The organism is Microcoleus sp. ARI1-B5, from assembly GCF_036705795.1.
Classification (GTDB): Bacteria; Cyanobacteriota; Cyanobacteriia; order Cyanobacteriales; family Microcoleaceae; genus Microcoleus.
Window position 1 is genome coordinate 171899 of record NZ_JAUBVK010000009.1, and the last position, 57671, is coordinate 229569.

The 57671-nt window shown below is 46.6% G+C and carries 46 protein-coding genes and 1 pseudogene; 27 read left to right on the forward strand and 20 right to left on the reverse strand.

Going from position 1 to position 57671, the window contains the following annotated elements; translation table 11 throughout:
• Positions 1 to 135: 135 nt before the first annotated feature.
• Positions 136 to 3282: an ABC transporter transmembrane domain-containing protein gene (locus tag QUB63_RS16345; RefSeq protein WP_332946308.1), complete on the reverse strand. Its 3147-nt coding sequence runs from the start codon at positions 3280 to 3282 to the stop codon at positions 136 to 138.
• 881 nt (positions 3283 to 4163) lie between these two features.
• Here QUB63_RS16345 and QUB63_RS16350 point away from each other — a divergent pair.
• From QUB63_RS16350 to QUB63_RS16380, 7 genes are all read left to right on the forward strand, one after another.
• Positions 4164 to 4766: a PadR family transcriptional regulator gene (locus tag QUB63_RS16350; RefSeq protein WP_332946309.1), complete on the forward strand. Its 603-nt coding sequence runs from the start codon at positions 4164 to 4166 to the stop codon at positions 4764 to 4766.
• 267 nt (positions 4767 to 5033) lie between these two features.
• On the forward strand, positions 5034 to 6818 hold the full coding sequence (locus tag QUB63_RS16355) for an efflux RND transporter periplasmic adaptor subunit (RefSeq protein WP_332946310.1): 1785 nt from the start codon (positions 5034 to 5036) through the stop codon (positions 6816 to 6818).
• Between the two features lie 355 nt (positions 6819 to 7173).
• Positions 7174 to 10473, forward strand: a complete 3300-nt coding sequence (locus QUB63_RS16360) for an efflux RND transporter permease subunit (RefSeq protein WP_332946311.1) — start codon at positions 7174 to 7176, stop codon at positions 10471 to 10473.
• A gap of 466 nt (positions 10474 to 10939) precedes the next feature.
• On the forward strand, positions 10940 to 11242 hold the full coding sequence (locus QUB63_RS16365; RefSeq protein ID WP_332946312.1) for a UPF0175 family protein: 303 nt from the start codon (positions 10940 to 10942) through the stop codon (positions 11240 to 11242).
• Between the two features lie 104 nt (positions 11243 to 11346).
• Positions 11347 to 11544, forward strand: coding sequence for a DUF433 domain-containing protein (locus QUB63_RS16370; protein ID WP_332946313.1), 198 nt, complete (start codon positions 11347 to 11349; stop codon positions 11542 to 11544).
• A gap of 9 nt (positions 11545 to 11553) precedes the next feature.
• The gene (locus tag QUB63_RS16375; protein WP_332946314.1) at positions 11554 to 11847 is read left to right on the forward strand and encodes a DUF433 domain-containing protein; all 294 of its coding nucleotides are present in this window, start codon (positions 11554 to 11556) and stop codon (positions 11845 to 11847) included.
• The gene (locus QUB63_RS16380) at positions 11847 to 12218 is read left to right on the forward strand and encodes a DUF5615 family PIN-like protein (protein ID WP_332946315.1); all 372 of its coding nucleotides are present in this window, start codon (positions 11847 to 11849) and stop codon (positions 12216 to 12218) included. Before QUB63_RS16375 ends, QUB63_RS16380 begins: the two co-directional genes overlap by 1 nt.
• Before the next feature lie 110 nt (positions 12219 to 12328).
• On the opposite strand, the gene QUB63_RS16385 is transcribed toward QUB63_RS16380, so the two are convergent.
• The gene (locus tag QUB63_RS16385) at positions 12329 to 13630 is read right to left on the reverse strand and encodes a leucine-rich repeat domain-containing protein (protein ID WP_332946316.1); all 1302 of its coding nucleotides are present in this window, start codon (positions 13628 to 13630) and stop codon (positions 12329 to 12331) included.
• 283 nt (positions 13631 to 13913) lie between these two features.
• Between QUB63_RS16385 and QUB63_RS16390 the strand changes: the two genes are divergently transcribed.
• The 5 genes from QUB63_RS16390 (at position 13914) to QUB63_RS16410 (ending at position 19094) form a co-directional block, all read left to right on the forward strand.
• Positions 13914 to 15851 carry an AMP-dependent synthetase/ligase gene (locus QUB63_RS16390; RefSeq protein WP_332946317.1) on the forward strand — a complete coding sequence of 646 codons (1938 nt, stop codon included), beginning with the start codon at positions 13914 to 13916 and terminating at the stop codon, positions 15849 to 15851.
• Positions 15852 to 16053: 202 nt separating this feature from the next.
• Positions 16054 to 16494: a YlqD family protein gene (locus QUB63_RS16395; RefSeq protein WP_293342198.1), complete on the forward strand. Its 441-nt coding sequence runs from the start codon at positions 16054 to 16056 to the stop codon at positions 16492 to 16494.
• A 179-nt stretch (positions 16495 to 16673) separates the two neighbouring features.
• Positions 16674 to 17972, forward strand: a complete 1299-nt coding sequence (locus tag QUB63_RS16400) for a dihydrolipoamide acetyltransferase family protein (RefSeq protein WP_332946357.1) — start codon at positions 16674 to 16676, stop codon at positions 17970 to 17972.
• 136 nt (positions 17973 to 18108) lie between these two features.
• Positions 18109 to 18603, forward strand: coding sequence for a papain-like cysteine protease family protein (locus QUB63_RS16405; RefSeq protein ID WP_332946318.1), 495 nt, complete (start codon positions 18109 to 18111; stop codon positions 18601 to 18603).
• 11 nt (positions 18604 to 18614) lie between these two features.
• Positions 18615 to 19094, forward strand: coding sequence for a hypothetical protein (locus tag QUB63_RS16410; RefSeq protein ID WP_332946319.1), 480 nt, complete (start codon positions 18615 to 18617; stop codon positions 19092 to 19094).
• Between the two features lie 69 nt (positions 19095 to 19163).
• Here QUB63_RS16410 and QUB63_RS16415 read toward each other — a convergent pair whose 3' ends face one another.
• The 3 genes from QUB63_RS16415 to QUB63_RS16425 all read right to left on the reverse strand — a co-directional run bounded on the left by QUB63_RS16415 (position 19164) and on the right by QUB63_RS16425 (position 28262).
• Positions 19164 to 20591 (reverse strand): DUF3370 domain-containing protein, encoded by a 1428-nt coding sequence (locus QUB63_RS16415; protein ID WP_332946358.1) that lies wholly within the window; start codon positions 20589 to 20591, stop codon positions 19164 to 19166.
• 327 nt (positions 20592 to 20918) lie between these two features.
• On the reverse strand, positions 20919 to 26210 hold the full coding sequence (locus tag QUB63_RS16420; RefSeq protein WP_332946320.1) for an AAA family ATPase: 5292 nt from the start codon (positions 26208 to 26210) through the stop codon (positions 20919 to 20921).
• Between the two features lie 78 nt (positions 26211 to 26288).
• On the reverse strand, positions 26289 to 28262 hold the full coding sequence (locus QUB63_RS16425) for a carotenoid oxygenase family protein (RefSeq protein ID WP_332946321.1): 1974 nt from the start codon (positions 28260 to 28262) through the stop codon (positions 26289 to 26291).
• A 592-nt stretch (positions 28263 to 28854) separates the two neighbouring features.
• Between QUB63_RS16425 and QUB63_RS16430 the strand changes: the two genes are divergently transcribed.
• From QUB63_RS16430 to surE, 6 genes and pseudogenes are all read left to right on the forward strand, one after another.
• Positions 28855 to 29136 (forward strand): hexameric tyrosine-coordinated heme protein, encoded by a 282-nt coding sequence (locus QUB63_RS16430; protein WP_332946322.1) that lies wholly within the window; start codon positions 28855 to 28857, stop codon positions 29134 to 29136.
• Positions 29137 to 29199: 63 nt separating this feature from the next.
• Positions 29200 to 29952, forward strand: a complete 753-nt coding sequence (locus QUB63_RS16435) for an alternative oxidase (protein ID WP_332946323.1) — start codon at positions 29200 to 29202, stop codon at positions 29950 to 29952.
• 592 nt (positions 29953 to 30544) lie between these two features.
• Positions 30545 to 30922, forward strand: coding sequence for a hypothetical protein (locus QUB63_RS16440; RefSeq protein ID WP_332946324.1), 378 nt, complete (start codon positions 30545 to 30547; stop codon positions 30920 to 30922).
• Positions 30923 to 31087: 165 nt separating this feature from the next.
• The gene (locus QUB63_RS16445) at positions 31088 to 31759 is read left to right on the forward strand and encodes a glutathione S-transferase family protein (protein WP_332946325.1); all 672 of its coding nucleotides are present in this window, start codon (positions 31088 to 31090) and stop codon (positions 31757 to 31759) included.
• Positions 31760 to 31890: 131 nt separating this feature from the next.
• Positions 31891 to 32007, forward strand: a pseudogene (locus tag QUB63_RS16450) (GMC family oxidoreductase N-terminal domain-containing protein); the annotation flags it as partial.
• A gap of 64 nt (positions 32008 to 32071) precedes the next feature.
• On the forward strand, positions 32072 to 32749 hold the full coding sequence (gene surE / locus QUB63_RS16455; RefSeq protein WP_332946326.1) for a 5'/3'-nucleotidase SurE: 678 nt from the start codon (positions 32072 to 32074) through the stop codon (positions 32747 to 32749).
• A 379-nt stretch (positions 32750 to 33128) separates the two neighbouring features.
• Here the strand turns inward: surE and QUB63_RS16460 are convergent, their stop codons facing one another.
• Positions 33129 to 33251, reverse strand: a complete 123-nt coding sequence (locus QUB63_RS16460) for a hypothetical protein (protein WP_332946327.1) — start codon at positions 33249 to 33251, stop codon at positions 33129 to 33131.
• Positions 33252 to 33737: 486 nt separating this feature from the next.
• On the opposite strand from QUB63_RS16460, the gene QUB63_RS16465 reads away from it, so the two are divergent.
• Positions 33738 to 34613 carry a pentapeptide repeat-containing protein gene (locus QUB63_RS16465; RefSeq protein ID WP_332946328.1) on the forward strand — a complete coding sequence of 292 codons (876 nt, stop codon included), beginning with the start codon at positions 33738 to 33740 and terminating at the stop codon, positions 34611 to 34613.
• A gap of 134 nt (positions 34614 to 34747) precedes the next feature.
• On the opposite strand, the gene QUB63_RS16470 is transcribed toward QUB63_RS16465, so the two are convergent.
• The 8 genes from QUB63_RS16470 to QUB63_RS16505 all read right to left on the reverse strand — a co-directional run bounded on the left by QUB63_RS16470 (position 34748) and on the right by QUB63_RS16505 (position 46031).
• The gene (locus tag QUB63_RS16470) at positions 34748 to 35962 is read right to left on the reverse strand and encodes an FAD-dependent oxidoreductase (RefSeq protein WP_332946329.1); all 1215 of its coding nucleotides are present in this window, start codon (positions 35960 to 35962) and stop codon (positions 34748 to 34750) included.
• Positions 35963 to 36455: 493 nt separating this feature from the next.
• The gene (locus tag QUB63_RS16475) at positions 36456 to 37988 is read right to left on the reverse strand and encodes a phytoene desaturase family protein (RefSeq protein ID WP_332946330.1); all 1533 of its coding nucleotides are present in this window, start codon (positions 37986 to 37988) and stop codon (positions 36456 to 36458) included.
• Between the two features lie 375 nt (positions 37989 to 38363).
• On the reverse strand, positions 38364 to 38849 hold the full coding sequence (locus tag QUB63_RS16480) for a CRR6 family NdhI maturation factor (protein ID WP_332946331.1): 486 nt from the start codon (positions 38847 to 38849) through the stop codon (positions 38364 to 38366).
• 312 nt (positions 38850 to 39161) lie between these two features.
• A complete protein-coding gene (locus QUB63_RS16485; protein WP_332946332.1) occupies positions 39162 to 41096 on the reverse strand; it encodes a DUF3685 domain-containing protein in 1935 nt (644 codons plus the stop codon).
• 47 nt (positions 41097 to 41143) lie between these two features.
• Complete coding sequence (locus QUB63_RS16490; protein WP_332946333.1) at positions 41144 to 43414, reverse strand: hypothetical protein; 2271 nt, start codon at positions 43412 to 43414, stop codon at positions 41144 to 41146.
• 487 nt (positions 43415 to 43901) lie between these two features.
• The gene (locus QUB63_RS16495) at positions 43902 to 44036 is read right to left on the reverse strand and encodes a hypothetical protein (protein ID WP_332946334.1); all 135 of its coding nucleotides are present in this window, start codon (positions 44034 to 44036) and stop codon (positions 43902 to 43904) included.
• Positions 44037 to 44416: 380 nt separating this feature from the next.
• The gene (locus tag QUB63_RS16500; RefSeq protein ID WP_332946335.1) at positions 44417 to 44851 is read right to left on the reverse strand and encodes a Fur family transcriptional regulator; all 435 of its coding nucleotides are present in this window, start codon (positions 44849 to 44851) and stop codon (positions 44417 to 44419) included.
• Positions 44852 to 45083: 232 nt separating this feature from the next.
• Positions 45084 to 46031, reverse strand: a complete 948-nt coding sequence (locus tag QUB63_RS16505) for an Hpt domain-containing protein (RefSeq protein WP_332946336.1) — start codon at positions 46029 to 46031, stop codon at positions 45084 to 45086.
• Positions 46032 to 46429: 398 nt separating this feature from the next.
• On the opposite strand from QUB63_RS16505, the gene QUB63_RS16510 reads away from it, so the two are divergent.
• Entirely contained in the window at positions 46430 to 47284 is an 855-nt protein-coding gene (locus QUB63_RS16510; protein WP_332946337.1) for an RNA-guided endonuclease InsQ/TnpB family protein, read from the forward strand.
• A 46-nt stretch (positions 47285 to 47330) separates the two neighbouring features.
• Positions 47331 to 47612, forward strand: coding sequence for a zinc ribbon domain-containing protein (locus QUB63_RS16515; RefSeq protein WP_332946359.1), 282 nt, complete (start codon positions 47331 to 47333; stop codon positions 47610 to 47612).
• Between the two features lie 81 nt (positions 47613 to 47693).
• On the opposite strand, the gene QUB63_RS16520 is transcribed toward QUB63_RS16515, so the two are convergent.
• Positions 47694 to 47948, reverse strand: a complete 255-nt coding sequence (locus tag QUB63_RS16520) for a hypothetical protein (protein ID WP_332946338.1) — start codon at positions 47946 to 47948, stop codon at positions 47694 to 47696.
• 217 nt (positions 47949 to 48165) lie between these two features.
• Between QUB63_RS16520 and QUB63_RS16525 the strand changes: the two genes are divergently transcribed.
• Complete coding sequence (locus QUB63_RS16525; protein ID WP_332946339.1) at positions 48166 to 48825, forward strand: DUF1345 domain-containing protein; 660 nt, start codon at positions 48166 to 48168, stop codon at positions 48823 to 48825.
• A gap of 86 nt (positions 48826 to 48911) precedes the next feature.
• Here the strand turns inward: QUB63_RS16525 and QUB63_RS16530 are convergent, their stop codons facing one another.
• Positions 48912 to 50504 carry a GmrSD restriction endonuclease domain-containing protein gene (locus tag QUB63_RS16530; RefSeq protein ID WP_332946340.1) on the reverse strand — a complete coding sequence of 531 codons (1593 nt, stop codon included), beginning with the start codon at positions 50502 to 50504 and terminating at the stop codon, positions 48912 to 48914.
• Positions 50505 to 50807: 303 nt separating this feature from the next.
• Between QUB63_RS16530 and QUB63_RS35065 the strand changes: the two genes are divergently transcribed.
• From QUB63_RS35065 to QUB63_RS16550, 4 genes are all read left to right on the forward strand, one after another.
• Entirely contained in the window at positions 50808 to 51242 is a 435-nt protein-coding gene (locus tag QUB63_RS35065) for a ParB N-terminal domain-containing protein (protein ID WP_442921805.1), read from the forward strand.
• A 95-nt stretch (positions 51243 to 51337) separates the two neighbouring features.
• Positions 51338 to 51889 (forward strand): DNA starvation/stationary phase protection protein Dps, encoded by a 552-nt coding sequence (dps, locus tag QUB63_RS16540; protein WP_332946341.1) that lies wholly within the window; start codon positions 51338 to 51340, stop codon positions 51887 to 51889.
• 41 nt (positions 51890 to 51930) lie between these two features.
• On the forward strand, positions 51931 to 52635 hold the full coding sequence (locus tag QUB63_RS16545) for a helix-turn-helix domain-containing protein (protein WP_332946342.1): 705 nt from the start codon (positions 51931 to 51933) through the stop codon (positions 52633 to 52635).
• Positions 52636 to 52869: 234 nt separating this feature from the next.
• Positions 52870 to 53196 (forward strand): STAS domain-containing protein, encoded by a 327-nt coding sequence (locus QUB63_RS16550; RefSeq protein WP_293148351.1) that lies wholly within the window; start codon positions 52870 to 52872, stop codon positions 53194 to 53196.
• Between the two features lie 61 nt (positions 53197 to 53257).
• On the opposite strand, the gene QUB63_RS16555 is transcribed toward QUB63_RS16550, so the two are convergent.
• On the reverse strand, positions 53258 to 54394 hold the full coding sequence (locus QUB63_RS16555) for a PP2C family protein-serine/threonine phosphatase (protein WP_332946343.1): 1137 nt from the start codon (positions 54392 to 54394) through the stop codon (positions 53258 to 53260).
• A gap of 521 nt (positions 54395 to 54915) precedes the next feature.
• Between QUB63_RS16555 and QUB63_RS16560 the strand changes: the two genes are divergently transcribed.
• Complete coding sequence (locus QUB63_RS16560) at positions 54916 to 55425, forward strand: ATP-binding protein (RefSeq protein ID WP_332946344.1); 510 nt, start codon at positions 54916 to 54918, stop codon at positions 55423 to 55425.
• A 15-nt stretch (positions 55426 to 55440) separates the two neighbouring features.
• Here QUB63_RS16560 and QUB63_RS16565 read toward each other — a convergent pair whose 3' ends face one another.
• The 3 genes from QUB63_RS16565 to QUB63_RS16575 all read right to left on the reverse strand — a co-directional run bounded on the left by QUB63_RS16565 (position 55441) and on the right by QUB63_RS16575 (position 57527).
• Entirely contained in the window at positions 55441 to 56208 is a 768-nt protein-coding gene (locus QUB63_RS16565; RefSeq protein WP_332946345.1) for a DUF1350 family protein, read from the reverse strand.
• A gap of 80 nt (positions 56209 to 56288) precedes the next feature.
• The gene (locus QUB63_RS16570) at positions 56289 to 56426 is read right to left on the reverse strand and encodes a hypothetical protein (RefSeq protein WP_332946346.1); all 138 of its coding nucleotides are present in this window, start codon (positions 56424 to 56426) and stop codon (positions 56289 to 56291) included.
• Between the two features lie 321 nt (positions 56427 to 56747).
• Positions 56748 to 57527, reverse strand: coding sequence for an ATP-binding cassette domain-containing protein (locus QUB63_RS16575; protein ID WP_332946347.1), 780 nt, complete (start codon positions 57525 to 57527; stop codon positions 56748 to 56750).
• Positions 57528 to 57671: the final 144 nt, after the last annotated feature.

The window sequence follows — 57671 nt, forward strand, 5'->3', positions numbered from 1 at the left end:
GGAATTGGTAATTGGTAATCGGTAATTGGTAATTGGTAATTGAAAATCATCTTTAGTCTTGTGTTGCTTGCTAATGACTAATGACTAATGACTGATGACAACTGTCAACTGTCAACTGTCAACTGTCAACTGACTTTAAAGATCGAGCTGTTGCTGAGCGAGGTGATAGTAAAGTCCGCGTTCGGCCATTAATTGGTCGTGGTTGCCTTGTTCGGCTAAAATGCCTTTGTCTAGAACCAAAATTCGATCGGCATTGCGCACCGTAGACAACCTGTGAGCGATGATAAACACAGTGCGATCGCGGCCGATGCGAGCCAGATTTTGCTGGAACCTGCGCTCAGACTCGGTATCCAGCGAAGAAGTTGCTTCGTCCAAAATCAAAACTCGCGGATCGCCCAACAGAGCCCGGGCGATCGCAATTCGCTGCCGCTGGCCCCCAGACAAACTCGTTCCCCTTTCCCCCACAGGAGTTTGATAACCGAGCGGCATATCTTGAATAAAAGCGTGAGCTTCTGCTAGCTTCGCCACTTCTATCGCCTCTTCCAAACTTGCGGAACCAGCATCATTTCCGTTTTTGTACAGCGTAATATTTTCCAAAATCGTTCCCGAAAACAAGAAACAATCTTGCGGGACAACACCCAACTGAACTCGCAGCGACTGCACCGAAATGTGGCGAATATCGTGGCCGTCAACAGTCAGCCGCCCTTTTTCTGGATAATAGAAACCTTGCAGCAGCTTCACCAAAGTGCTCTTACCCGAACCGCTGCGGCCGACAATTGCCACCGTTTCTCCAGCTTGCACCTCAAAGCAAAGATTTTGCAGCGTATTGCGTTCCTCATCCTGAGCATAGCGGAAAGAAACATTGTCAAACTTGACGTTTCCTTGGATGCGAGGCAGCACCAGCATTGGTTTGTAAGGACTTTCTTCAGGTTCGGCCGAGAATACATCATCCAAACGCTCGATCGACACCAGCACTTCTTGAAACTCGTCCCAAAGTCCCACCACCGAAAGCACAGGAGAAATCACGCTCCCGATCATCATATTAAAAGCCACAAATTGACCGATCGTCAACTCATCTTGAATCACCAGCATAGCCCCGTACCACAGCAACGCCGTACTGCCCAAAGTATTAATCCCACCCCCGATCACCTGCAAAGAATTCGCCAGCTTCTGCCCCCGAAATTTAGCATTAATCATGCAGGTTAATTGGTCTTCCCAGCGCCAGCGCATTTCTCGCTCAGCAGCAGTTGCCTTAATCGTCGCCACCCCAGTAATCATTTCCACCAAAGATGAATTTTGCTTGGCACCTTCGTTAAAAACCTCCCGCGACACTTGGCGCAGAAACGGAGTTGCCACCAAAGTCAAAATCACGATCGGCGGAATCAAAGCCAGCACCAACAAAGCCAGACGCCAGTTATAGTAAACCATCAGTCCGATGTAAACCACAGCCATCAAAGCATCCAACCAAGCAGTAATCGCTTGGCGAGTCAAAAACGCCTGAATTTTTTGATTTTCCTGAACCCGCGTCAAGATATCGCCCACCTGACGAGACTCAAAAAACTTAATCGGCAAACTGAGAGTGTGACTGATAAAACCGCTAATTAAAGTCAGGTCAATACGGTTGGACAAGTAATCCAGCAAATACTGTCTGGTTGCGCTCAACAGCGACCGCCAAACACTAAACAGCAGCAGTCCGATCGCGAAAACGTGCAGAGTTACGATGCTTTTGCTGACAACTACTTGGTCGAGAATTACTTGGGTAAATAGGGGAGTAACTAGGCCAAATAGTTGGATCGACAAGGAGAACATCAGAATTTGGGCGATCGTAGCGCGGTAGGGCCAGATTATGCCCAGAAAATTCTTAACTTTGATCCCTTTATGTTCGGCACTGTGATTGCGGTATAGCTGCGCTGTCGGGTCTAAAATTAGGGCGTACCCTGTCCAATTTTCCGTAAAATCTTTAACGCTCATCCACCGCTTGCCCGCCGCCGGATCTGCAACTAAAACCTGTTGATTTTTAAAGCGGTAAACTGCAACGTAGTGATTGCCTTGCCAGTGAGCGATCCAAGGATTTTGATTGCGGAGCGGAGTTAAAGAAGCTCGCACGGGACGGGTTTGAAACCCCATCCTTTCCGCTGCTTTTGCCAGACTTTTGAGCGAGGCGCCGCTGCGGCCGATTTCTGCAAGTTCGCGCAAGTAATTCAGGCTGAATTTCTTACCCCAATATTCGCTAATCATAGCTAAGCAGGTGGCTCCGCAATCTGCCGTACTCTGTTGTTGAATGAATGGGTGTCCGCTGCTCAACCAGCGGCGCCGCTTTGGTTTGGGAAAGCTGATGATTCCGTCAGCAGATTTTGGACGCTCGACTAGGGTTAATTTTGACGGCTCGGTTTTTGAGGTAGATGTCGCATCTTTTGGCGGCGGAACTAAGGTTACAATCGGAGCTTTGCGGATGATTTTAGGGCGGGCATTGCTGTCTGAAGCAATTGTGGATGAGGCGATTTTCCACTGTTCGGCGCCAAGCTGGTAAATTAGCAGGTCTGTGGCGGCTTTCCAGTCGCTAGGTAGGTCTGAATATCCCCAGTTACTGCCGATTATTGGCGGTGCTTCACCTTGAATTTGACCGCTGCGGAGCCAAAAATGATTGGTGGTTTTTTGGCAGTGTTCAGCGAGGGAAACTCCGGCGGGAATTCGGCTTTCTTCTGTGTAAGGAAGTAAGTGCGGCCACAGAAGCTGTTGGTGGTGGGGAGGGAGCGATCGCAAATCTGTTTGCGTTTTGAAAAAAATTAACCGCTCTCGCTGTTGGAATTGTTGCTGCAAGTGCTGTTGCAGTTGGGGGAATTCCTTTAAAACAAGCTGCAATTTGGCTGAGTTTATGCGAGCGATTTGGCAGATACCGGCCGCAATTGCCCTGTAAGGCAGTCCGCTTTCAATAAATAGGTTGTCTGTCCCAAACACTGCTCCGAGTTCCAGTACCACCGCCGAAACTTCATGCTGTTGAGATGCTTCTACTGCTAGCAGCCTGACTCTTCCCTGACAAACTAAATAAAAATTTATCTCGCTCTGTGCTTGTTCAACTAAATTGTTGGTACTATCTGGTGTTTGATATTGGGTGATTTCATCTCCGAGCTGAAACTCGCAAATTTCACAGGCTGTATTTAATTTTGCAACTAATGTCGGTTCTGCACCGATTTCTTCCAAGAGTTTCTCAATAGCTGGAATAGTTGGCAATGAGGCTGGGGAGCGCTCGACGTAATTCTGTACCCCGAAACTTTTTTTCATAGATTTTCCTGCTTTCCCTGTTGAATTTTTGTGTCAATTTTTTTTACCGAAAACTAACCAGGTTAGGCTTAATTTGTTTTTTTTAGTGCAACCTAGCTGGCTGAAAAAAGCTTTTTGATTTGTGCAGCGAAAACCTCCTATTTCCCACACTTTTGACAAGTTTTGGGCTCTCGGACTTCGGTTTTTTTCAGAAAAGTGCGGTGATTGCGTAAGTGTTGTTTTCGCTGGCTCCAATCATAGCTCACAAAATAGCTAGAGTGGCTACCGTTCAACGACCATCTTTACAGAATCTTTATAATTTGGCCGTATTGTCGCGGATAATTGTGAAGATTGTGTGAAGTAAAGCCGAGAAGGCTTCTGCCCTACATCCGTAAATACACGCAGATAGCTTAATAAAATATTAAGAGATTTCAATTCTCGATAAGTTGTGCAGTCCAGAAGGATTAATGTAAAGAAATATTGCAAATTTGTAGCATGAATTACATAAATTATTTAATAATTGAACATAGATATTTAGCGGGATTCAAGCAAAGAAGTTGGAGTCTCCTTTTGGGAGGAAACCAATCGCTGGCGGACGCATCAACTTTGCAGCCCAGAAACCGGGTTTTTTACTAAAATCTCTCATGGAGGGCGCGAGCCAAGAAACACGGTGGCGGCCCAATCATGCTTCTCTAGGCTTGCAGCCTCTTCTAATATCTCAAATGGGTTCTATAAACCGATCGCTTTCTCTTGACATTAAAACAATATATCTTAAGGATATTGACAGACATTATTAAATGTGTATTTAACTCTCTATTTTCTGGAAAACTAGCTATTTGCCCGATCGCCCTTAAGTTCAGTTAGAGTTATATAATTCATACTAAAATATCAATTTGATATAAATGCTTGAATTATCAGCCCTGGGGCTGCTACAGCGGCAACCCCTGCACGGCTATCGGCTAAAGCAACAACTGGAGCTGTTTATGAGCAGTTGCATCAGCGTCAACTACGGAGCGATTTACCCGCTGCTAAAGCGCTTGGAAGAGCGAGGCGAGATTTCGGTAATTGCCGAAGAAGCCGGAGATGCGGGCTGTCCGCGCAAAATCTACGGAATTACCGCCAAAGGGCGCGAACTCTGGCGGCAACAAATGCTCGAACACCCTCAAGAAAGCTGGGTTAACAGTGGTTCCCGGTTCCAAATCAAGTTTTTCTTTTTTGGCGACTTAGATCCCGCAGAACGGATGAAATTGTTGGAACACCGCTTGCGAGTCTGTTATATCCGGCAAGACTACATCGAAAGCCTCAAGAGCGAATATCCACTAACCGACGACTATCAATTCGCCTCTCGCGATCGCTGCAAGTCAGTGCTGGCGCTAGAAATCCAGTGGTTAACAGAGCAACTAGCCCAAGAGCAACGCCCGATCGCAGGAGTGACTGACTCCCCAACCTCCCCTGAATCCGCGGCAGGACAAGGGAAAATCCCTCCAACTGAGTTACTCAAGTGAGTCATAAGGAGGATTTATAGTATTTCCTGCACATGATAACTTTTGAGGGCAGAAACAACTTTCCTAAAAATAATCGCGCCCAAGCTTGGCGATCCTGCGATGGAACTCGCAGCCAAGCGCATCCCCCCCCCATTAAAAAGGCGACTTTCCCGATTCCATTGTGTTTGAGACGGCTTGTCCTTATTCCCCCTGTTTGGGTGCGGGGATCGTAGATTCGGCCAAACCCTATCTAAGTCAGATGTAAAAAAAATCTAAGTGGTGCTGCAAATGAGTTATTCTAAATCCCCAGAATCCGTCGTTGAAGCTGAAGACCAAAAATCTACTACACCGGAACTGCACCCAATCGAGGCAGACAGCGATCGACCGCAGGATTTTGCCCAAAACATAGCAGATCGCCCCCGCCCTGTTGCTAAACCGATCTCGCGCTGGCCCCTAATTGCCGCGATCGCGATCGCCACCGCAGGCGCAGGTTACGGCTTGTACTCGTGGCAATCGAGCCGCAATCGCCCAGCGACTCCGGCAGCAGCAAATCAACCCAAAGCCACACCAGTCAAGCTCGCAACCGTTGCAACCAGCTCAGTCCAAGATGCGTCCGAATTTGTCAGCAGCTTGGAGGCCAAGCGTTCGGTACAAATCAAACCCGAAACAGAAGGGTTAGTCACCGAGATTTTTGTCAAATCCGGGGACTCGATCGAAAAAGGGCAAGCGATCGCCAGGATGAAAAACGACAGCGCCCAAGCTCAGTTAAGACAATCCCAAGCCAACCTGATCGCCGCTCAATCTCGGTTAGCCGAATTGCAAGCAGGTAGTCGGCCAGAAGAAATCGCCCAAGCTCAAGCCCAAGTCGCCCAAGCTCAAGCCAACCTAGCCCAACTGCGATCGGGCAGCAGGCCAGAAGAAGTTGCCCAAGCTCAAGCCCAAGTCGCCCAAGCCGAAGCTAACCTAGCCGATGCCCAAAGCGGCAGTCTTTTAGAAGAGATCGCCCAAGCCAGAGCGCAAATAGCAGCCAGCAAAGCCCAAGCACAATTAGCCAGCCAGCAACTTGCCAGATATCAGGCCTTGGCACAAGAAGGCGCCGAGTCACAAAACACGCTCCAGCAATACATCCAAAAACAAACCAGCGCCCAAGCCAACCTTCTAGAAGCTCAAAGGCGGTTGGAACAACGGCAAAAAAACAGGCAAACCCAGATCCAGCAGCGCACAGCAGCCTTGCAACAGCAGCGGGAAGCTTTGCGGCAAGTGCAAAACGGTTCGCGCCCAGAGGAAATAGCCAAAGCCGAAGCAGAAGTCGCACAAGCCAAAGCCAAATTAGCGCAGTTAGCCAACGGCACTCGCAAAGAGCAGATTGATCAAGCTCAAGCGCAAGTTGCCCAGGCTGCTGCTCAAGTGCGCGGCTTTGAAATACAACTGCAAGAAACTGCTGTCATCGCGCCCTTCGCCGGAGTCATCGGCGACATACCAGTGAAAGTAGGCGATTACTTGAAAAAAGGCGATGCGATCGCCACTTTGACTGAGAACAAATTGCTCGACTTGCGGTTGTCAATTCCTTTGGAACGGAGGCCTCAATTGCGGTTAGGGCTGCCAGTAGAAATGCTGGACGGTCAAGGGAATGCGATCGCGAGCGGTCAAATCAGTTTTATCTCGCCAAACGTCAGCGCCAATTCCCAAACAATTTTAGCTAAAGCCACCTTTCCCAATCCCAGCGGCGAACTGCTCAACCTCCAATTTGTCAAAGCCAAAGTCATCTGGAAACAGAACCCGGGAATTTTAGTTCCAGTCATCGCAGTCACTCGGTTAGGCGGGCAAACGTTTGTTTTCACAGCTCAAAAACCGGAACAGCCTAAACCGGGAATGCCACCTTTAATCGCGCGGCAAAAACCTGTGAAATTGGGAGCCATTGAGGGGAACAATTATCAAGTTATCGAAGGTTTGCAAGCAGGAGAAAAAATTGTTGTCGCAGGCATTCTCAACTTGACCGACGGTGTTCCGATTACTGCTCGAGAGGAAACGCAAGGGGAAGGTAACAAATTACCAGTGGGAGGCAAAAATTAAGGTCTGAAATAAGATTGGTTCGTAGTTGTAGTTGTAGGGTGCGGATACATCTACAATCCCTAAAACAAGATCGACAATCTGATAGCGACGCACCTTATACGTGGGACTCGTGGAAACAACCCTCCGTTTCACGCTTGCCCAACACTTTTTTTCTAGCAATACTTTTTGTAAATTGTATGAAGTCTGCCTCAGAATTTACAGAATTTTAAAGACGAACGGAATTGAATTGAATCTGACTCAAATTAATCCTGTTCGTCCTTAAATCCAGATCGCCCTTGACTGATTTTGTAAGGTGCGTCGCTCGGGGATTATCGATTTTTTCAGGGATTTTTGATGTATCCGCACCCTACGACTGATGACTGATGAAAACTGTCAACTGTCAATTCTCAATCGATCGACTGTCAACTGTCAACTGTCAACTGTCAACTGTCAACTGTCAACTGTCAAAGTTATGTTTGCAGATTTCTTTATTAAACGGCCCGTCTTTGCTAGCGTCTGCGCCTTAATTATCATTCTAGTAGGCGCAATCAGCATTCCCACTTTGCCGATCGAACGCTTCCCCGACATCAGCCCCACCCAAATCAACGTCACAGCCAACTATAGCGGGGCGAGTGCCGAAATTGTCGAAAATGCCGTTACGAACATCCTAGAGAGGCAAATCAACGGCGTTGAAGGCCTAAAATATCTAACTTCTAGCAGCAGTAATGACGGCACTAGCAGCATTACCGCCACCTTTGAACCGTCGCGCAACAAAGATATTGCCGCCGTCGATGTCCAAAATCGAGTGGCAGTCGCCCAACCGCAACTACCAGATGCCGTACAGCGCACGGGTGTGAGAGTTACAAAACAATCTAGCAGTCTCCTGCTGGCGATCGGCTTATTTACAGAAAAAAAACAGTACGACACCACATTTTTAAGCAACTACGCCGACTTGTATTTAGCCGATGCTTTAAAGCGGATAAAAGGTGTTGGCGATGTGCGAATTTTTGGGGAACGCCGCTATGCCATGCGCCTGTGGATCGACCCCAATAAGTTAGCAGCTCGCGGTTTGACAATGCAAGATATAACCAGGGCGCTTAACGAACAAAACTTACAAGTTGGTGCCGGCCGAGTTGGTCAAGAACCCGCCCCCGACGGGCAAATGTATCAAATAGATTTACGGGCCGAAAGCCGTCTGAAAGAACCCGCAGAATTTGAAGAAATTGTCCTCAAAACTGAGGCAAATGGCACCGTAGTTAAGTTAAAAGAGGTCGGGAGAGCGGAATTAGGCGCAGAAAATTACAACTCTTTCCTGCGATTTAGAGGGAATGACGCGGTGGGTTTGGGGATTTATCAATTGCCGGGAAGCAATGCTTTGACTGTGGCTCATGCCGTCAAAGCAGAAATGGAAAAACTCGCTCCAAGTTTTCCTCCTGGGTTGATACATAGAGTAGCGCTAGATACGACTTTGTTTGTCGAAGAATCGATGGCTGAAGTTGTGAAGACGCTATTTGAATCAGTCGTGCTAGTGGTGATAGTGATTTTTGTTTTCTTGCAAGACTGGCGCACTACGATTATTCCCGCGATCGCTATTCCGATTTCTTTGATTGGAACCTTTGCTTTTATCAAGATTTTTGGATTTACAATTAACAGTTTATCTTTGTTTGGTCTGACATTAGCGACGGGGTTGGTGGTGGATGACGCTATCATCGTGGTAGAAAATATCGATCGCCTGATCCGCCAAGGAATGAATCCCCGCCAAGCAGCTTCCGAGTCAATGCGGGAGCTTTTTAGTGCAGTAATTGCGACTTCCTTAGTGTTGATGGCAGTGTTCGTACCAGTGGCCTTTTTTCCCGGAACTACGGGAGCACTTTACAAACAATTTGCACTGACAATTGCCTTTTCTGTAACGCTTTCTACCTTTATTGCCATTAGCCTCACGCCTTCTCTTTCCGCTCTCCTGCTGCGGCGGGGACAGAAGTTTGGCGGCCCGCTGGGTTGGGTGTTCGATCGCATTAATATCGCCATTGATTGGACGCGCCGCCAATATCGCGAGTTGCTGATATTTCTCGTGGGAATTAAAACACTTGTTACTCTGCTGTTCATCGCTTCTCTGGGAGTAACAGCTTGGCTTTACCTATCAGTGCCCACAGCATTTATTCCGGAAGAAGATCAGGGCTATTTTCTGACAATCATTCAAGGCCCCCAAGGAGTTTCGCTGCAATATACTCGCAAAGTGATGGATGAAGTTGAGCAAGAAATTCTTAAACTTCCTGAAGTTTTAGGGACTTTCTCTGTGGGTGGCTTTGGTTTTAGCGGTAGCACTTCTAACCAGGGTATTATCTTTACTACGCTTAAAGCATGGAAGGATCGTCATGGAGAAGGTCAAAGCGTACAAGCGATTATTGGTAAGTTGGGGGGTCTACTTTCGGCGATTCCCGAAGCTAGAATTTTCCCGGTGAATCCGCCGGCTATTCAAGGTTTAGGTCAATTTGGAGGCTTCCAATTTCAACTTCAAGATCGCAAAGGAAACAGCGGTTTAGATGCTATGGTTCAGGCGATGGGTGGGATTTTGAAGCAGGCGAATCAGACGCCGGGATTGCAGAGGGTATTTAGTACGTTTGCTGCTAATACGCCTCAGTTAATTGTGGAAGTTGACCGCAATCGAGCTAAGGCTTTGGATATTTCTCTCAATGATATTTTCAGTACGCTACAAACGGCTCTGGGTTCGCAGTATGTGAACGATTTTACTCTCCAGCAGCGCAATTATCGGGTGTACGTGCAGGCGGATAAACAGTTTCGCGCTAATCCTGAAGATATTGGTAAATTGTATGTCCGCTCTGGAAAGAATGAAATGATTTCTTTGAGCAATTTGGTGAAGTTGACTCCGGTAGTGGGAGCCCAAACTGTCAACCACTACAATTTATTTAGGTCAATTGAAATTAATGGTTCTCCGGCTCCGGGAGCGAGTTCTGGACAGGCAATTAAATCGATGGAAAAGGTGTCGGCTCAAGTTTTGCCGTCGGGTTTTGGCTATGAATGGTCGGGGACTTCTTTAGAAGAAATTGAGTCGGGGGGTCAAGCGCCGATTATTTTTGGTTTGGGGCTGGTTTTTGTGTTCTTGGTTTTGGCTGCTCAGTACGAAAATTATGTCGATCCTTTTATTATTTTGCTGGCGGTTCCTCTGGCGATTTTAGGTGCGCTGTTAGCTCAGTCGGTGCGGGGTTTGGCGAATGATGTTTATTGCCAAATTGGTTTGGTGATGTTGATTGGATTGTCGAGTAAAAATGCGATTTTAATCGTGGAGTTTGCTAACCAGTTGCGGGAGCGGGGCTATCCAATTGCTAAGGCAGCAGTTGAGGCATCTCAAGAGCGTTTGCGACCGATTTTGATGACTTCTTTGGCGTTTGTTTTGGGGATTCTTCCTCTGGTTAACCCGGAAGGTGCGGGGGCTGCAAGTCGGAGATCGCTGGGGAATGCGATCGCGGGGGGGATGGTTGTTTCTACTGTTTTGAGTTTGTTTGTGGTGCCGGTGCTGTATGTGGTGATTGTCTCGACTCGCGATCGCTTTAAGAAACGCGATCGATCGGAACATCCGCCCCATGATGGCACGAGTTTGAATGGAAAAACGGCTCCCAGCGAGGAGGTTGAACGCGATAAAGTAGCGCCGTTGTAACCGCATCCGGGTTAGATATTCCCTATAATACTCGGCGATTGAAATCGCTTCTAGACAAACAAAACCCGCCTGCGCGGGTTTAAGAAATAAAGGGGGTATCATAGCTGGACTTGGTATTACAGAATCCTAGGCAGAAGCATATCCGGATGAAGAAATTATGCAACGCTGCGTTGCACAATTATTCTGGAGCCACAATGAGCGTGAAAGCAAAAAGGGAATTTGTCCAGCAGCTTGCTGGACTATTTGCTCGTCGGGCTTCTGCGAATGCTCTCATGTAAAGTAGGTCAGTTTGCGAAAAACCTTTTATTTTTATAATTAACCGCAGAGGGCGCAGAGAGTACAGAGAGAGGGGAGAGACGATCGAGAGTACAGTCAACCCGGATTTGGTGTTGCAACCGATCGCATCTTGTCTTAACAAGAAGAGCGATCGCCCGTAAAATACAATTAAAACAAACAATTACAATCCATGCAAATTACGATCGCCCTTCCCGACAATCTCCCCCTGACTGAAGCCGATGTGCGGATTGAATTGGCGATCGGACTTTACCAGCAACACAGCCTCAGTTTAGATAAAGCCTCTCAACTCGCTAAAATTTCAGCGGACGATTTCTACCAAATATTAATCGATCGCAATATCGTCACTCCGCCCGCAGATCCGGATGACGAACCAGCCGAACTCGTCCTAGCCAGCCTCCGCAACTCCATGCAGCAAGTTCAAGAAGGCAAATTGCATCCTATTTCCGAACTGTGGGATGGTATTGATGACTGACGAGACACCCGAAATCCAACTTCTCTTTTTCGATGACTGCAAAACACCTATGCGTAAGTCCTGTTTGTGCTAAAATTGAGAACAGAATTTAAAGGGAAAATGCCATGTCAAAACAAAACATCGCTAATATCGTGACGATCGAACCTGGTAAGCGATGTGGTAAACCTTGTATTCGAGGCATGAGAATTACGGTTAATAACCTGTTGGAATATCTTGCTTCTGGGATGAACGATCGAGAAATCCTAGATAATTTCCCCTGTTTTACACAACAGGATATTTTGGCTTATTTGAGTTTTTCGTAAGAGGTAAGTATGTCAACAACTGCGATCGACATCGGCACGCTGGTTGTCAGTACGCCTGAAACCTGTGGAGGGCGTCCCCGCATTGCGGGAACTAGAATTTCTATCGCTCAAATTGCCGTTTGGCATCAACAAGGGATGAGCCCAGAAGCAATACTTGAAGAAATTTCCTATTTAAATTTAGCACAAATTTATGCAGCGCTATCTTACTATCACGCTAACCGCAAGGAAATTGAGGCTGATTTAGCTGCCGAATTAGCTGAGTACGAGCGATTGGAAGCCGATCGCAGGGCTGGGAGAATTTAATGAGCCAGATTCGTTTGTATTTAGATGAAGATACGCTCAGAAAAGCTTTCGTGCAAGCCTTGCGAGAAAATGGAATTGATGTAGTAACTGTCTCAGATGCCAATAATTTAGGACGTATAGATGAAGAACAATTGATATGGGCAACAGAGCAAGGTCGAGTCATTTATACTTTTAATAGTCGAGATTTCTGTCGGCTGCACGGGAGCTTTATTGCAGTAGGTAACAGTCATGCAGGAATTATTGTTGTGCCGCGACAAAGTTATTCTGTCGGCGAACAGTTGCGCGGTTTGTTGAATTTGATTGCTAGCAAGTCTGCGGAAGAAATGATGAATCAACTGGAATTTTTAGGTACTTACATCAGGCCTGAATAAAGGAATCTAATATTTAGGTACGATCGATCGCTGGTAATATACGGTTGAACGATCGATCGCGTTTAAAAAAGCAACCAAATTCATAAAAGTTTGAACATTTAATTTCAGAGTTACCAGCCACAGATAGACTCTGGCTTGAGAGGGCAAGTTTTGGGTGCGATCGGATTTCCGCTGAGTTCGAGATTTATTAATTTAGTCAGGGATGCTAGCGGTTTGATGTCGCTGATTTGATTCTTGTCGAGGTTGAGCCGAGTTAGTTTAGTCAGGGATGCTAGCGGTTTGATGTCGCTGATTTGATTCTTGTCGAGGTAGAGACTCTTAAGGTTAGTCAAGGATGCTAGCGGTTTGATATCGCTGATTTGATTTAAGCTGAGGTCGAGCACAGTCAGGTTAGTCAAGGATGCTAGCGGTTTGATGTCACTGATTTGATTATTGCCGAGGCTGAGCGAAGTCAGGTTAGTCAAGGATTGTAGCGGTTTGATGTCACTGATTTGATTCTTGTCGAGGTTGAGCCGAGTTAGTTTAGTCAGGGATGCTAGCGGTTTGATGTCGCTGATTTGATTCTTGTCGAGGATGAGCCAATTCAGTTTAGTCAAGGATGCTAGCGGTTTGATGTCGTTGATTTGATTGTTGGTGAGGGTGAGCAAAGTCAGGTTAATCAAGAATGCTAGCGGTTTGATGTCGCTGATTTGATTTCCTTCAAGCCATAGCGCCCTAACGTTAGTCAAGGGTATTAACGGTTTGATGTCGCTGATTTGATTTCCTTCGAGGTAGAGCCTCGTCAGGTTAGTTAAGGATGCTAGCGGTTTGATGTCTCCGATCTGATTCTTGTTGAGCCAGAGTTCAGTCAGGTTAGTCAGGGATGCTAGCGGTTTGATGTCGCTGATTTGATTCTTGTCGAGGATGAGCTTAGTCAGGTTAGTCAAGGATGTTAGCGGTTTGATGTCGCTTATTTGATTGTCGCTGAGGATGACCCCAGTCAGGTTAGTCAAGGATGCTAGCGCTTCGATGTCGCTGATTTGATTTTCTCTGATGTTGAGCAAAGTCAGGTTAGTCAAAGATTCTAGCGGTTTGATGTCGCTGATTTGATTATTGTTGAGGAAGAGATCCTTAAGGTTACTCAAGGATGCTAGCGGTTTGATATCACTGATTTCAAAGCCGGCGAGGTTGAGTACCGTGAGACTCGAAAGTTTCCGATCGGCCGCATCGCAATCATTAGTCTCTGCTTCCTTCAACAACACATCAACAGTATGTTTAGCTTGAGGACTCAAATCAGCTTTTTGGCGGCACCAATCCGCAAATGTTCGCCTATTGTTTCCCGCTTGCGCCCTCGCAATTTCGGGGTAAAGCGCATTTCCAGATAATGCTACGATCGCACTCAAAGCAACTACTATCAACTTTCGTAAATTCATATATTTCTGTTTAACTTTGTTTGCTAAATGGATGATTGCGGATCGATACCAAAGAAACCGGGTTTTTTATCGATATTAAAGGTGGCGATCGAAGATTTTGCAAAAAACCCGGTTTCTGCCTCAGCCCGATCGATGAAAAGATAACAACAACTAACAAAAAATAGCCTCTCTCAGGTACAGACAGGTAGGCAAACTGTCCCGGTTCGATCGCGCCCCTTCAGATATACATTAATACTAGATTCAGAAACAACACTTTAATCTCACACAAATCGCAAAAATCCTGATGAACAACACACCGTATCAAATGAGCGACATTGAACGCGCCAACCTCAGCCGGACGATCGACTATACTGGCATTCGATCGATACCAGAGATTTGGGCGATCGTCAAACAGCGCTTTCCCCAAACCGTCGCCCTCCACGATCCCCACAGCAACCCAGAAATCAAGCTTACCTACACCGACCTCTACCAACAAATCCAGCAATTCGCCAGCGGCTTGCAAGCCCTCGGCATCAATGCAAACCCAGCAGAAGCCGTCCCTCCCCGCGTCGCCCTCTTCGCCGACAACAGCCCCCGCTGGCTGATAGCCGACCAAGGCATCATGACCGCCGGGGCCGCCAACGCCGTTCGAGGCGCTACCGCCGACCCCGAAGAACTCCTCTACATCATCCAAGACAGCGGCAGTACCGCTTTAGTAGTCGAAAACCTGGCATTACTCAAAAAACTCCAAGCCCGCCTCCCCGATTTGCCGATCGAACTCATCGTCCTCCTCTCCGACGAAGAACCAGAAACCAGCAAAACTCTCAACACAGTCAAATTTTCCCAAGTCATGGCCACAGGCGCCAACCGCCCCCTCAAACCCGCCGATCGCAACCAGCAAACCCTCGCCACCCTCCTCTACACCAGCGGCACCACGGGCAAACCCAAAGGCGTCATGCTGACTCACGGGAACCTGCTGCACCAAGTCACCACCTTCGGCACAATTCTCCAGCCCGAAGCCGGCGACTGCGCCCTCAGCATCCTCCCCAGTTGGCACGCCTACGAACGCAGCGTCGAATACTTTTTGCTTTCCCAAGGATGCACGCAAATTTACACCAATATTCGCTATTTCAAACAAGACTTTAAAACCTGCAAACCCCAGTACATGGTCAGCGTTCCGCGCATCTGGGAATCGATTTACGAGGCAGTACAAAAGCAATTTAGGGAACAGCCGCCCAACAAACAAAAATTGGTAAATTTCCTGTTATCTGCCAGCCAGCAATACATCGAAGCCCGCCGCATTTTCCAAGGTTTAACTCTCAGTTTGAAACCTGCTTCTGCTTCGGAAAAACTGATCGCCCGCATCAAAAGCATTCTGTTGTCTCCCGTGCACGCGATCGCCGAAAAACTGGTTTATCAAAAAGTCCGGGAAGCTACGGGAGGACGTTTTAAGTGGGCGATTAGCGGCGGCGGTTCTTTGGCCGCGCATTTAGATAATTTCTTTGAAATAGCAAATATCGGTCTGTTAGTGGGATACGGTTTAACCGAAACATCTCCGGTTTTGACAGTCCGCCGCCCTTGGCACAATCTTAAAGGTTCGGCCGGGCAGCCGATCGCCCATACCGAGATTAAAATAGTAGACCCGGAAACCAGACAGCAACTGCCCACAGGCGATCGCGGCTTGGTATTGGGGCGCGGGCCGCAAATCATGCAGGGCTACTATCTCAATCCCGAAGCTACCGCCAAAGCCATTGACTCAAACGGCTGGTTCGACACCGGGGATTTGGGCTGGCTGACACCGGGAAACGACTTAGTTTTGACTGGGCGGGCTAAAGATACGATCGTCCTCAGCAACGGCGAAAACATCGAACCGCAGCCGATCGAAGACGCCTGCGTCCGCAGCCCCTACATCGACCAAATTATGGTAGTGGGTCAAGACCAAAAATCGATCGGCGCCTTAATTGTCCCCAATCCAGAAGCTGTGCTCAAATGGGCCGAAACTCAGAATCCGCCAATACACGAAATTGACTGGAATAGCAAGACAATTCAAGACTTATTCCGCAAAGAATTAAACCGGGAGGTGCAAAATCGCCCCGGATACCGCGCGGACGATCGGATCGGCCCGTTCCGGTTGATTCAGGAGCCGTTTTCGATGGAAAATGGAATGTTGACCCAGACCCTGAAAATTAAGCGTCCGGTTGTGACGGAACACTACCGCGATATGATTGACGGGATGTTTTGAAAATATTCCCTTCTTCATCGGGAATCGGGACAAGCGACAGGAGATTGAAGACGGGGACAGGCTGACGGCTAATAGCTTTTGAATAATTAGCAACTAGCAGTTAGTCGCATCCAATTCCCCAGGACCAACTCCCAATTCCCAATTCCCAATTCCCAATTCCCAATTCCCAATTCTCAATTCCCAATTGACAAGCAACAAATTTATGGAACCACAATTACTCTTGAAGCGATCGATTAACGTTAAAGTCGTCGTTACTCCCCGCTGGAAAGAAGAAGCTCAACAGCAACTCCAAGCCCAAATCAATCAAATAGATTCTCAGCTACAACAACTAGAAATGCAAGGGCAGCGGATGGTTTCAGAAATCCAAAAGCAAAGCCTGCAACCGCCCGGGCCGCAAGTAATGCAGCAAATAGAAAACATTCAAGTGCAGGTGAATCAAAGAAAGAGCGAACTGCTAGAACAGAAAAACCAAAACCTGCAACAGCTTCAGCAAGTGCAGGTGCTAGACCTCGAACAAGAAGTGAGTCAAGGTCAAATTGACGGCACGTTCACTGTCGGGCTGGGAGAAAACTTGATTCAAAAAATGCAAGTAGAAGTTCTGCTCCGCGACGGCATCGTCGAAGAAATTCGAGGTGATATTTAGAACTTAGAAATTGGTAATTGGTAATGGATAATTGGTAATTGGTAGGTAATTTTGAGTTGATAGCCGCACATCTTCGGACTAGACGCTGGCATAATAATAATTATTGCCGATTGCCGATCGCCAATTATCAATTGCCAAATACCGATCGCCAATTACCAACTCACAAGGACTTTTTACAGATGATTCGCGAAGTTTTCATGCCAGCCCTGAGCTCTACCATGACAGAGGGCAAAATTGTTTCCTGGGTCAAATCCGCCGGGGACAAAGTAGAAAAAGGCGAAACGGTAGTCGTAGTTGAATCCGACAAAGCCGACATGGATGTCGAGTCTTTCTACGAAGGCTATCTAGCAATAATTATTGTACCAGCAGGCGAAGTTGCTCCAGTCGGAGCTGCGATCGCCCTAGTAGCAGAAACAGAAGCCGAAATCGCAGAAGCCCAGAAACAAGGAGCCGGCGCCCCAGCAGCCGCAGCCCCAGCAGCAGCAGCCCCCGCTCCTGTCGCAGCTACAGCATCAGTGGGTTTGCAGCAAAATGTCAGCCGCCAAAACGGCCGCAGCGTCGTTTCTCCCCGCGCTCGCAAGTTAGCCAAAGAATTTAAAGTAGATTTAAATTCGATCAAAGGCAGCGGCCCCAACGGTCGGATTGTTGCAGAGGATGTGGAAGCAGCAGCCGGCAAAGCCCAACCCGCTCCGGTTCAGCAACCGGTAACAGTCCCCGCACCCGCAGCACCTCCAAGCGCAGCACCCGCACCCGCACCCGCAGCAGCCAAACCCGCACCCGCACCAGTCCCGGCGGTGGCGCTTTCCGGTAACAGAGTACCGATGAACGCGCTGCAAAATGCGGTAGTCCGCAATATGGAAGCAAGTTTGAGCGTGCCCTGTTTCCGCGTCGGCTATACAATTACTACTGACAATCTCGACAAACTCTACAAACAAATTAAGTCGAAAGGCGTCACGATGACGGCTATGCTGGCGAAAGCAGTAGCGGTAACTTTACAAAAACATCCTCTGCTCAATGCTTGTTATGTAGAGTCGGGAATTCAACACCGCGCTGATATTAATGTGGCGGTAGCGGTGGCGATGGATGGCGGCGGTTTGATTACGCCGGTGTTGCAAAATGCCGATCGCCTGGACATCTATTCGCTCTCCCGCAGTTGGAAGGATTTAGTCGATCGCGCCCGCGCCAAACAGTTAAAACCTGACGAATACAGCACGGGAACTTTTACTCTTTCCAATTTGGGAATGTATGGAGTAGATAAGTTTGACGCGATTTTGCCGCCGAATCAAGGCTCGATTTTGGCGATCGGCTCCTCGCGGCCGCAAGTCGTGGCCAACGAGGAAGGCTTGATGGGAGTGAAGCGCCAAATGCAGGTGAATATTACTTGCGACCACCGGATTATTTACGGTGCTGATGCTGCGGCATTCTTGCAAGATTTAGCGAAATTGATTGAGACAAATCCTCAATCTTTGACTCTTTAGCGATCGTCCTAAATCTCCCTTTTACCCAAGGAAGGTAAAAGGGAGATTTTGACTATTTTTTCACCAAATATCTCATTATCGAATATAGACACAGTTTGGTAAAGCAGATAAAATAGATAAATGATAGACTGATGTTATGGCAGGATTGTCTGGAGCCGGTGGCAATTGGCAAGTTATTGATGAAATAGCCGATCGGGATGTCGTCCAACAACAAGATAAGTTATCATCTGGCCCTGCTTGCGGTGAAATGCTCCTTGGCGATCGCGGAATTAATGGTGCGAACCAATCTTTAATTGCCGCTGAAACTGGAGTACCTGTCAATATTGAAGATTTAGCCATCGCACTCAATACTCTGGATACAAACAGTTCTAGATTTTGGTTGGGCGGTACTATGTCTATTCCTGGGGCAACAAATTCTGAAATAGTTGAGGTATTAATTAGCACTGGTTCTTGGGCTGCTATTTTGTGGGAAACTTTAGCTGACTTAGGGCATATAGTCATTGTTGATGGACTCGACGATACAGGAAAAATTCTGATTCGTGACCCTTGGAATGCTACAAAATATAAAATGGAATTAGAAGAGTTTTTAAATTACTGGAACCTTCAAGCAGTTTACTCATTAATACGATGAAAGTGCAAGTTTTGTCTATTCAACCTGCGAGCGAACCTAATACTCACCAGGTTTTGGTGTCAGTTGGTACGGATACACACAAATTTATTTTTACAACAGAAGTCAATCAAGTGGGAGAACATTTACTTCAGACTACTCGCGGCGATTCCCTACGGGATAGCTTCGCTTCACGCACTTTTTCAGAAGTTTTCCGATTTAATCAGCGGGTAGCGATGAATGTGACAAATCTGGTTGTCAAATACTACAATCGTGAAACTGTCGAACTTCCGGCAGATGTTGGCATTTTTGTCACTCCAGAAACAGCTTTATCAAAGCAAAAGCCATTTGAACATAGCGGTTTAGCAGACACTGACTCGCAGGAACCAACCGCAGTCGATCGAGAAACCCGTCAAAAAGCGATCGCGATTGTTGAAAAGTTACCGGAAGCTGTGCTTGATGAAGCCGTTAAGTTTCTCGAATCTTTGTATGTTAAGGGCGAGCCCGTCGAGTAGCGATCGAACTTTTTGTTTTTAGAAATTCAACCGCGTTTCGGACAGCGTAAATATACAGTCAACCACCAACTAATTACTCGATCGCACAGTCAAAACTTGCGGCGGCGTCGCATCCGGCGGATACAAGAAATCCACCTGCACCAAACGGCGTTCCCCCGGCTTCATATTCACATTCACCAAAGGTTCCCCCTGCTGTCCCCGGCGCTGCACGATGTGAATGTAGCGCGTCAAAGTCTTGCCCGTATCATCATTAAACATCACCCGCAGCGTACCTCGAAAAAATATCCGATTTTCCGGCGGCTCGTAAAACATCAATCCCGCCGATTCTGTATTTGCTTTAATCGGTGTTTGCATTCTAATGCTAACAGCTTGGGGTTCGCGAGACTTGTTGTAAAGCGGAAAAGTTAAATTGTATTGAATCCCGTAATTACCGTGAGCAAAATAAGCAGTATCGGGATAGCGAGCTAACATTTTAGCGCTTTGAATTTGACCCGTCCCAAAAGTACCCGTATCAGTAGTGCTCAAAGCATAGGAAAATGATTCGCCGCGCTTGGGAACGGTTAAATAATCGGTTCTCGAATTGTCAGTAATTTTAGCTTTCCACTCGGAACCTTCAGCTACTCCCGCCACGCGGCCGTAAATTTTTTGCTCGGGATTTTCGCCTGTCGGAGTTGGAGCCAAATCTCTCGGCCCCGCTAAACCTTTGGTATTTAAAATATTTTCCCACTGTTCTAAAGTCGGATATTGCTCGACTCCTTCTTTAGTTTGAGGAGCAAACATGGCTAAACTAGCTACGTAAACCGAGTTGCTGCTCGACACTCGCATTAAAGTCGATCGCCCGTTGGAAGCAGGCGTGACATTCCCCACAGGTATCGGCAAATTCATCAGCATTCGGCTCTGCAGAGCCGGAATCTCGATCGCAGCAGGCAAAATGGCTTGTCTGTATCCCCGCAGCACATCGCTCGTGATGCGGCTGCCAGGCCCCGCAAACACAGTGCCGAATCGATTTTCTAAATACGACGGCAAATCGACAAACAAAGCATCCGGCCGAGTTAAATATGTCGCTCCTTGCAATACATTTAAAGTAACAGGTTCCGAGTTGGGATTGTAGACAATTATGCCTTGAAATAAGGTGCGAGTTTCGGCGCGATTTTTAGCTTTGGCGATGTGGTGGGCGAAGATGTCAAATCGGCCTTTGAAGGCAAAGTTTAAGTGTGCAGAAGGTACTTGTTTTTCTTCTTGCGGAAATGTGGAGAGCAAAATGCCTTCGGTTTGCACAACTTCCGGGCTGTTGCTGTTGAAAACGGGGATGCTATCGAGTTGTCCCGGCAAAACGCGCACTTGCTGGGGCTGCATGACTGTGTTTAGCGGGGCCGTTGTCTGCGGTTGTGGCAAATCCAGTTCGTTTTCCGGTAGCGGGACTTCTGGCTGGATGATGAGTTCTTGGGCGGGAGGTGTCGGGATTGCTTGAGCTAAGGGTAGAATTGGCAAAAACATAGCTGTGAGCGCGTTTAACTGAACTTGCAGAAGATTGCCTTGACGCAAAGCAATCGACACAAAACTTTACCACAAGTTGGTTGATGTTTTTGGGGATTTGTGGATTTTAGGTGAATGTTTGCGGTAAATTGGGCGATCGCCCAATTTAGGACTTTGGAGAAGTCGCGTCCAAGGAAGGCAATGGAGCGAGCCTCTTCGTCCCGATCGGCTGCACCCCCACTATACCCAGGACGGTGCAACCAAACTTGATATGACCAATTACCAATTACCAATTACCAATTACCAATTACCAATTCCCCAGGACCAATTCCCCAGGACCAACTTGCGTTATTTCTGTTTTAGGACTACCAACGTAATGTCGTCAAAAACTTTCTGCTTGTCAATATGTTGCCGCACATCATCAATTACTGCTTGTCGAATTTCTTCAACCGTTTTGTGGCGATTTTCTTTCACCACTTGGCACAATCTTTCTATGCCGTAATACACTCGATTTATATTTACAGCTTCGGTAATTCCATCTGTGTAAAGCACTACTACATCCCCTGGATTAAGATGCACTTGAATTTGGGAAACAAAACCCGAAATATCTTCCTCTAATCCCAGAGGAAAGCCGAGTTCCATTGTATCGATACGTTCGATGTTACCATCAGTACGGACTACAATTATTTCTTCATGTTGACCGCTGAGGGTAAGGTTACTATCTTGATAATCTAACAAAGCCAAGGTCATGTTTCTAGACGAGTCGATGCGCTCGATATTGGCATAAAGGGTGCGGTTTAACACATCAAGAAACTTCACCGGATCGGTTTCCTTCATTTGTTGGAGAGTGCGGACGGCGGTTTGCGCCATAATCATTAATACGCCACTTTCTAAACCATGTCCGGTAACATCGCCGATGCTAATTTTTACCTGATCATTTTGGGTTAGCACGTCGTAGTAGTCGCCGCCAACTTCATCGGCAGGTTGCATATATCCAGCTATTTCTAATCCTTTAATTTTATCTAGTTCTGATTGTTTGGGCAAGATCATTTGTTGCAGTCGTTTGGTGACTTCTAACTCAGCACTGAGGCGGATGTTTTCGGCTTTAAGTTTGTCGTTGAGGGCGCTAATTTCCTGGTTGGCTTGGGCGAGTTGGGCGGTGCGTTGTTGCACCTTTTCTTCTAAAGTTTGATAGAGGCGGGCATTTTCGATGGAGATTGCAGCTTGGGCGGAAATGATGTTGAGGACTTCTAGGCGATCGCGCGTAAAAGCCCCCGCTGTTAAATTATTTTCTAGGTATAGGATGCCCATCAACTTACCTCGATCGATCAGGGGGCTACACAAGATAGATTTAGGTCGCTGCTGAATAATATACGGGTCAGATGCAAACCTGGTTTCAGTCGTTGCATCATCAATCGCAAGAGTTTCTTGCGTGCGTTCTACATAATTAATCAGCGAGATAGGAATCTCTTGACTTTCAGTCGCTGACTTGGAGATTAATTGACATCGTTCACCCGTACATTGAGCTTCAATTTTCCACTCACCTGCTGGGTCAGGTATGAGGAAATAAAATTTTTCTGCTCCCGCGTTTTCCAGCAATATTTGCATCAAATTCGAGAGCAATTCATCCAGATGAACTTTCCCTGAGAGCGCTTGGGAGGCTTTGATAATTGTTGATAAATCCAGAGCTTGTGCAGCACCTAAATTGGTAGAAATGACAGTATTTCTGGTCTGAACAATCATTTCGTCTCCTCCACTCGGAAGGCTATTTTTTCTACCGACGATTGGTGCGAGTAATTCAGCATGGCGCTCTTCTAAATCTTTAACTTTTGCCTTGGCTCCCCAGCGAATATAAGCATAGTAAGCGTCAATTAGATAGGTACGCGCTACTTTCTGACGACCTAAAGTTAAATAAAATTCTGCTGCTAGTTCATTGGCGAGGGCTTCGTGCTGGACGTATCCATTTTCCCTGGCTCCATCTATCGCCCGGTCGTAATATTCCATTGCTGAGAAAGATTGCCCTAAGACGCGGGCTTTTTCTGCTTCTACTAAGTCATACTCATGCTGGTAATTCATTGGGCAATGTTGCGCCCAATATTTCATCTTTTCCTGATTTTCTTCTACTTGTTTCAGATATTGTTGCTGCTTTTCCTCACTTTCCTGAAAATACTGAGCTAAAAGAGCCAGAGAATAGTAATAAACATGGTTATTAAAGCTAATGTTAGCTTGAACAAGCATTGAATTATTTAACGCTGTTTTAGCATTAATTATAGCATTTTTATAATCTTTAAATAAATAGCAAAGTAGGGTTTTTGCAAAAAGCACTCTAAATAAAGACATTAAATTATTAATTTTTGTCAAATAAGCAATAGCTTCTCCCTCATTCAAAAATTCACCAGTTAAAATTAGGCTATTATCTGTTATGCCTCGTAAATTTGCGACTAATTGACCAATTATTTTGAGCAGATAAAACTGATATTCTTGGGAAAAATTATCGGCAAAATCAATATAGTGTTTTTGTTGTTCTTGCACGTAGTCTAGATGATCGCCATTAAAAAACAGATGAGCGCAGTAGTAATCAGCAGCATGACAAGCATATTCTATATCTCCAAATTCTAAGCCGCTATTAATTGCTTGACGAAGGGGTTCTATAGTTTCCCTAGTATGCTTTTTGAAGTGCGTAATACAGATGGAAACATTAACCAATATTTTAGAACGAAACTCTTTGGCATCTAACTGCTCTAATACTTGTAAAGAAAGTTTACCAAGTTGATAGGCAAAATCTATATCTGGTATGAGCCAACACACCAGTACTCCGTAAATAGAATAGGCAAAAGTACACTGTGGCGAATTCCCATACTGACGAGAAAGTTCGATCATAGTATATAGAATTGGTAGCGATAGCGGGCTTTCTGCGAAGCAAGCTGGTGGGAAAATCAGAACTAAAAGCTCCATAGCCGCCAGCTTGTAGGGCTCGGTCATTTTTGGCAGCGTAGCTAACTCCTCAATATTAAGTTCTTGCGGGGGTAATTGAGATATTGTCCCTCCCAGTATTTCTAGAACTTGTAGCCCCGTATCTAAAGCAGATTTAATCTGGTTTTTAGCGAGTTCAAGCCTAATTTTCAGCACATATAAGTTGACTTGTTCGAGGATTGTTTTGGCTTTTTTGAGAGTGCTATCGCACAAAATTACTGCTCGTTCTAAATTGGCATTGAGATATTCGGCTTCCGCCACTTCCAGATAAAAATCAAATGTCAGCTCGTATCTAATTTCCCAGCTATCTTGACTCAGGAGTTCTATACCTACATTCAAATAATTAACAGCAACTTCATACGCAGTCGCGGCCTTTGCTTTCTGTCCGGCGATCAGGTTTAATTCAGCCAACTCATCTTTTTCGGACTGATTAGTTAGCAAATCTGTGCCAAAATTCAGTTGGTTAACCAGAGCAAAAATATTATCTTTTCGCTCTTGCTCTGTTGTATTATTCAGCAACAGTTGACCAATTTTTAGGTGAGTGGCTTTTTTCTCCGATTCTGGAATCAAAGAATAAGCTGCTTGCTGCACTCGGTCGTGCAAAAATTTGTATTCAACTTTGATATCCCGTACAGATGCCAACTCTTCCTGGGCAAATACTAGAGGAATTTTGTAATTTTCAGACAGCGGCAGAATCAAACCCGCTTGCATTGCCTCCCACAAATGAGCAGCCGTCACTAAGTTTGATTCTTCGTTGACCATTGATAAAACTTCTAAATTAAATTGGTTGCCGATACAAGCCGCTAGTTTTAATAATTTCTGGGTTATTTCTGGGAGTTTGCGAATATTTCGGGCAACCAGTTCAACGATATTGAAATCTGCGAGACCAATTGCTTGGATTTGTTGAATATCCCACTCCCAGCGGTCTGTATCTACTTGATAAACCAGCAGATTTTCGGAGTACAGGGTTTTGAGTAGCTGCGTTAAGAAAAACGGATTTCCTTGGGTTTTATTAAAAAGTAATTCAGAAAAAAGCTTGATTTGCTCTGAGTTTACGCTGGCATCGAGAGTGTCGGCGATTAATTGGTTGACGCTATCCAAAGCCAGGGCCTGAATGGTGATATTATTCACCACCGTTTCATTTTCTTGAATTTTTTCTAGCGTTTGAATTAAAGGATGAACGGGACTTACTTCGTTATCTCGATAAGCTCCAATCGTTAACAAATATTTGTTATCTGGGTCAGTGACTAAGAGTTGGATTAACTTTAGAGATGCCGAATCTGCCCACTGTAAATCGTCTAGGAATATTACTAGCGGGTGTTCGGGTTGACAAAAAACGCGAATGAATTGTTGAAATACCCGATTAAATCTGTTTTGCGATTCCGAAGATCCCAGTTGAGGAACTTCCGGCTGTTTACCGATAATTAGTTCTACTTCGGGGATAACATCAATAATAACTTGACCGTTATTATCTAGCGCTTTTAATAATTTTTCTTTCCAAACAGCAATCTGTTCGGAACTTTCGGTTAATAGCTGACGAACTAATTCTTGAAATGCTTGGATTAAAGCTGCATAGGGAATATTGCGCTTAAATTGGTCAAATTTACCCGCAATAAAATACCCCCTCGCTGCTACAATTGGTTTATGAACTTCATTGACAATTGAAGTTTTACCAATCCCGGAATACCCGGAAACCAACATCATCTCGGTGGCACCAAGGCTGACTCGCCCAAAGGCATCTAGAAGAATTTGGACTTCGGTTTCTCTGCCATAAAGCTTCTGGGGAATGAGTAATTGGTTGCCGCGATCGCGTTGACCGATGGGAAAGTTTTCAATCTGACCAGTTGTCTGCAATTGCTGCAAACAAGTTTCCCGGTCAAATTTTAATCCCGCCGCACTTTGATATCGGTCTTCCGCATTTTTTGCTAATAATTTCATCACAATATCTGAAACCGCTTGAGGAATTTCTGCTACCTCTTTAGGTGGGACGGGTTGTTTGGCAATATGACAGTAAACCAACTCCATCGGATCGGTGGTATTAAATGGCAACTGGTTGGTCAGTATTTCATAGAAAGTCACTCCTAAAGAATAGAAGTCGGTGCGGTAGTCAATTGCTCGATTCATCCTCCCCGTTTGTTCGGGTGACATATAAGCGAGAGTCCCTTCTAGCAAGTTGGGATTGCTAATGCTTTGGTTTTTCAATTCCAAGCGCGATGAAATACTAAAGTCAGTCAGTTTTACTTTTCCGGTCGCTGGATTGATAATGATATTTGAGGGCTTAATGTCTTTGTGAATGATCGGTACTTGATGGAGATAGATCAAAGTTTCGGATAGAGCGATCGCTACTCTCAAAAACTCGCTTAATGACAGTCGATTTGCTGCCATAAACTCATAGAATGACTGACCGCCAAAATCTTCTAATATTAGAGCAAAACTATTCTGATAAGTTTCTAACCTATATGTTTTGACAATCCCTGCACAATCTAAATTTTGAGTAAGTATAAATTCTTGTCTTAAATTGGTGATTTGTTCTAGGGTAGGATGTTCCTCTCTTATTATTTTAACGATAACAGGTTTTTGCTCCCGATTTCTTATACCTCGGTAAACAACCGTTCTAACCCCGTCGTAAATCTTTTCTCTAATTTCGTAACCTGAAATACCTATCATTAATTTTTACCTTTACCTTTTAATAAACTATTATAGCTCCCAGCCCGATTCTCCATAAATCTAGCTGCGAGCAAATTTTTACTCCCTTGCAAAACGCGGGTACAACTCTTTAGCAAACAACTCCTGAATCTCTTGCTCGAACTCCGGAGGGTATTGGAAGTTCTTTGCTAAGTCCTCATAATCTTCTTTCAGGGAGATTTTGTATTCAGATAAACGAGATCCTATTTGTTGTAACCAAGCTGTATGCAATGTGAATGTAAAGTCTAGGGATTTATGGCTCAGTTTGCATTTCGGCCCGCCAGACAAATTGTCAGCCTCGAAAATCCAGATTTCATTTCTTTGGGGAGTGAAAACGGTACAAACTATATAACCGTCAGTTGAACTACCTTGATTACCGCGACGCGGCATAAACTGCGGTGAACTGACGATGTAGCCAGGATCGAACTCATAGCGATCGGCAATTTTCATCGACTGCGTTTCCAGTCGCAGCAAGCAAGCTGGTACGCCCTTTTCAGCCAGAGCCAAAACATCTGACTGCGGTACTTCCTGATACTTATAATCCCGGTATAAGTGGCACAAAAACTCGGTGGTTAAATCCTTCCACAGTCCGAAAGAAATCCAGTAGATATTATCTAGCTTTCTGGGAGTTTTACCTGACGGTAATCGGTCAAGGTAGGCGTATAATCCAAGCCCCCATGTATATTCGATATCCCAGATAACTTTTGGCTCGATGGTTTGATCTTGGTTGTTTAGGTCAATTACGTAGCGTCCCAAACGGCTGATGTCCATCTCATTCAGTTCCATCCCAGGCAAGTTTTTAGGCACGGGATTGTGAGGTTGATAAGCGGAAAGATCGTATTGACGCAGCCATTCAGCAACGTCCCAAGCACAAATATGAGCTACGTGGAGCGTAATTTTATCCTTAGGATTTTCATAGTCCACCAAAAAGTGAGCAGCTTCGAGGGGAATTACCACTTTCCGCGCGACAACTTTAACTTCTGGTTCGTTCAAGGCTGGACGCTGCCCCTTCCCCTTTTGCAGATCGCTGCGGCTAACGATATAAATAATAGAATCGGGTGAAGGTGGACTTCCTAATAAGTCCCTTAAAATTCTTTCTCGCTCCTTGTCGCCTGGAAAAGGATTGCCTAGCAACTGATCCAGTCCGGTGCTAAAGGCTGTATCCATCAGTATTACATATTTTTCGGTTACTCCAATCTGATGGATAGTTTGCTTAATGCTGACTGGTGAGCCATGAGGATTTACCAGCGTCCACCGCTCCAAGTGAGTCACTCCGTCCCAGCGAATCAGATAGACAAAATCTTCTAAACCCTTAAATTTTTCCCAAAATTGACGAACTTCTGGAAAGAGTTCGTCTATCTCTTTAATGGAAGGTATAGTCTGAAGAAAATTTTCTAACGATCTACCATAATTAACTGCGAACATCTCGCCCGTGTAGGTATCAAAAGTAGGATGGGCGGTACTAAAAATGGGTGGAAAAAGATAGGGCAGAGGAGCTTCAGGACGCCACTCTTTATTTGACCCAACTGGTGTCACCAGATGGAGACTATCGGTATCAATTTCATAAGGACGACCCGCATCATAAGTTACTAATAACCGTTCCTGTTCGTCTTTGGAGAATTTCACGGGCAGAAAAGCTGTATTTAACTCGTTGCGCGCGCCAAGAAGTAAGGAGAACCTTAAGATACCTTGATTGCGAAACCCCAACTTAGTACCCTTAGTTGCCTCATCAAAATGGTAATCTAGAGGCTTGACAATCCGCGTTTTTAACATTACTTTACCCTTTTGATTAAAATCAAGTCGGTAAACCATGCCATCGCCATTCAAGAATGAGTCTCCGTCTGTAAATGGAAGACCTCCTGATTCAACGGTTCCCACTGGCGCAACAATAAAGACGTAACCTTGTACTTCGTCTGGTAAGTTCCCTTCAATATTCAGTGGGACGCGATCTAGTTCTTTTCTGCTTGCAGTCATAATTGACTGAGGAACTGGGGGACAGCCTGCTTTGGTATTGCTCTGAGTAATTTCGCTCATGTAACTCTCCTGAGTTGAGATGTAATAATGGTAACAGTGTAGATGAGTATTTGATTTATGAATGGGAAATGAGGACTGGAACTTAGATACTATCCTTGGTAAGGATTTCTATCTATTCTCCCATCCCCTGCGTCAAAGCGCAATTTGAATAGACATTAACTTATTATCGGCTCTCTCGTACTTATGGTGATAATGTAAGCTAATAATTTAGCAGAATCAAGGGTTTCAACGTTCAGCCCTCAGATATTTAGTATCATCTGCTACATTGTACGTTAAGCATCCGGGAGAGCCTAACGATGCTGTTTCGTCTTATCTATTTATAGCTCACCCACTTTTACAGGATGTTAGCAGCCGATCGCGATCGACAACAGGACTGACGCATTTCTATCCAGGAAACCTGCTTTTTTACCCTTACTGCGAACTACGGAGCAGAATTTTCGTAAAAAACCAGATTCCCGGCCACCCGTGAGTAAGTCCTGGATAAATCGTTTAAAATATGAGCTAGCTCATTGAAGCAATTACAAAGCTGTTGCACGATCGAAGTAGATGAACAGTCGAAGCTCTATCAACACACCACTATTGAGATATTGAGATGAATAGCACAACAGTTTCCAACGATTCACCCGCAGCCCCACCACCTGAAATTACGCTGATTCCGAATAATTCGCTGTTAACCGAAACGCCGGAAGAGGGGCGGCAATTAGCCGTGAAAATGGCGCGTCTGATTATCAAAATGACTCAGCCGGATGAAGCGAAACGGTTACAACTGCGAGAGATTTATGGCAATGATGCCATGATGCTGATTGCCGTTGGACAGACGGTGGCGACAGAGTTTGCCACGATCGCCGCCGCTAACAATTACTGGCGCAAATAATCAAAAGCGCAGAGTAATTAAACAAGTCGGGCTGTTCAAAAAATCCTTGTTGAGGAATGAATCATGAAAGTTTTGATTCGATTGATTGTCAGTTTTTTCGTATTCATTATTGATGTCGTTTACGGAAATCGTTCCTACGCTCGGTTTTATATGCTAGAAACGATCGCCCGCGTGCCCTACTTTTCCTATCTATCGGTGCTGCATCTTTACGAAACCTTGGGTTACTGGCGCAAAGCAGACTTGTTGAAAGTTCACTTTGCTGAAACCTGGAACGAATTACATCATTTGTTGATTATGGAAGAGTTGGGGGGCGATCGCCTGTGGGTCGATCGCTTCATCGCTCAACACCTTGCCGTGGCTTACTACTGGGTAGTCGTGCCGCTCTACATGATATTTCCCCAGTACGCCTACTACCTGATGGAACTGATTGAAGGTCATGCCTACCACACCTATGACGAATACTTGAAGAAAAATGAAGAGGAACTAAAAGCTCAAGCTGCACCCGAAGTCGCAATCAACTTTTATCGCGATGGCGATCTCTATATGTTTGAAGAAGTTCAAACTACCTCAAATCGTGAATTTCGCCGTCCCAAAGTGGATAATCTCTACGACGTGTTCGTAAATATCCGCGACGACGAAGACGAACACGTAAAAACAATGGTGGCACTCCAAAAACCAGAAGCGCGGCAAACCTTTCACAGTCCTCACATGGTTTTCGTTGCGACAACAGCTTTACCAATAATGGGAACAGAAACCGAGACTCTTGAACTAAGTTCAACTCTTGTTGCTCCATCCAGTTCAGAGGATTCTCAATAAATACCTGAACAACTCCTTTTTTGACAGCATTGTTTACTCAGTTTAGCGGTTGGCTATTCCGAGCCGGATTTTCCGATTAATCATCTGCATACAAGCCGCGATTCTGTCAAGGAAAATGTCTCATTTTTTAATAACTGAAAAGTCGTGTATTTCCTGGCACTTTGGTCAACTATATAGGTGAATTGAACCCAATAATTAAGGTTCGTAGTGCGGACTGAAGTCCGCAGCCGTATAGCGGACTGAAGTTTGCACTACAAACCGTTTTTGTTATGGTAATCTAGCGGGCATGATACAATATGATTTTGAGAAAAAATTGCTACAAGATTAATGTTTTGTTTGTTTACAACTACCCCGATAAGAAGGTGCGTCGCTCTTAAATGGTCGCTATTTTTCAGGGATTGTTGATGGCTCCACACCCTACTTACGGCGTTTACGATCTAACCCTTGTAGGGTGTGGAGCCACGAAAAATCATCGCTGTAGCTCGAAATTAAACGAGCGACGCACCATGTAATTTATACCGGGATGAATAACTCAGATTTGGGATACGGTATAAGTGGGAAAAAAGTCACAATTCTCACCATAAGGAAAACCATGAAAAAACTACTTGCAAAGTCCGCGTTACTTCTTGCTCTGCCAATCTGTGTATTAGCTAATTTTTCCTTAAAAGCCTCGGCTGATTCTACTGCTAATCTCATCCTCAGTACCAAATGTCAAGGCGGTTATAACATCAATATTTGGCAGAATAAAACTTCCCGCGAACTTCTCTATCGCGCCACCAGTTCCAACGGTAATTTAAGTTTGGGTAGAGGAACTGTCAAAGCGACAGAAGGTGTGAAAGTGTATAAGTTTCGGAAGGAAAATTATGAATATTGGGTGTGGGATGGCACGTTGGATAGCCCGAAGTCGGGAACTTTAGAGGTGTATAAAAACAACCGTATCTTGAGCCATAAAGCTTGTAGGAAAAGTTGAATCTTTGAGAGGGCATTAAGCATTATTTTGAAACCCCGTTAGGGCAAAGATTTTGAGTTGCGAGCGCTCAAACTAGATCGTCTTATTGTCAAAGATTTTGAGAAAATGATTACCCTATATACCGCACAGTCATTGTGGGGACTACCCAGCATTAGCCCAGCCTGTATGGAACTTGAAACCTGGTTTCGCATGGCAAAGCTGCCTTACCACACGGTTGTCGTCACAGCAGACAATTTTGAGCTAGCTCCCAAGGGTAAAATTCCTTTCATCGACTATCAGGGAAAACTGGTGGGTGATGCCACTTTAATCATCGAGATGCTGAAGCAAAAAGAAGCGATCGATCTTGATGCTGGTTTGACTCGCATTGAGCGATCGATCTCTCTAGCGTTCCGCCGCACGCTCAAGGAGAATACCCATTGGGGAGTAGCCTACATTCGCTACAACATACAAGAAAACTGGCAAGACTTTCGAGCAGTGTTAGCGCGCGGGCTTTTCCCTGAGACTCCACTAGAATCATCAGAACCGTTTGCCGAAGAGTTTCGTAAAACGGTACTTTCTCAAATGTACGGTCAAGGAATCGGTCGTCATAGCAGTGAGGAAATCATCCAGATTATCTGTGCTGATTTCCAAGCCCTCTCAGATTTCTTGGCAGATAAACCGTTTTTTATGGGAGAGCAACCCACAACGTTAGATGCCACAGCTTATGCCTACGTTGGTAATTTCATTAAACCACCCTATGGCAGCTCAATTGTTGACTGCGTTCTCGGGCGATCGAATCTCTGCGAGCACTACGATCGCATGAATCAGCAGTTTTTTGGCGATCGGTCTTTAAGCTAATCGATTCCGGTTCATTCCTGACTAAATTAATCGATTACAAACAACAGAGAAGGAGAATCTCTAAAAGTGGATACTGAAATACCAGAGCATATCGCTTTACCGAGGAATAAGCCGCCCTCAAAAACCGCAAACTCTTTTTACGACGCGGCAAAGTTCTGGGAGGTAGCGGCTCAATCAATGCCATGATATATATCTGCGGCAATGCTCATACGATCGATCGCCACCAACCAACAACCAGTTTGGGCTAAAGCTACCAGGAGGCTTGCAGCCTCTTAGAGCTCAAATCGGTTCTATAAAACAGACAAATTTTCAATGACGATAATTTTAACCAACGACGACGGCATCGACGCTCCAGGGATTCAGGCACTTTTGCAGGCTGTAGAAGGCAAGACTATTATGGTGGCCCCTCAAGGGCAATTGTCGGGCTGCGGGCATCAGGTGACGGCTCACAGTCCGATTCATGTCGATCGGCGATCGGAATTTGAGTATGCTGTAGGGGGAACACCGGCCGACTGCGTGCGCATCGCTCTCCATCACGTTTGTCCCAAGCCGGATTTAGTGCTTTCCGGGATTAACGCCGGCGGCAATTTGGGCGTTGACGTGTACATTTCGGGTACGGTGGCGGCGGTGCGGGAAGCAGCCATGCACGGTATTCCGGGCATCGCAATTTCCCATAGAATTAAAAGGCCACTGGAAATTGACTGGGATGTCGCGACTCGCTGGACATCGCGGGTATTGGCTCAGTTGCTCAACCGGGAATCACAGCCTGGGTGTTTCTGGAATGTGAATTTGCCGCATTTAGCGCCGGGAAGTGCGGAACCGGAAATTGTGTTTTGCCAGCCTTCGACGCAGCCGCTGCCTGTGGTTTACCGGATGGAGGGAGAATACTTTTATTATGTGGGAGAGTATGGAAATCGCGATCGGGCGCCGGGGACTGATGTTGACGTGTGTTTTGGCGGTAATATTGCTGTGACTGAGATATCGCTGTGATAGATTTGGGCGATCTAACTATATGTTTTTATCGATAAATTCTTAACAAAGCGCGTTAAATGCGATCGGCAATGCAATAGTTTGATATTCCTAGCTAAAAACTGATTTGAATATACTTTGGGTTAAGCGCAGCAGATACCCTAAATAAAAGAGCGTGTCCTCTCAATTACTCATAATAAACAAGGTTTGTAGTGAGGACTTTAGTCCGCAGGCTATCGGGACTAAATTCCGAGCGATCGAACCAATTTTATGATAGTGGTTCGAGCGGACACGAGTTCATGAATCGGTTTGAGAATTATCCCAAAATGGGATATTTCGATGTGAAAAAACTATAGCAATGAACATTGAACAGGATTAATCGCCATCCCTAGAATGGCAGCTATCTCTCCTTCTGGCCGTCCGTGCTACCATAATTTTTCTTGTCATCCTTCGGCTTAGCAACACCATCAGGTTGTTTCTTTGGCTTTTTGACTTCTTTGTTGCTTTTTCTTTCTTTTGACATAATCATTCCTCAATTTTTACTCAGAATAACATTGATTGAAATATCTGCTTAACCGCAAGTAAAGCGACTTGCCTCGCACAGATGTTACTCGCTGTTAGTTTTGTATAATCTTTGGTAAATTATCAGCTAGGTTTTGAACACGTAGCATCTACCGTTAGGTATATCAATCCCTCATCGGTACAATGTCTGAAATTACTTTTAACCGGACAGTTTTTCGCTGTCCGTCTGAAACCCTTGATTTACCGGAAAGCCTATCGTGTGCCTCCCCAAGCGTTGCCTTCCTACCGATCCCCGTGAAACCATTATTCTACGGTTGACGGTCAAACACAGTCCGAAGTGTGGCAAAAAGAAGCAAGTATATTGAGAAATATAAAGTTAATTTTCAGCTTGCTTCAAAGTGCGATCGCCACCGCTCCATTAGATATAAAATATTTATAAAGAGTGAGTATTTCTAGATAAATTTTCGCTATTAGGAATCTGACCCCTATGGAAGTAACCGAGCTGCTCAAAGACTACGAAAATGGCAACAGAGACTTTGCAGGCGCCGATCTGGGCGGAGCCAACCTCAGCGGAGCTATCTTGGACGGAGTAAACCTTTCGAGGGCTAACCTGTCGGGAGCTAACCTGAGTCGGGCGCATCTGGCCAAAGCAGAACTCAACGGCGCAAACCTGTGCAGGGCAAATCTGAGTTTTGCCAAAATGGGCCAAGCCAGATTGGCCGACGCAGATCTCACGAAAGCCAATCTCAGCGGAGCTTTCCTCGTCAAAGCAAAACTGCCCAGGGCCAAGTTGAGCGGCGCCCAACTCATAGGTAGCAACCTGCGCAGCGCCATCCTCTGGAATGCCAATTTGTGTGCGGCCGACTTGCAATTCGTCAACCTGCGGGGCGCGAACCTCACGGGAGCAAACCTCAACTGGGCCAACTGCGGAGGGGCCAAACTCAGCGGTGCAAAGCTCTTTGCCGCTCAACTAACAGGCATCAATCTCAGGAAAGCTTACATCAACGGCATCGACCTGAGCAGGACGGATCTCAATGGCGTCAACCTCAGCGAAGCCAAACTCAACGGGGTCAACTTGGAAGGCTCGAACTTGGTAGCAGCCAATCTCAGCGGAGCTCAGTTGCGGGGCGTCAAGTTGAGGGGAGCAGATTTAACCAGGGCAAATCTGGTGGGAGTTTCTTTGGTGCAAGCAAACCTCGATTGGGCTAGGCTGTGCTATGCAGACTTGAGCGAAGCCGACTTGAGCGGCGCAACATTCATCGGAGCAAACTTTGAGGGTACTCAGTTAGCTGGCGGATCGACAATGGGCGCACCTGTGACGTATGGTGTCTACTTAACTGCGGCAGGTTGTGTCGCAGCGTAAGCATTCGGCAAAAATCACTCTCGCATTGGTTTAACTTTTGATGCAGACATTATTAATTAATTACTTTTGTGAGAGTGCTGCACCGACAAGCAATTTACCGCTATTTTCCCGAGTTTGTCGCCTCACCATTGAGTTCATCCGATTAATTTTGCGACTCGCAAAGCAGAGGTAATCGCTCCTTCGTGCAAACCATTCCCTAAATAAGCTCCCGCATGATAAGTGTTGTTCTCGCCGTTAGTCTCGATAACTTCGTCTCGGTATCGAAAAGACTCGACAGTATACAGCGGCGTGTGATGTTTTTGAATGTGAATAATCTGGTTTTTGTCGATCGACTCGAAGAGTCGAAACGCTAAGCTGTACTCTCGCGGCGACGAGATGCCACAAAGCTGATTCAAGCTCGCATTGTAGCCCCATCCCTTGTCCGTCTCGAAAAAATCAAATTCTGAGAACTTGCGGATACCGTAGCGATCGTACATCGAAGTATCCGAATGCAGTACAGTCGTGGCATAATTAGGTTTCCACGCCCCAAACCGCTTCATTTCCGCCTCCGTCGGGTCAGCCAACAGCCTCATCACCTGGTCTGGCGGCATCGCAAACACCACCTTATCAAACTCCTGAATCTCCCCATTAGCAAGCACAATTTTTACAGCATCAGCACTTCTGAAAATGTTGGCAATCTCCACATTCAGCAGTATATCGCCCTTAAACCGCTCCAGAATCTTTTCAATGTAAGAATACACGCCGCCTTTAATTCTCACCCAGTTGACCGAGGCATATTCCCGCAGAACAGGCATCGCCAATTGGGCTGGAAAATCGTCGAGCAATTCCAACGGTATCGAGTAGCTGTACATCGTCAGCAACTTCAGCCAATCATTGCGGACGCACGACTTTTTCAAACTCTGAGAAAGCGGCATATCGTAGAAATCGTGCTGTTTAGCAAACCGCATTTTTAAAATAAATCCAGCCGATCGAGCGTAGAGACTATCGAGGCGCAAATACTCGATCAGGCGTTGGATGCCGGTGAAATTCTTTTGGATCGATACTCGCGACAAAAAATGGTGGCCATTTTTAAAAAACAGCGCTGAACCAATCTGCACAGGTTCTAATTCAACGCCTAGCTCCTGCATCAAAGCCACGAAATTGTAAAACACAGTCGGAAATTCCAGCACTCCATTTTCTAATATTTCATGGCACTCAGATTGATTGGGCAAAACATTTTTATTGAGCGTGCGAATGTGTCCGCCTAAAATCGGCTCCCTTTCCAAAACAGTCACGTGATGCCCATGTTTGTTGAGCCAGTAGGCTGTAGCCATACCGCTAGCTCCGCCCCCAACAATTGCAATTCTCATGGTTAACTCCTAAATTGATAGTGGGATTGTTATTAATTGAATGCTTGTATTCCGGGTAGGACACGGCACCGATCCGAGGTGTCAATTTAACCAGAAAAACTTTGTATCTCTCGTTTATAACTTAGTCTCGATCCCCCTCGCATACCCCTTCTTAAGGGGGACAAGACGAAAAACTTTTGTATCTCTCGTCGATCGCCGAGACCTGATCCCCCTAAATCCCCCTTAAGAAGGGGGACTTTGATCTGTTTCCTGTTCCGCCATTCGATCGGAGGGCGCCGGAAGAATCGGGAAGACTTTAAAGCTCTTGTCCCCCCCTTCTTAAGGGGGGTTAGGGGGGATCGGGGTTTCAGCATCAAACAGTAGATCCATGCTATATTTGATGCTAAGCTGACACCAATAGGCACAGCCGTCTCCTCATAGATATGAGCCAATTTTCGATCGCCCAAACCTCAACCCAAAGTCCGAAATATCGCAGTTATTTAATTGTGATTCCTCACCCTAAAATCGCATCGCCGGATAAACGTTGATAAAGCAGCGCCCCCGTCCAAAATGTCGGCGCAAAGCCTGGATAGCCCGAGGAGGCGTTGCAGAAATAGAAATTGTTGAGGGATGTTTCGTGATTTAGCCGATCGACCCCCATGTTTTTCGGCGTCAGGGTAGAACCGTAAGAATTGCCGTTAGGACACCAGCAGAAGCGCTCGTTAGTGGTAGGACTTCCGGTAATATGAAACACCATGTGTTTGCGGAAATCTGGAACATAGTGTTTTTCTACCACATCTAAAATCGAGTCCAGAATCTCTTGTTTTTTCTGCCTGTAAGCTTTGCGATCGCTCTCCCAGAGTTGCTTAAAATAGGCGTAATTAGCAACAGTCAGAAATTCCACAATTTGACAATCTTCTGGACAATCCCGCCGCGCTTCCGTTAGTAAAGTTGGTGTTGTAATTGCAAAACTCGGACGAGAAAAATCATTTTTATCGTACATTTGAGCAAAAGCTTCATTCAGATCCAAGTGTTCCGAATGAAACGTATTCCACTTGCCAAATCCGTAGTCTCGCAGGTCGATATCTTTGACAACGCAGTACACCATGTAATTAGATGCAGAATACTCGTAGTCGAGTTTCCGCCGCACTGTTTTAGAGAACAGTTCCTCTCCAATCATCTTGGCCGCTCTTTTGGGATCGAGGTTGCAAATCACCGTGTCGCCCGTGAATTCATGGGTTTGATGGGTAGTCAAATCCATCGCTTCAACTCCAGTTACAGTTTTGTTTGTAACTCGAAAATTCGTGACTTCATGGTTTAGTAGAACTTTCCCGCCGTTAGATTCAATGACTTTAACTAAAGAATTGATGACATCTTCAAAATGCTGCGTCGGGTAAAATGCACCTTCTTGATAGCCTCGAAACAAAGCTATCCAAGCATAGAAAGAAAGCTGGTTCGGCGGCAGCAAAAAGTCCGGCCATTGCAGGGCTAATAGGGTTTGGGCGGCTTGCGGGAGTTGGAACTTGTCAAAAACGTCCTGAAGTGTACTGTTGAGGTGTTGGACGGCGCAGAATACGTCACCGAAATTTTTGAGCAATTCAATTGGTTTGACGGGAGGAGCGAGTTTTCTGAGTCCCGCGCCGGTTTTTTCGACTTCGTTGACGAATTTGCGAATTCTCTCGCTTGCTTCGGGAAACAGCGCCGACAATCGCCGGATCAGTTCCTCTGGTTCCGAGGGAATATCGAGGGCGTACCCCGGCATTCTCATGTGGTCGAAGCCATTCGGATCGTAGCGCTCAAAGGTGACATCGCGATCGAGATTGAGTTTTTTGAGCACTCGATTGACTGTATGTCCTTCGCCGCAGTCCCAAACGTAGTGAAATTGGGCATTAAACCTGTATTTTTTGGCCATTGTAAAGGTGTGGCCAAAGCCTCCGGGATGCTCGTGAGCTTCGAGGATGTGTACGGTTTTGCCGGAGTTTGCCATCAAAGCTCCGAAAACCAGTGCTGATAAACCACTGCCGACGATGAGGTAATCTGTTGTCATGGGAAATTTCCTCGATCGATTGAATCGGGCGATCGTTGTAGAAGGAAGAAGGAAGAAGCAATCGACCGCATGGGTTTCAGCAACTAAGAACGTTCTCACCTACTTATATCTATCTAAACTAACTCTAAATTCTGATAAAAGTGTGAATTCCAGCCACAGCTTTGCGAGGTGCGCTGGTACAAGCATTGTATTAAAGCCGTTTTAGGGTTGCTGTTAAGATTAATTAAGCTTTTATCGATATAACTTATAGCTTGTGGAGCGAGCTTTGCAGGTCACCCCACCACGAAAGAAACCCGGTTTATACCTTTGTACGTAAGTCTTAAGGTATAGAGTCATCTACCTAATTAGGAGGATATTAATTAGATTTCCGAACCCTTATTTGTGCGGCACGATGACATCAAAAAAAGCATCATCCAAATCGTAACCAAACATCTGCGACATCGCCATCAACTTCGATTTACTGGGAATTCCCTGCTGGTTCAACCAATCAGTCAACACAAAAATTTTGCTCATCAAAAACATTTCCAAAGCTTCAGGATTGTACTGAATGCCTTGGGTGCGGTGGAACTGGTGCGGCACCAACATCGCCGCATAGCGCGCCAATTCTCCCGCTTTCCAATCGAGCAAAAACGGCAGCCAAGGATAACAAGCATCCAAGCGAATAAACCACAGCCGCACTTCGGGAAGTTCCGAGATTTCTCGCGGATCTAATTCTTCGCGCGGATACTCAATTTCAAATTGTAGCTGTTGTTCGTTTTGGGCGATCGCCCCTTGGGCCAGCCACTGTTCAATCACAGTCCGCACCGGAGACAAATCTAAACTGTTTATGCGATCGGCATCGATCGCTATCATAATACTCATAAAAAGTCAACCTTATAGCATTAAGTAATCATTATCTATAATACCACCAATCATCAATTAGCAATTACCAATTATCTCTCATGCGACTGATTTATCTCAATCCGTTCACTCCCCTACATTGTCCTCTTTCCTCTTCCCTCTTTCTTCTTCCTTCTTTCTTCTTCCTTCCTTCTTTCTTCTTCCTTCGGACTGAAATCTGTTACATCCGTTACATCCGTTACATCCGCCCTTGCGAATCCGTTGCCGAACTTCCTTGTTCCTTCTTCCTCCGGTCAACTGTCAACTGTCACAGGTCAACTGTCAACTGTTCCCTCACCCGTTTTTTCCAAACTTGCTATCCTGCAAAGAATTACCAATCCCCTGAATAATTCCCCGCCCGATCAAACCAATTCCCCGCCCTATAACCTGAGTCAAAACGTAAACAACAGCAGCACCCAACAGCGAAACAACCGCGCGAACTCTAGGTGCGATCGCATCCCTAGTTTCCAGCAGCAAAGTCAAAGCCAACTGCCACCCTGAAAGCTGTGCTAACTCTCTATTTCTCGGAGCATAAATAGAAATTCTCTTAATTCCAGAATCGCCCAAAACAAACAGCCAAAACCGACTTTCAAAAATAGCTTTTGGTTCCACAAAATAGCTATCCCAGCGATATCTCCACGATAAATTATTCCGAAACCGCTCAATTTCTCGTGTCGAAATCAACTTGCCATCGTAAAAGCTTTGCTTGATTTCCTCAATATTTGCAAAATTATTGAGCAGAGGCTGCACCACTCCGCTAGCAACTTGAACAGCCAAATTTTCCAACAAAGCTTCAGCTCGCTGCATCCCTTGCGGGCTGCCAGCAACACAAGAAATATTGTCAACTGTTAGAGGAATTTCAAATAGCAAATGTGCAAATAAATCAACAGTCATCGGTATTTTGTCAAGAATTTCTGCGGCAACTGCTTTTTCATCTGCCAGCAGCACCGGCACAACTTCTACGCCGCTGCCTGCAAATATATCGGCAGCGCTTACCCCTTGACTTTCTAGCAGTTTCAAGCTTGTTTGACTGCCGTCAAAAACCAAATTTTCTCCCGTTTGCAGCGTATAGTATCTGCCAAAAAAATCTATGATTGTCGCTTCCCACAAATCCCGCAAAATAGCAGGCATTTTTTCCGACAATTGAGTTTGCTGCACTTGCCCCAAGCGCAATTCCTCCAGCAAATCCCGTAACTTCCGCAGGATGGAATTAATCAATTCACGCTTTTTGGTCGATCGCAAAATATCGATTTCCAAAGGCACGCCCGTCAAATTCACCAAATCCAACTGCAATTTAGTCGCCACCGAGTCAAACAAGCTCCGTTGCCAATCACTTGCAACCGCCAAAGATTCAGCCGCCACTTGATAATTCGCCACTTGCAACTGAGAATTATTCAACAAATTCTCCCGTCTTCCTTCTGCCTCTGCCTTCTCCCCTCTTCCTTCTTCCGACTTCCATTTCTCTTCTTCCTTCTCCCCTCTTCCTTCAAACAATAAGTGACTGACAATCCAGCGAGCCGCCAGCAATTCTCGGCGGCGCCCGCTGAGTACAACCCCATCTAAAATAGAAGGCAAATCTGTCGGAGCTGCAGCTCTCACAAGAAGCAAATCAGCTTTGACAACCGCCAAAGCTGCATCTATTTCCCGCAATCCAGACAAACAAAAATAAGCCAGTATTTTTTGGTGTACAGGCGTATCAACTGTCTGATAATCAGCATTTTCCTCTGCATTTGCAGCAGAGTTTTCTATTGTTTCAACTACCGTTGAATTTAGTTCTATTTCCGAGTTAGCTGTCGCATCTGCCGGCCAATAAGTGCGGCCCGATGCCACCGCGCGAATGGCTGCTATTGTCTGGGAAATATCTCTACCTTTAGGACAATAGCCATTCGCGCCCGCAGCTTGTACCTGCGCCAACAGATCCGGTGTCAGCGGCCCGCCTAGCAGCAACAGCGGCAGGTTGGGGTACAAACTTTTGAGTTCGCGACCAACTGCCAGCGCCTCGATTTGACCCGATCGCACATTTACCGTCTCAAAACCCAAAATTACCAAATCAGCGGGCTGGTTGGCTGCTCCAGAGTCGATCGAGCGAGCTTCTAGAACCTGCAAAGCCTCGGTTCCCGTTGATACGTCTGCGACAACTTGCAAATCTGGATACTGCTCGCAGGCGACTCGCAGCCCCAGCCGGAAAATGGGGTCGCGATCGATCGACAGCAGTTGCAAATTACTCACTCGATTTTAGATTTCAGATTAAAGAGGTCGATCGCGCGAAAACCCAATTACTCGGGGATCAAATTAGCATCAGGAGGCCCAGCCGATTCAGGAATCGAGGGCGGCGGGGGTTCCGGAGCCGGAGCCGGAGGAGGAGCAGGTTCCGGAGCCGGAGCCGGGGCCTCTTGTCTCGCGGGCGGATAGTAAGGTTCCGGCTCCCGCGCGGGCGGATAGTAAGGTTCCGGCTCCCGCGCGGGCGGATAGTAAGGTTCCGGCTCCCTTGCGGGCGGATAGTAAGGCTCCGGAGCCGGAGCCGGGGCTTCTTGTCTCGCGGGCGGATAGTAAGGTTCCGGAGCCGGCGCGTACTCTTCCTGTCGCGGAGCCGGCGCATACTCCTCCTGTCGCGGAGCCGGCGCGTACTCTTCCTGTCGCGGAGCTGGCGCGTACTCTTCCTGTTGCGGAGCTGGCGCGTACTCGCGAGCCGGTTCCGCCGCCGGTGGCGGTGCAGTGTTGGCTCTGAGTTCGGCACTCCAGCGCCCGATCGCCCCTGCCGCCTCTGAATGCAGCGCCCTACCGTAACCGATTTGGGAAGCCATCTCGATCGCCGCTCCTAGACTACCGCCAGAAGCCAATTCCGCCGCTCGATCGAGAATCGGTCTGTCTCGAGCCACTTGCAGTTCGCTCACCCACTGATAGACATTATCCTGAGCTTTGGCGTACAGAGTCCTACCGCTCTTAATTTCCGAAGCTTTATCAATAGCCGCGCTCAGTTTTCCTTGCTTCGCCAGGGCGATAGCTTCATCCAAAAAAGGCTGATCTTGAATAACTTCTATGCGTTTCGTCCACTGAGCCAAGAGAGTTTGCGCCTCTATTCTGCGGGGGCGCTTTTGAGCGACCAGGAGTAGCTGAGCGATGCCGCCCTTAAGTCCTTCAACCGTTCCCGGTTCTGCTAACTGCTTCGCCAGGGTGACAAAAGATTTGTCTTCGATCCGCTGAATTTCCCGGCGCCAAGTAGCCACCAAAGTTTGAGCGTGAACCCGCCGCGGCTGCTTCGGGCCGATCGTTTGCGCTTGCTCGATCGCTACCTGAAACGTCCCGAGCTGACCGAAACTAGCGATCGTGCTCGCCATTTGCAGCCGCACCAAATCTTGAAACTGCACCTGTAAACTTTCAATTTGAAATTGAGCCTGCTTGTACAGAGGGCGGCCCGGAGCAATTTTGCTAGCAGCGCCCTGCCCTTCGAGCAAAGTAAAAATGTGTTGCGCCAGCGGTGTTGATACCGACTGGTTCCACATCACCGCCTGAGCCCTACCCAACTGCATCAAATCTTGAGCTTCCGCAAACAGAGGCGAATCCTGCGGCACCACAGAAGCAGCCTCGATCGCCCCCGGGAGGTCTTTCGCCCCCAACCGCTTAGTCGCCATTGCCAGCAAAGTCCGGCTCCAGCCCTCAATTTCCTTCTCAGCTTTAGCGCGGGCAAAAAGCTGCGGGTCTATTTTGCGAGCCAGGACGATGGCCTCAGCGAACTTTTGCGGAGTTCCCTCCTGCGCCAAATCTCTAGCCTCTTGCAAGCGCTGCCAGCCGTTTCTTTCCAAAGAAATCTGCTGGATTAGCTCGTTGTAGCGCTTCTGACTCCAGAAAATATTTTCCAGCTTGAACAGAGCTTGAGCGTAATCCCATGCCTTCTTTAAATCCTCGCTTTTCAAAGCTGTTAGGGCTGTATCGTAGAGTTTTTGGCCCTCCTGCCAATTTTTTTCCCAAGCAGTAACAGCCTCCTGTACCTCTGGGTAAGACGGACTGGTTTTCGGAATTTTCGCCACAATCTCCAGAGCGCCCTTCAAATCGCCCAGCTCAATTTTTGCCCTGGCAAATCCCAGAATAGCTTTCGACCATTCCCCGATCAAATGTTGACCCTGCGAGTATAGCGGGTGTTCTTTCGGCCAAGCCTGCACCAGTGCTATTGCCGATTCTAGCTGGTCTAGCTTGCCCGACTTAGCTGCTTGCTGAGCGCAGTAAAGTCGCTCTCCGTCCGCCGCCAGCGGCGACAGTTGCTGGCAATTGGGCGGTGGCGGCATCGTCAGCAACCACAGAAATGCAGCGGCACCGGTTACTCCAAATCCCACCAGGAGACTCAGCCAGATCAGTTGCCACTGCCAAAAAGTTCTTTTGCCATCTTTTGGCCGCGCCTCTAGCGAGGAACTCGCATCGCCTGTCGCCCCTGCACTCAACTGTGCCGTCGGTTTGGGGGATGGGTTGTATTTGGGTGGTGTGTGGAATTGGTCAGATTGTCGTCTCGCCATTACTTCAGCCTGTCCTGTAATGCGCTCTCTGCGTGACACTCCCACATCAAATCATCGATTGCGATGTGAGCTTCTGAACTCCTGTTAAGGAGATCGAGAATTTCCTTCAAGGTACTGGCAATCTTTCCCTCTTCGGCGTTTTATAGTGAGGCTCGTGTCGGGCCCCACTGGTTGCTTCCGAGCCTTTTCGGCTCTATAAGCACGTAAATCATACCAGTTATCAAACAATTATTCACAGCTTCCGGGTGCAGTTTAGCAGAAAAAACAGTATAAAGCCCGGTCAGTCGAGCGATTTTAGATTAAAGACTTGAAGAATTTTAGATTGAGAGCATCTGTGCGCAAGCTTTTATAGTGCTGTCCTCGCGAGGACAGCACTGTAAAAGGTTATATAAGCTTTGCTGTGCAATAGTTCTTGCTCGCACTCCCGCAAAAAAATGCTTTTTACAAAGCAGGAGATGCTCCCTTTTGATTTGACTCTGCAGATAAATTTGGGGGGGTTAAACTCAGGTCTCATACTAAATCCGGGTTAAATATCCCCTTTATCTTTCGGCGGTTGAAACCGCTGTCGCGAGTCAAAAAAAGTCGGCACTTCGACAAGCAAGGGCGACCACCGGCGCCGACTGAAGAATAACGCTTGTCCCAAACCCGGATTTGGTATCATACTAAATCCGGGTCAGAAATTCCCTCGATCGGACGGGCGCGGCCCAAACCTATCCTACACAAACTTTCGTCCGCTCCAAGCGGACTAAAAAATAAAGCGGGTACTAAAGCCGGATTTTGTCTCAACTTTTTTTACGTGTAGCGGGTAGAACTGATTTTGTGGCTTAGTTCTAAATTTTATTCCCCGATCGCCCAACAGGCCGATCGAGTTTCACTTTTTTTTACTCTGCCCAATTCCCGCGCCCGTGCGATCGAACCCTAGCGACCGCCCTCACTACTTGAATCATTTTATACCGCCCACAGCCCCAGCAAAAATATCCGTTTTGCTTCTGGCAGCCGCTTCCTCATCGGTCACGATGCTTTAGGCGTATCGCTCACACTCTATCCTTCCGTGGCTGGCACCGACGAGCGGTATCCGTAGAAATCTATCCGGTAGTCTACAATTTTGACACCAGTTTGCTGTTGGATTTGTTCGATCAAGTCGAGCGGCAGTTCCACGTGAACGTCGAGAATCTGAGCCGTATCCAGACAATTGACGTGAGAGTGAGAGTCGCTGACATTCCCGTACAAGCGTCCCTCCGAGCGTTCTATGCACTCAATAATCCCGGATCTCGACAAAGCTTCTAGATTTTGATAAACAGAAGTATGCCCGATCGAATGCGCTTGTTGGTTCAGGCGATCGTAAATTTCGCGAGCCGAGAGGTGTTCTTTTGCATCCCACAAAAGTTCTAGAATAAATCGACGCTGGCGGCTCAAGCGCATTCCCATCGCCTGACAGCGGTTTAAAGCATCTTCTAATGAACGAATTGGTTTCACAGCTACCGCCTTCTAAAGCCCGATCGATTTTTTATTCGGGTACAATATTGCACCCCGATCCTATATCCCTTAATTCTAACGCAGGCTTGCCTAACAGTAGAAGGTAGAGGGCAAAAATCTCTTCGAGAGTGAATTTTTTCGAGTTGCAGCGAGACTCAGGCCCCGGGCGCGCAACAGAAAATTATCCCCATCAAAAATATTGCTTTGACCCTATCTTCTACTGCAACAACTCCTAGTTCGAGGATTTGATGGCGTGAACCAGTAACTTGGCGATTTCCGAGAGTTGCTTTTTGTTGAAAGTTTTGAGCAAAAGCTTGACTACCGCCTTCGGTTCGGCGGGAAGAGCTACTTGCTTCGACGCTGCTGCTGGGGCTGCGGTTGCGCTTACCTCTGCTGCTTTTGGGCTTGCTGCCAAGAGTAACAAATTTTTACTCGGAGCGATCGTCTTAACTTTCCCCGCTTGCACCAAATCTCCAGCATCCTTGAGTTCTTTGATAATCAGCGGAGCTAAGACTTTATAAGAGTTTTTAGGATTAACGATCGCCCCTCTAGCTGTTTTAACTAAATTTTGCCAAGTCTCAATTTTACCTCCCAACCTATAGAGGCGAACGCACACAGCCGCCAACTCCTCGCGACTAGCAGCCGATTCTTTCTGCTTGAACACCTGCAACATTTCTTTAAGTAAAACCATCACTTCAACAGCAAAATTCGCCGGCGCAGCGCCCGCTGTTGGAGCAGCAGCGGGCGCACGCGAGCCAGCAGCAGCAACCGCCTGAACTTTGCCCGCCGCCAAGTTGTTGAGGTGAGTTTCCAGTTGAGCAAAAACTGGCATCACCACCTGGACGAGTTTTTCTCCCTCTTCATTCCTCAAACCGAAAGGCCCTTCCAGTCGCGCCAGCAAGTCTTTAAGCGTATCAACTCCCCTTAAAAATAGGGATTCTGCCGTTTGGTCAACCTGCTTGACGGGCCCGTCCTTGAGCACTTTAAAACAATCTTCCAAGCGGTGAGCGGTTGTTTTAATACTATCCAAGCTGAGCATAGCCGCCCCTCCTTTGACCGAATGGGCGGCTCGAAACATCTCTTGGACGCTTTCGGGGTCTTTCATCGTGGACTTCAAATCCACCAAACCATTTTCTAGAGTATCGAGGTGCTCCTTAGCCTCCTCTATAAACAAACGCATTATTCGGTCTTGCTGATCTGACACGACAGTCCTCCTAACAATCTCAGCACCCTCCAGAAAGCACCCTCTTCGCGGGAGGAAACACGACTCCTGCCAAAAGTCAGAAGCTCCCATGCAAAATATTCTAGCCTGCCTCTTGTGAAAGACTGACAATACTCGTGTCTGGGCGGTTTTAACTAGGCAGACGGGAATCCCCACACCATAACGCTTCGTTTGCCGTGGGATGAGAGACGCGGATTTCACCCGTCTACAATCTCAAAAACGCACTTCTGAGCAGTAGACGGGTGGATGAGGAGCCGAACCCAACGACCGGTGAGCGGAGATCGCAAATTCCTTGCTTTTCCTAATGTTCTTTGCTCTCGTAGTCTTAGAGCAATTCTGCAAGCAATCTAAGTATCTTGTTAAAAGCTGTCAAAGTCCGAATCTATCCAACTGTTGCCCAGCAAGCTCACCTTGCTCAGGCTTTCGGTTGTGTGCGCTGGGTCTGGAATCAGTCTTTGGCTACGAGGAGTGCCACTTACCAAGAAACAGGCAGGGGCGTTACGGCAATGACAATGAAGAAGTCCATACCTTTATGGAAAGCTGAATATAAATGGTTGTCTGAGTGTTACTCACAATGCCTTCAACAGTCAGTTTTAAATCTAGGTGTGGCTTTTGGCAACTTCTTTGATGGCCTTTGCATGTATCCGACATTCAAGAAACGCCAAGGAAAACAGTCAATCCAGTATCCTCAAAATGTCACAGTCTTGAGCGCTCGCGAGATTAAATTCCCGGGTTCGTTGGGCACTGTCAATGCTAAAATTCATCAAGATATTGAGGGTAAAGTCAAAACTGTGACTGTCTCCAAAAATTATGATGGTAGATACTTTGCTTCGATGCTGGTAGATGATGGGATTGAATGTCCAGAACCTAGTTCTGAGGGCAAACTAATCGGTCTAGATCTAGGCTTAACTGATTTTGCTGTTACATCTGATGGCTCGAAGTATCAGCACCCTAGAGCCACAAAGAAATATGAGAAGAATCTAGCCCGCAAGCAGAAAAAACTAGCCAGTAAAAAGGACAAAACAACTAAGAATCGGCGTAAAGCAAAGCTTGCGGTAGCCAAGGTTCATTCCAAAATTAAAAGAGCCCGTGAAGATTTTTTACACAAACTATCGCGCAAGATAGTAGACGAAAACTTTCGTCATAGTCGTAGAAAATCTGGCAGTCAGAAACATGGTCAAAAATCACTGCCTAGCCAAAGCAATCTCTGATGCTGGCTGGGGGATGTTCTGCACTATGCTCAAGTACAAAGCCGAAATGGTGGGTAAAATTTATCTACAAATAGGTAGATTCTTTGCCTCAACTCATCTTTGCTCTAATACTTTGAAACTACTGCCTTCAATGGATCTATCAGTGCGTGTATTTGATTGCCCTCACTGCGGGCAAAGACACGACAGAGACATTAACGCGGCGATCAATATCAAAAATGAAGGTTTGCGATTATTGGCGTTGGGAACCAACGTTATTGCTCAGCCAAGGCTATGTAAGACCAAAGCAGTATGGACGCAAGTCTACTACTGTAGCGGCGGTGGTTGTTGAAGGGAGAAGCCCCCGTCATAGCGGTACTCCGCTTGACGGTGGGTAGTTCACCTCTCTTTCCTGGTGCGGTGGAGATCGATCCTAGAGTTCTGAGGGAGTGTCTGGAGCGATTTCGATGCCCATTCCTTGTTGCATCATCTGCTGATCCGTAATCAAGTCGTTCAATTCCTTAACTTCGACGCCGATGTTTTGGCAAGCCTGTTTCAGTTCCCGCTCGAAGGTGTTGAGGTCGCCTCCGTAGCCGCAAAGCTGCGCGGCTGTGGCGATTCCTTGTGGCGCGTTGGCTTTGGCGCAGTCGATCAATTCAATGCCTTTGAGGGGTTGGGAGGATGCCATAATTTCAAACCACCATTTATCTTTTGTCCCACTGTACCTAGAAGGTTGAGGTCGATCGATCTATCGAAAGGCATGAAAAATCCTGTCCGTGCTGGGTGTTACCAATTCATAGCTTATTTTTTGGGATTTCTGGGCAAGATAGCAGTAGTTGGCATTTTCTACCCTTACTGTGCCTAACTTAAGCTAGATTACTGTGAGAAATGTTTCCAAATCTCAAATGCACTGGGTCTGGAGCGTCCGGCACCGCCTGTTTGCGTCTGTTCTGTTCGCCATAGCAGTCGCTGTTTTCCTGCCACCTCACTATTTCCTGCTGACTCGGATGCTGTGCATTTGGAACGCGGGCGCTGTGAGTTTCCTGCTTTTGACTTGGATGCTGATGCTGCAAGGCACTCCCGAAATAATGCGCCACCACGCTCAGCAGTTGGACGCTGGCCGCTTAACAATCTTAAGCACGATCGTGGCGGCGGCTTGTGCTAGCTTGTTGGCGATCGTCTTCCTGCTGCGCGATACCAAAGGCTTGCCCCCCGATTTGCTATTGCTGCACTTGGGGCTTTCTGTGCTGACAATTGTTGGCTCTTGGATGCAGGTGCACACTATTTTCACGATGCACTATGCCCGCAGCTACTACGGAAACCGCAGCAAACAGCACGGCAGCTACTCGCAGGCGGGGGGTTTGGATTTTCCGGGCGACGAGGAACCAGATTACAAAGATTTTTTATATTTCTCGTTTGGGATTGGGATGACTTGCCAAGTGGCAGACGTGCAGATCACTTCTCGTTCGACGAGGTATCTCGTGCTTTTTCACAGTGTGCTGTCGTTCTTTTTTAACACCGCTATTCTGGCTATGAGCGTCAATATTATTGCGGGATTGACTTGAGATGATTCTGTCGCAGATGCTGGGATTTTTTCTTAATGGGCGATCGGATCTTAATTTTGGGATATGGTTAAGTCTAGAGCTTGGTTCTACACATCTTGCATCAACTGTTTTGCAAAAGTAGCTAACAGTTCTGCACGCTTATTCACAAAACCATCAAAATCATCATTGCAAAATTCCTGTGGGCAAAAAGCATTTGTTAAAATTTCTTCTTTCAACACATCATCATCATTGGGCATGATAGTGATATATTCAGACGGTTTTTTTCGCCCTATTTTCTTGTTTTCTGAACTGTTCAAAAAACAGAAGTTGGCAAGACAATTAATCTTTTCGTCAGAAGTGTCTAACTCTCTCAAGTAAGCTTTGGGATAAATATGATGAAACTCTGCTCTGTTGTACTTTTGCAAAACTTTATCTAAATCAATTGATGAACCGGACAAAAAAGTCTTTGGATTATTGTTGGCTAACATCAATATAAATGTCTTAGTATTTGCACTAGCTAACCTAAAATAATTAGTTTTGAAGAAATCCTTACTTAGATCGTGAGAAATATCTCCAAAAGTATTCACCTCACCATTTTTAAGCTTTTGTATTTCTTCTATATCAGTTATGGCAGTTCTTTTAGGCCTACTACCATATCGGTTGGTAAAGCAAGATCGCCAAAACCACTTTTTTAATCTGGCATAAACGTTGGAGTCATAGGACACTTGCTTGCCATCAGGTTCTGCGAAGAAGGTACATAGAGGAATGATCAACGCAGAGGATGGTAAGTTCTTAAGGGACATAGCCTTCAACTGCATTCTTAGAAAGTCGATAGCACCGAAAATCCCAGTCCTGACCTTGGGAAATGCTGCTCTGATTTGTTGACCATTCAATTCTAAGAGATTATCTGGAGTAGGATCTTTCATTAATATAGCCGCCGCACATCTCAATATCAAATCAGCATCCTCACCGACTTGAGAAAATCCGAACTCTTCAAGTTCTTCTTTCAATTCTTTGAAACTCTCTAATAAATCGAAATCCTCATTCCAAGTCCAGGCTGCAAGGAGTTGAAGAGTATCAAGTTCCATCCCTAGTCTATTAACGCGCTCAAATACAATTGCAACAATTGCTCTATCATCCGTCTTTAAAATTTGAGCAGGAATAGATACTTCTTTAAATTTCTCTTGAATTCTATCTAAACGTATAATTTGCTCATTAGTAAATTTGGTAGTTGCATCTCTATATCTAACAGAGTCAAATAAAACGCTCAGAGGAAAGTGTTTAGATGAATCAACATCGATCTCCGAAAGAGCCAAAAACTGACTTTCTTGTACATCCTCTTGTGCTTCCAAATCGAAATATATTCCAACCCATGCACTATCGAAAGTTGGCTTTAGTTCGGTCTGAAAAACAGAAAATATTGATGTCAGCCTTTGCTGACCGTCTAAGACATAATCAATTGGGTAATCTTCTTTGGGTTGTGGAAGTTCAAATTGGCCCAGCTTTCTCTCTACAGAAAGCTTGTATTTAGTTCGCCAAAAAAGTAATGAGCCAAAAGGATAATTTTTGTAGATACTGTCCATTAGATATGCAACTCTATCCATATCCCAGACAAAACCTCGCTGGAAAGCAGGAATCCGAACACTGCCACTACTTACAGCATCCAGCAACTGCCTGATAGAATAGGATTGATACTCCATATTTAAGCCTTACTCTCGGTAAATGTTTACGTACCACTATATCATCAAGCAATAATCATGCTTGAATTTTCCTCTCTACGAAGCCACGAGCAGCCTTTTAGTAATAGCAGAAGCAACTGTAAATACGCGGTCTAACAACCCGCTCGGCGGACGGGCCAGAGGTATTGGTGATATTGCAAATGCTGCCTGCCGCCGCTTATCTTAGTTGTTAAGTAGTTTAATCTCTCGGTGAGAGCAGCATTTAAATACTATTTATCAGCCTTCGAGATCAAGCTACCGTAATCTGATCTGTAAGACAGTGCTTTGGGCTTTTTGGGGAGCGATCGGCTTCAAGGGTTGTTGCTGATGAAGCCGATCGCGTCAACGAGAAGCGATCGTTCCAGCATAAACCTTAATTTTTGCCTAATTCCTGATTTTGCTTGCCAAGTCGAAGTCATTACGAGTATGATTAAGCAAGAAGCAAAACAGAGAGCCGCCATGAGGATCGAAGCAATACCCCTCAACCAGATTCGCCGCCCCCTGCCGCGAGTCAACGACCAAACTAAAGTAGCCGCCCTGATGGAATCCATCCGCGAGGTAGGTTTAAACGAACCCATCGATGTGCTAGAAGTAGATGGTCAGTATTACGGATTTTCCGGCTGCCACCGGTACGAAGCTTGCCAGCGCCTCGGTTTAGAAACTATCCGCTGTAATGTACGCCGAGCTCCCCGTGCGGTGTTGCAGATGCACTTAGCCTGAGCGTCTCAACAGCAATTCACGACAGGCAAATATTCGATCGCCCAAACCAATCTCAAATATTCGATCGACAATCACCACTCACAAGGTACAAACATATGACTCTCAACAACCACAAACAACATCTGTACCCGACGCGCATCGATATGTCAGCCGGCACCCGCTCTCAAGTAGTCGGGCTGCTCAACGCCACGCTAGCCACGACTCTGGACTTAAAAACTCAAGTCAAGCAAGCTCACTGGAACGTTAAAGGCATGGACTTCTACCAGTTGCACTTGCTGTTTGACGAAATGGCAACAGAACTCGAAGAATACATCGATTTGGTTGCCGAACGAGTCACAGCTTTGGGCGGTTTAGCTGTCGGAACAGCCCGCACGGCCGCCGCAGATTCGATCCTGCCAGAATTTCCTTTCGACATCCTAGACGGCAAAGAATACGTGACTGCTTTGGCCGATCGCTACGCACCCTACGCCCAACACCTGCGAGTGGCGATCGACAAAGCAGCAGAACTCGGCGACGCCGATACAGCGGATCTCTACACCGAAATTTCGCGGACAATTGACAAGCGTTTGTGGTTCCTAGAAGCGCATTTGCAAGGTTCTGCGCCAACTGCAACAGCCGCCGCCCGCGAACAAGTTGGCGTCAAATAGCCACTTCTTTTGTGGGGTGGGCACGCCAGCCTGCCCCAAAGATGTATTTCCTTAAGACTCCCGACAGTTTACGATCGAGAATATGTCCATTTATTAATTTGGATGACTTTTTCGTGGCAGCTAATATTCCCGATTATGCTCTTCAACTGCAACGCCTGATGCAACAGGCCGGGCTTTCGAGCGATCGAGAACTCAGCCAAAAAGCAGGAGTTCCCGAAATTCAGGTCATCCGCCTGCGTCGCGGCTTAGCTTTGAAAACCCGAGCCGACATCCTGCTCAAAATCAGTCAAGCTTTGCAAATTTCCTTAAATGAACTGCTCGCAACCTTGGCGCCGGACTTTGTAGAGTTAGAACAGGCACCACCGACAGCCCTAGAACAAGAATATCAGCGCCTGCAAGCTGCGATCGAACAGCAGCGAGAATCTTTGCTGCAGGAATTCCAGCTCTCCTGCGTGCAAATTTTAGAATCTTGGATGTTGCAGTGGCCGACTGCTGCGAGCAAAGCTCAGGAAAATCACAACTTGCGGGCTCAGAAACTACTGCCCTTGCTGCGGCCCGTCGAGCAGTTATTGGAGCATTGGGGAGTAGAGTCGATCGCCCCTGTCGGAGCAGAGATTCCCTACAACCCGCAACAACACCAACTCCTGGAAGGAACAGCCGGGCCGGGAGAACCCGTCAAAGTCCGCTACACAGGCTACAGACAAGGCGACAAACTCCTCTACCGCGCCAAAGTTAGCTTAGTTTGATAAATGGGATTCGGGATTCGGCACAAAAAAGATTTTCTCGATCTCAAAATTTACTCGCCCGGTGTGCGCTGTGAGTCTCGCAAGCGTTGCGCTCCGGGACGATCGCCCGCTTGCTGCGCACTCAAAACTCTTCTCCCGCTCTGGGGCTTTGGCTTTCTCTTATTTGGATCGGAGTCCGTCTCGCAGCTATACTAGCCTAGTCTGCCTAGAATTCTGACATTCCCACTGCAAAATATGAGTCCTGTAGTTAAAATTATTCAGCCCTCTGGCATTTTAGATGGCACCAAGGCAAGTCAATTCCGCCAAGAGATTAGCGACCTAGTGGAAGCGGGAGCCGATGTGGTATTGATCGACTTCCAAGATGTGACATTTATGGATAGTTCTGGTTTGGGCGCTTTAGTCTTGGCGCTCAAAACAGTCCGGGCCGCTGGGAGTCAATTAGTCGTCTGTTCTATCAACGAGCAAATCCGCATCTTATTTGAACTCACCAGCATGGATCGAGTTTTCGAGATATTTCCGACCCGGGATGCTTTTAATAGCAAAATTCTCTCAACTAACTAACTCTTTTGGTTGGCTGCTGCCTTCTTGCTATTTGGTCGCAGATGTGCTGCTTTCTTGTCAGCTAGCCAAAGTTGATCTTGAGTAAAGACCAATCATCATCAAAAACTGCTTTAGCGTTCAACTTTTGAATGTAGCTCAAAACCAGTTCTAACTGGTCGGCAGTTGCACCGTTGTAAGCTGCTAGCAGGTCGATGAAAGGGTCAAGCCCCCAGATATTGCCGTCAGGTTGGTGAATCTCGTATACCCCGTCGCTAAAGATGTAGAGGGTGCTTAAATCCTCGACATCGCAGCAATTATCCATATAGGGGGCGTCGGGGAACATCCCGACCGGCATTCCGGGGGTTTTTAATCGCTGGATTTTAGCAGTGGAAGCAGGCGACTGGGAAATCAACACCGCCGGGGGATGGCCGGCGCTGGCGTAAGTGAGCTGCCGAGTAATGCGGTTGTAAACGCCGTACCAGATGGTGAAATATTTGTCATTTTGGTAGCTCATCTGGAAGGTGGTGTTGAGGGCCCGCAAAACGTCGCTGGGCTTGTAGTAGTCTATGTTGGGCAGCGCGCGCGATCGCAGCAAATTCAGCACTGCCACAGAAGGCAGCGCCGCCCGCAAACCGTGACCGGCCACGTCGAGCAAGTAAATCGCCAAATAATCGGCATCCAGCCAGTTGTAGTCGAAGCAATCTCCCCCCAACTGCCGGGAGGGAATGAATTTTGCCTCGATGCTGACAGGTTCCGTCATCGGATCTGGCAGCAGCGATTGCACGTACTCCGCTGCCTCGGCTAGCTCTGCTTCCAGACTTTGCTTGGCAATTTTTAAATCTCGGCTGAGTTGGTGCAGCCGCAATCCGGCGCGTACTCTCGCCTGCAATTCGTTGAGTTCGATCGGCTTCGAGATAAAATCGTCGGCACCGGCGTCGAGCCCTTTGACTCGATCGGCGATCGAACCCAAAGAAGTCAACAAAAAGAATTGCGTAGTTGCCAGCTCCGGATCTGCCTTAACTCGACGGCAGACATCTATGCCGGTCAAGCGCGGCATGATCCAATCGCAAATTATCAGGGCTGGACGCAATTTTTGCGCCTGGGCTACACCGTCTTCGCCATTACTTGCTACTGTCACTTCGTAACCCTGTTTTTTCAGGGTTCTCCTCAGCAGTTCTTGAACAGCAGTATCATCGTCAATAACCAGAATTTGAAACATGGGCACTCAGGTAGTACAAGTCTTTCAAGGTCTGGGGGTCATTAAAAATATATCCTGTCAGCGCGCTTGTCTGAGATTGAGTATAGTCTAATAACATCGCTTTCCAGGTAAATGCTTTTGCCTGCCAGCCATCGAGTTCAATTTACCTTTAAATTTGTTGATGCAAATTTTGGCGAAGTCGAACTCACCCAGTTTATACTCAGAATATAAACTTTTATAGACTTTTTTGGGCTGCTGGCGCGAATTGACATCTGGGCGGGACTTCTGGTACCATAAACAGCTAATTACTCGATTTGACATTTATTTTCCTAGCAGTACAAGCTAGTATAATCGAACTCCCATTCAATTTGGCCTGGTTTTACATGACCTGCACCCCATCAATTAGTGGAAAATGAGGCGGCAGGTGAATAACTGCGATGGGTGATGTTGGCCCGCCTTTTGGCAAAAAAGTTAAAAACGTAAAGTACAGGCAGTAAAATAGTTGCCTCTATTTTATGGAACTATAATTTTAGTGGCAGAGCGTGATTGAATTAAAAGGTTCCGAAAAGTTGCAAGTCCTAAAGAAAGCGGATCTTCAAGTCAATACTGGCCAGAGTGCTTTAGACCCACTTTTGTCGTGGTTTGCACAATTGTACGAGCCGCGAATTCCCACAAGTGTGTGGATACGCTGTCAGTTGGCTTTGGCTGAGGGCTTTACAAATGCGGTGCGTCACGCCCACGAGGGCAAACGGCCGGATTTGCCGGTTGACATTCAGGTGGCGGTGTGTACTGAATCTGTAGAGATTAAAATTTGGGATTCGGGCCCTCCCTTTGATTTAGAGCAAAAAATTAAAGATATGTCGGAAAAAATCGATCCTGAAGCTCCGGGCGGGCGGGGTCTAAAATTGATGAAAGACATCGCAGACAGTCTCAGTTACACGAGAATGGCGGATGGCCGGAACTGTCTGTCGATCGTCAAAAATTATACTCCTCTCTCAAAGACGGACGATGAAGATGATATTTTGGAACGGCCCGAGGAACATACTGGTTAATTGGTTCATCCGCTTTTAAACGCGGGACAGAGGGTTGAGCCACAGCAGAATTGTCCGTTTTAATTGATTTAATTCTCGATACACTTCTTGTTTTACCCACTGGCCAAGAGCGTCGAAGGGTGTAAAAATTTGACCCACAGGCCAGCTAACATCTTGCCCCAAGGGCGTTTGATGGTTGCCGGCTAGAGTCTGAACTGTAATCATGTCGGGAAATCGTGCTTTTAGCAGCTTGGTCAACAGCAGGGTTTGGTCGATGTTGTCGCCGTTAAATTTGACTAACAGATTGCGCCGGATTTGATAGCTATCTTGCACGAGGCGATTGGTGTCTTGCGGGGAAGGGGTAAACTCTACGTTAAAGACGGGGGAAATTTGCTCGACGATCGGGATGGCTTCGGATGCCGCATAATTGTTGAAGGAAATCAGAATATTGCCTGCCCTTTCTACGTCAAACACCGAACCGATCAGCAAGTGCAGTTTGCATCCCATGCTGTGCCCCATGCCGTAGACGGGGAGATAGGAAGATTTGAGCAATTTGGTGGCGCGCAGGCGATCGAGGGCATTTTCAAATTTGTTGAGGACATCGCGGGCGATCGCAATATGATCCAAGGTATTGACAAACGGCGTTGCTACTACCACATATCCTTGATTCCCCAAAGCCTCTAACAGCCAGCGATAGGTGAGTTGCGGTGCAGTCGCTACAAATGCACCGCCGAGAAAATGTACGATCGCGATCGGTTTAGAGGGAATTAATACCCAGTTGCCAGAAATTTCTTGCCAGTCCATACAATAAATAAAATTTTAAGTAAAAAGGCTAGCGTCCGCAAAAACTTTTCTTTTTACTTTGATAGTTAAACGCAGGGCGCTTAGGATAAACAGCACAGGGCTGTACCGACAGCTTCCGCCAAAGCCGTTCCCCGCTCCAGCAGCCCTCGGGCTGTTTCATCCGGGCCTACCAACGCTCGATCCGATTTAAATCCGGTGAGTAAGAAGGATTCCTTCATTATGTCCTAAGCCCAAAGCGTTTAGCCATACCAAACCCCACACAAAGCAGATTTTGCGGTTGAAGAAGCCCGATAATGCTTAAGCTCGGCAGTTCTAAGGTTTAATAGGATTCGATCCAGTTCGCGAGTCCGAAATATTCTTAAACTAGGCCCCATACTTGAGTTACCTTCAACCGCGAGAAGGTCCCCACTATTATAGACCTCTCCAATAACGATCGCTTCACAGACCCGAAAGCCTGTTCAAGACTGGCTTTTCACTCCTAACGCTATATGTATAGGCTGTGCGTAAGTCCTGATTTACATAGTTTGGTTTTTTTGTACCTACCTACTTATTGCAAATTTTTCTGCATTTTTGCTACTTTCTTTTTGACCCATAACGCGCTGCAAAATCGCCTCTACTTTCGCAGCAAATACAGCATTTCCTTTCTGCCTCGGTCGCGGCATATCAATAGAATAGTCCATTGCAATCTGACCATTTTCTATTAAAATAACTCTGTCAGCTAGCACCACTGCTTCTTCTACGTCGTGAGTGATCAGTAGCGCGGTAAATCCTTTTTCTTGCCACAAATTTTCTAACAATTGCTGCATCTCAATGCGAGTCAAAGCATCTAACGCGCCGAGGGGTTCATCAAGCAGCAGCAAGTGGGGTTCGCAGGCAAGGGCTCTTGCTAAAGAAACTCTCTGCTTTTGACCGCCGGAGAGTACCGCCGGCCAATCGTTGGCGCGATCGCCGAGCCCTACCGCGTGAAGCACTTGCATCGCTTTGTAGTGCGCGTTTTCTTGGGCAGCGATCAGCCCTAATTTCACATTTGCCAGCACTTTTTGCCAAGGTAGCAGCCGTGCATCCTGAAACATCATTGTCACTTTAGAGTTGAGTTTGCGGGATGACTTTCCATCTAAAAAGACAGTGCCTTGAGTGGGAACTTCTAGTCCGGCGATTAAGCGCAGCAAGGTACTTTTGCCGCATCCGCTGCGACCTACAATTGCTACAAATTCTCCGGGATTTATTTCTATGTTGATATCCCGCAAAATTTTAATATTTCCAAATGACTTCTGGAGTTCTACTAATTCTAGGCCTATTCCTGAGAGTGCTGATTCCATTCTATAAAACCTCCATATCGCGAGCTATGCCACAGGCTCAAAACCTTTTTCACTTTCAAAGGTGGCTGTTGAGCAAATGCCAATTCGTCTCCTACTCACCACTGCTGGTGAAGAGCAGATTAGCATCTCTATATTTAAACTACT

Excerpts from the sequence above, each read along its gene's own strand:
- QUB63_RS16345 (WP_332946308.1), bottom strand. The coding sequence starts at position 3,282 with ATGAAAAAAAGTTTCGGGGTACAGAATTACGTCGAGCGCTCCCCAGCC.
- QUB63_RS16350 (WP_332946309.1), top strand. The coding sequence starts at position 4,164 with ATGCTTGAATTATCAGCCCTGGGGCTGCTACAGCGGCAACCCCTGCAC.
- QUB63_RS16355 (WP_332946310.1), top strand. The coding sequence starts at position 5,034 with ATGAGTTATTCTAAATCCCCAGAATCCGTCGTTGAAGCTGAAGACCAA.
- QUB63_RS16360 (WP_332946311.1), top strand. The coding sequence starts at position 7,174 with ATGACTGATGAAAACTGTCAACTGTCAATTCTCAATCGATCGACTGTC.
- QUB63_RS16365 (WP_332946312.1), top strand. The coding sequence starts at position 10,940 with ATGCAAATTACGATCGCCCTTCCCGACAATCTCCCCCTGACTGAAGCC.
- QUB63_RS16370 (WP_332946313.1), top strand. The coding sequence starts at position 11,347 with ATGTCAAAACAAAACATCGCTAATATCGTGACGATCGAACCTGGTAAG.
- QUB63_RS16375 (WP_332946314.1), top strand. The coding sequence starts at position 11,554 with ATGTCAACAACTGCGATCGACATCGGCACGCTGGTTGTCAGTACGCCT.
- QUB63_RS16380 (WP_332946315.1), top strand. The coding sequence starts at position 11,847 with ATGAGCCAGATTCGTTTGTATTTAGATGAAGATACGCTCAGAAAAGCT.
- QUB63_RS16385 (WP_332946316.1), bottom strand. The coding sequence starts at position 13,630 with ATGAATTTACGAAAGTTGATAGTAGTTGCTTTGAGTGCGATCGTAGCA.
- QUB63_RS16390 (WP_332946317.1), top strand. The coding sequence starts at position 13,914 with ATGAACAACACACCGTATCAAATGAGCGACATTGAACGCGCCAACCTC.
- QUB63_RS16395 (WP_293342198.1), top strand. The coding sequence starts at position 16,054 with ATGGAACCACAATTACTCTTGAAGCGATCGATTAACGTTAAAGTCGTC.
- QUB63_RS16400 (WP_332946357.1), top strand. The coding sequence starts at position 16,674 with ATGATTCGCGAAGTTTTCATGCCAGCCCTGAGCTCTACCATGACAGAG.
- QUB63_RS16405 (WP_332946318.1), top strand. The coding sequence starts at position 18,109 with ATGGCAGGATTGTCTGGAGCCGGTGGCAATTGGCAAGTTATTGATGAA.
- QUB63_RS16415 (WP_332946358.1), bottom strand. The coding sequence starts at position 20,591 with ATGTTTTTGCCAATTCTACCCTTAGCTCAAGCAATCCCGACACCTCCC.
- QUB63_RS16420 (WP_332946320.1), bottom strand. The coding sequence starts at position 26,210 with ATGATAGGTATTTCAGGTTACGAAATTAGAGAAAAGATTTACGACGGG.
- QUB63_RS16425 (WP_332946321.1), bottom strand. The coding sequence starts at position 28,262 with ATGAGCGAAATTACTCAGAGCAATACCAAAGCAGGCTGTCCCCCAGTT.
- QUB63_RS16430 (WP_332946322.1), top strand. The coding sequence starts at position 28,855 with ATGAATAGCACAACAGTTTCCAACGATTCACCCGCAGCCCCACCACCT.
- QUB63_RS16435 (WP_332946323.1), top strand. The coding sequence starts at position 29,200 with ATGAAAGTTTTGATTCGATTGATTGTCAGTTTTTTCGTATTCATTATT.
- QUB63_RS16440 (WP_332946324.1), top strand. The coding sequence starts at position 30,545 with ATGAAAAAACTACTTGCAAAGTCCGCGTTACTTCTTGCTCTGCCAATC.
- QUB63_RS16445 (WP_332946325.1), top strand. The coding sequence starts at position 31,088 with ATGGAACTTGAAACCTGGTTTCGCATGGCAAAGCTGCCTTACCACACG.
- surE (WP_332946326.1), top strand. The coding sequence starts at position 32,072 with ATGACGATAATTTTAACCAACGACGACGGCATCGACGCTCCAGGGATT.
- QUB63_RS16460 (WP_332946327.1), bottom strand. The coding sequence starts at position 33,251 with ATGTCAAAAGAAAGAAAAAGCAACAAAGAAGTCAAAAAGCCAAAGAAA.
- QUB63_RS16465 (WP_332946328.1), top strand. The coding sequence starts at position 33,738 with ATGGAAGTAACCGAGCTGCTCAAAGACTACGAAAATGGCAACAGAGAC.
- QUB63_RS16470 (WP_332946329.1), bottom strand. The coding sequence starts at position 35,962 with ATGAGAATTGCAATTGTTGGGGGCGGAGCTAGCGGTATGGCTACAGCC.
- QUB63_RS16475 (WP_332946330.1), bottom strand. The coding sequence starts at position 37,988 with ATGACAACAGATTACCTCATCGTCGGCAGTGGTTTATCAGCACTGGTT.
- QUB63_RS16480 (WP_332946331.1), bottom strand. The coding sequence starts at position 38,849 with ATGAGTATTATGATAGCGATCGATGCCGATCGCATAAACAGTTTAGAT.
- QUB63_RS16495 (WP_332946334.1), bottom strand. The coding sequence starts at position 44,036 with ATGATACCAAATCCGGGTTTGGGACAAGCGTTATTCTTCAGTCGGCGC.
- QUB63_RS16505 (WP_332946336.1), bottom strand. The coding sequence starts at position 46,031 with ATGCGTTTGTTTATAGAGGAGGCTAAGGAGCACCTCGATACTCTAGAA.
- QUB63_RS16515 (WP_332946359.1), top strand. The coding sequence starts at position 47,331 with ATGGTGGGTAAAATTTATCTACAAATAGGTAGATTCTTTGCCTCAACT.
- QUB63_RS16520 (WP_332946338.1), bottom strand. The coding sequence starts at position 47,948 with ATGGCATCCTCCCAACCCCTCAAAGGCATTGAATTGATCGACTGCGCC.
- QUB63_RS16525 (WP_332946339.1), top strand. The coding sequence starts at position 48,166 with ATGCACTGGGTCTGGAGCGTCCGGCACCGCCTGTTTGCGTCTGTTCTG.
- QUB63_RS16530 (WP_332946340.1), bottom strand. The coding sequence starts at position 50,504 with ATGGAGTATCAATCCTATTCTATCAGGCAGTTGCTGGATGCTGTAAGT.
- dps (WP_332946341.1), top strand. The coding sequence starts at position 51,338 with ATGACTCTCAACAACCACAAACAACATCTGTACCCGACGCGCATCGAT.
- QUB63_RS16545 (WP_332946342.1), top strand. The coding sequence starts at position 51,931 with ATGTATTTCCTTAAGACTCCCGACAGTTTACGATCGAGAATATGTCCA.
- QUB63_RS16550 (WP_293148351.1), top strand. The coding sequence starts at position 52,870 with ATGAGTCCTGTAGTTAAAATTATTCAGCCCTCTGGCATTTTAGATGGC.
- QUB63_RS16555 (WP_332946343.1), bottom strand. The coding sequence starts at position 54,394 with ATGTTTCAAATTCTGGTTATTGACGATGATACTGCTGTTCAAGAACTG.
- QUB63_RS16565 (WP_332946345.1), bottom strand. The coding sequence starts at position 56,208 with ATGGACTGGCAAGAAATTTCTGGCAACTGGGTATTAATTCCCTCTAAA.
- QUB63_RS16570 (WP_332946346.1), bottom strand. The coding sequence starts at position 56,426 with ATGAAGGAATCCTTCTTACTCACCGGATTTAAATCGGATCGAGCGTTG.
- QUB63_RS16575 (WP_332946347.1), bottom strand. The coding sequence starts at position 57,527 with ATGGAATCAGCACTCTCAGGAATAGGCCTAGAATTAGTAGAACTCCAG.